Here is a 57671-nt window from a genome sequence, read left to right as displayed (position 1 = left end):
TGTACCTGCAGGTGGCAACTATTACCACGAGAATGAAGTTTTCACTAGCGGATACAATAGCAAATTAAGCTTCAATATTGCAACATCTTACAAAGACAGAATCTATCTTGGAGCCAACTTAAATGTTCACATTACTGACTACAGAAGATCAACCAGCTTCTATGAAGATAATGACAACCCATTAGAAACAAGAGAAACAATTTCAAGTTTACGTTTTAACAATGAACTATACACTTACGGTAACGGCTTCTCCTTTCAACTTGGAGCTATTGCTAAAGTCACAGATGCATTCCGACTTGGCTTAGCCTACGAATCCAATACCTGGTACGAACTAAACGACGAAACTTCGCAAACTTTATACAGCACAAGAAAAGCTCAGGGAGGGCAAGACATTAACGAAACGGTAAATCCAAAAATTGTAAATGTTTACGACTCTTACACCCTACAAACACCAGGAAAAACCACTTTTAGCGCTGCTTATGTCTTTGGAAAATCAGGCCTTATCAGTATTGATTATGCCATTAAAGACTACGGAAACACCAAATATAAACCAACAAACGATGCAGGTTTTAGAGGAGTAAATAGCGACATCAGCAATCAATTGACCAATGCCGGTGAATTAAGAGTAGGTGCCGAATATAAAATAAAACAATTAAGCCTACGCGGCGGATATCGTTTTGAACAAAGCCCTTATAAAAACGGAACTACGATTGGAGACTTAACCAGTTACTCAGGTGGTCTAGGTTATAATTTTGGAGGCACTAAAGTAGATTTAGCCTATTCTTACTTAGAAAGAAAATCGAATCAGGGATTTTTTGCAACCGGATTTACCGATGGAGCGAACGTTACCTCAAAACTAAACAACGTGACGCTTACTTTACTTTTTGAATTGTAATTAAAAACAAATAGAATGAATTAAAATCTCCGTCAGGCTCTTACTTGACGGATTTTTTTTAGCCCGGATGGAAGCAGCATCCTTTTGTGTCCGCCTCGGCCGACACAAAAGATATAGCAAACAGCAGGATAAGCTTCATAAAAATCACCTAAAAGAAACGGAAACAAGCGGTGTTTGAATAAAAAAGTGTAATTTTGCACTCCAATTTATAAAAGTATGAGAACCAAGTCTTTAAAAAAGAACAAAATTAACGTAATCACTCTTGGGTGTTCGAAAAATGTATATGACAGTGAAGTGCTAATGGGACAACTTCGTGCTAATGGCAAAGAAGTACAACATGAGGCACCTGCTAAGGAAGAAGGAAACATTATTGTGATCAACACTTGCGGTTTTATTGACAACGCCAAAGCAGAGTCGGTAAACATGATTTTGGAATATGCTGATAAAAAAGACAAAGGATTAGTAGATAAAGTTTTCGTTACCGGATGTTTGTCAGAACGTTACAGACCGGATTTAGAAAAGGAAATCCCAAATGTCGATCAATATTTTGGTACAACTGAATTACCTCAGCTGCTTAAAGCTCTTGGTGCTGACTATAAACACGAGCTACTGGGAGAGCGTTTAACTACAACTCCAAAGAATTATGCTTATTTGAAAATTGCGGAAGGCTGCGACAGACCTTGCAGTTTTTGTGCCATTCCGTTAATGAGAGGTTCACATGTTTCGCAACCTATTGAAAAACTGGTTAAAGAGGCTCAAGGTTTAGCAAAAAATGGCGTAAAAGAATTAATTCTAATTGCTCAGGATTTAACGTATTATGGTCTTGATCTTTATAAAAAACGAAATCTTGCCGAACTTTTGGAAGCATTAGCCAATGTTGAAGGTATCGAATGGATTCGTCTTCATTATGCTTATCCAACAGGTTTCCCTATGGATGTATTAGAATTAATGAAACGTGAGCCAAAAATCTGTAATTACATCGATATTCCATTGCAACATATATCGGATTCTATTTTAAAATCGATGCGTCGTGGTACTACTCAGGCAAAAACGACACAATTATTAAAAGATTTCCGTGCTGCAGTTCCGGGAATGGCGATCAGAACGACTTTAATTGTTGGATATCCGGGTGAAACTCAGGAAGATTTTGAGATTCTGAAAGATTTTGTTCAGGAAATGAAATTTGACAGAATGGGATGTTTTGCCTATTCTCACGAAGAAAATACACATGCTTATTTGCTGGAAGATAATGTTCCGGACGATGTAAAACAGGCTCGTGCGAACGAGATCATGGAATTACAGTCGCAAATTTCATGGGACTTAAACCAGGAAAAAGTAGGACAGGTTTTCAAATGTATTATTGACCGAAAAGAGGGAGCTCATTTTGTAGGGCGAACTGAATTTGACAGTCCGGATGTTGATAACGAAGTTTTAATTGACGCTTCTAAGCATTATGTAAAAACAGGAGAATTTGTTAATATAAGGATAATAGAAGCGACAGAATTTGATTTATACGGAGAACCTGCTTAAATTTACGCTAAACAAGTATCAATTTTAGATAAAATACACTTTTATGAAACCTATACAATCTTTATTTATTTTGTTTTTCACCTTATTGTGTTTTAACTCTGTTTCGGCCCAATACGGAAATGGATACAATAACGGTTACGGTGGTGGCGGTTATGGTAATGGCTACGGAAGAGGTGGCGGAATGGGAATGGACAGAAGCATGATGGGAGGTCCGCAACCCAATACCAGTAAACCAAAAGAGGTACCTGTTGAGGAAACAGTTGGTAAAATTGTTGAACAAATGAAACCTGAAATAAATCTTGATGAACTGCAAGTTATCGCTATTTCAAATGTTTTGGTAGACAGCATGAGAGAACAGGGGATTTTACTAAAAAATGAGAGCAGCAGTCAGGATCAAAAGATCGAACAAATTAAAGCATTGAGAGAAAGCACCACAAAAAAAATTACCGCTTTCTTAAATCCGGATCAGGTTCCAAAGTACACTGCATTTATGGATAATTTTAAAGAGATCAAAAAGACCTCTAAATCAAAAAAGAAAAAAGATTTAAAAGATAAAGATTCAAAAGAAGTAAAAGAAGACTCTGAAACAATCAAGACTCAGGAATAATTGTTTCGACTTCATCTAAAAAAATGCAACTAACCATGGCAAAAAAACATTTTTGTTACCTGATTTTAGCAATTATTATTACTTCTTGCTCTACAAATCCTTATAAAAATACTGAAAAAGTTTACGATCAGCAGCTTAAAACTTTAGAAGGCCAAATTACCAGTAAAGAAGCTCAGCCAATTCCTGTAGTACCGCGTATCGTTATTGATACAAGTTATGCACAACAGCTTGGCATTATTAAAGACACTTTATCAAAAACCGGCTCTACTTCCTTATTAAACGGCATACAGACAGAATGGATCGGAACAGTAAACTTTAATTTAAGAAAACCAAGTTTTATTATTATTCACCATACGGCTCAGGATTCACTTCAACAAACGATTAATACTTTTACCAAAACAAGAACTCAGGTAAGTGCTCACTACATCATATCTGAAAATGGAAAAGTAGTTCAAATGCTGAACGATTACCTGAGAGCATGGCATGCAGGAGCATCTACCTGGGGGAAAAATACAGATTTAAATTCTTCTTCTATCGGGATAGAACTTGACAACAACGGTTTTAAACCCTTTACTGAGGCTCAGATCAGCAGTTTAGTGGCGCTATTAACGAAACTAAAGAAAGATTACAATATTCCAACTCAAAACATATTAGGACATTCTGATATTGCTCCGGGAAGAAAACAGGACCCAAGTGCTTTATTCCCTTGGAAAACTCTGGCCGAAAAAGGATTTGGAATCTGGTCGGACGAAATTCTCGAGGAAGCACCTTTTGATTTTAAGATTGAACAAGCGTTAAGGATTATTGGATACAATACTAAAAATCTTTCAGCGGCTATTATGGCTTTCAAATTACATTACATTCAAACTGATGTGACGCCAACTTTAGATCGAAAAACAATAGATACCATTTATTCGATTTATAAAAAACAGCTTCAGTAATTTACACCTGAAGATTAACTGTAACGAGCACTAAGATTTAAGGCAAGATTCGTAAAGTTTTTTTTTCATTTTATGTCATTTCGACCGAAGGGAGAAATCGCATGCTGGATTTGACAAAGATTGGCAACATTCTGTGTCGAGTTTCTAATGCGATTTCTCCCTTCGGTCGAAATGACAAGCTTTGTGGTTATTTAATCTCAAAGTATAAGCAAAATTCACACACAAAAAGCTCACCCCATAACTCACCTCTCACAATTCACATCTCACTTAAAGAAAATAAAAAAGCTGCCAAAACATAAGTATGTTTCGACAGCTCCAAAAAAAAAAAAATATCAATCTTTATCTCTAGAAAGAGTATGTTGTAGCTACCAATCCGTAGAATGATCCTCCGGTTGGGGCAGCATCTTTATCTAAAAAAACATCCTCAGAGGCAGCGTCGTATCTTAACTCCGGAATAATAGTCAATTTCCCTACTTTATAATTCAAAGAAACTGTGTTTGCAAAAACATTTGATCCTGTTAAAGTCCCCAGACTCGCAGCTGCTTTTTTTGCATCAAAATACTCCATTCTATAGGCCAGACTCAAACTTGGCTTGAAAGCATAATTCGCATATCCTACCAAGGCAAACCAATTACCATCGAGCGCACTGTCAATATCGTTATTCGTTTTAGCGTACGTGGCATTAAACCCTAAAGAAAAGGCATCCGTTATTGTTTTAGATGCTACAAAATCAATCTGTGTTTTATTTTCATCAGAAACCGGATTAGTACTTCCCGAAGTAAAATTCAAATAAGCACTCCCGGTCTCTCCTATATACCCTACTTGCGCTATGTATGTTTTTTGACTTGAACCTGCATCCATTGCTGATTTAAAGTCGGTCGGATTAGTAACACCAAGCATAGCCGTGAATTTACCTGATGTGTATTGTGCTTTCAGACCTGTATTGAAAAACGGGCCATAAGAAAAAGCATAAGACATGCTATAATTTTTATTCCCTACAGCATCTAATACCTCATAACCTATATGTGTTCCGAAACTACCAGCTACAAACTTAAATTTATCGGTAACCTGATAGGTAAAAAACAATTGTTTAATCAAAAATTTTGCATTTATGTCTTTATCTGTTGTTTCGTTATAAGAGAACTCTCCTGCTCTTTTTCCAAAGCCCAGATCAACAAAAACGGAGGCTTTTCCAAAGGTATGTCCCGCCTGAACTGAAGCCATTCCTAATTCAAATGAATCCTGAGAATTGGTAAAACTTGTCAGTCCGTTCATTTGTTTTGAAAAATCATATTTATAATAAGCATCTGCCGATCCTCCCCACGTGGTCGCCGGTGAAGTCGCAGCTTCCGTTTCATCTTGAGCAAAAGCAAAAGAACTTGTTAACATCACGGCTAAAATGTGCAATACTTTTTTCATGTTTTAATTGGTTTTGGTTATTAATTGATTTTGGTTAGTTAATCTTTTATATAGGCAATTGAATACTATAAGTCACTTTTAAAACCTCTTATTCCCTCTAAAACCTCTTCATTTTCAGTAGCGAATTTATTAACTTTTGCATGAGTAAAAGAATTCAAATCTACTTTTTTTAGCGTTTTCAAGCAAGAATTACGGATTACAAAAATTAACCTCTCCATAATCGTTATTTGATATTATTAGCTATTCATTTTTAAAAAATACACAACACAAAAAAAGCAACAAACCATATAAATAAATAGGTTTACATGAAAAATAAAGTAAAAAACAATGAAAAAACATCAAAAATTAATCTAATAAAAAAGTATACCCCATAAAAAATACCCATTAATTCAAAACAATAAAAAAACACCATAAAAATCACCTGCCATTAATGAGGTAAAAAGCGCGATATCAAAAAAGAAAAAATTCCTACAATTTTAAAGCATGAAAAACAAAAATTAAACGGTTAACACTCATTGCTAAAAACGAGAAAGTCCATTCTAATTTGAACGGACTTTACTAAAAAAGAAAACCATAAGAACTCCATAAAAAATACGTTTCCGATCAAATAAAAGTAAATATGAAAATGCTTTTGGAGTAATGAGAGACCACACAAAGTTTATCAAGCAAAAAAAACATGCTGTCTTAAACCATTTACGTTTCGCTCCGCTGGAGCTTTTCTAATACCAGAAAATTATATTTGCTACAAACATTTTACTTTGCCGGAGCAGTTTCGAAAAAAACTGAAATAGTTACTTCCGAAAAAAATCTAATTTATAAAAAAACAGGGCTGACTCATTTTTGAGACAGCCCTTCCTTTTTAAAGCATATAAAAATTGATTTATGCTAAAATTTTCTCAATTGCATTTATTTCGTCTTCTGCGAAATCAAGATTTTGCAAACATTCGATATTATTATTCAATTGTTTCACAGAGCTTGCTCCGATCAAAACTGAAGTAACTCGTTTGTCCTTTTGGAGCCATGACAAAGCCATTTGAGCCAAAGACTGGTTTCTGTTTCCGGCAATTTCGTTCAATTGAACTAATTTCTGTATGCGTTCCTGTGTAACCTCATCTTCTTTCAAATGTCCGTTTGGATTATGTGCCCTTGAGTTTTCAGGGATTCCGTTTAGATATTTATCCGTCAGAAGTCCTTGTGCCAATGGAGAAAACGCAATACAGCCTACTCCTTTTTCTTCAAGAACATCTAATAAACCATTTTCTACCCAACGCTCCAGCATAGAATACTTTGCCTGATGGATCAAGCATGGTGTCCCCAATTGCTTCAAAACATCTACAGCCACTCTGGTTTGCTCTGCCGAATAGTTACTTATTCCCACATACAAAGCTTTTCCGCTTCTCACAGCATAATCTAAAGCCATCATCGTTTCCTCAATTGGAGTTTCAGGATCCGGACGATGCGAATAAAAAATATCCACATAATCTACTTTCATTCTTTTTAAACTCTGATCCAGACTTGACAGTAAATATTTACGAGAGCCCCAATCTCCATAAGGGCCATCCCACATGGTGTAGCCTGCTTTGGTCGAAATAATGATTTCGTCTCTTAAATTTCCCTGAAAGTTATGCCAGAGTATTTTTCCAAAATTAGTTTCTGCAGATCCGGGAACCGGCCCATAATTATTGGCCAGATCATAATGTGTAATTCCTTTATCGAAAGCTTCAACGGCAATACATTCTGCAGTATCAAAATTATCTACCGATCCGAAGTTATGCCACAATCCTAAAGAAATCTGAGGCAGTAACAATCCGCTTTTTCCACATCTGTTATATTTCATTGTTGTAATTATAAAGTTTTATAGCATTTAAAGGTAGAAACAAACCCTATTATTTTAAAAGCAAATAGTGCTTTATTTTTGTAAATTTGTTTAAACAATAAATTTATGGAAAATAACTGGCAAAACTTAATTTCAATCGATCCGGACATTCGGTTTGGTAAACCTGTGATTGCAGGAACCCGAATTTGCGTCTCAGACATTCTTTCCTGGCTATCTACAGCTATGACTTTCGAAGAAATTATAGCTGATTTTCCCGAACTAAAAAAAGAGCATATTTTAGCGGCTTTAGCCTTTGCTGCAAACAGGGAAAATATAACCAAAATAATCGCAGCCTAATGAAATTACTTTTGGATGCAAATATCTCATGGAGGGTAATTAAGGGCATTGAAAATGAATTTTCAAATTGTTTGCATTGCAAAGATATTCGAATAAACCAGCCTGCAAAAGATATTGAGATTTGGAATTTCGCCAAACAAAACAATTTCACCATACTTACTCACGATGATGATTTTGAAAAACTATTGCTTTTAAAGGGAGCGCCGCCAAAAGTAATAATTCTAAAGACTTTCAACAAAAATACGAACCAAATTGCTGAGCTTTTAATCTCAAAAAGGGAAGCTATTATTTCTTTTATTTCAAATGATGACTTACTGATCTTAGAGATTTATTAATTGTGTTGCTTCAAGACCGGTTTTATGAACAAGTAAAATTTTGTTATCAAGACATGAGTACTTGGCTTTTTTGATTACAAATCAAATTTTATAACTGTTTCATTCCGTACTAAAACAAGAAGCAGGCAAATTCACTTCATTAAACAGATCAGATTGGATTGTATTCCCCCAGGCAAAACGAACCTTAACCGGATTTTTAACTTTTTTACTGCTTACTACGACCTGATCGTTTCTAATTAAGGCTTCGGCTGTATAGAAAATACCATCTGCCCCTGCAACTTCAAACTGGTTGGACAGCTTGTTTTTAAAATACAAACCATCGGCATAGTCAAAAGAAAGAGTTACTACCTCTTCATCGATTTTAAAACTCTTAAAAAGTGGCCCATTGACCAGCCCAACAGTAATTTTATAAGTATTTTCCAAAGCCAGATTGGCTAAACGGACTCCCACTGTCTTTTTATCTTTGGGATGAATTTCTTTTACATCTAAAATATCACTGGTTACAATCATTCCGGTATTTGAAACTTCTTTGAGTAATTTTCTCTGTGAATTTCTTATGATGACATTATGAAAATTATTACTTCCCGTTTTAAAAGGGGCAATTTGTGCATAATAAAACGGAAAATCATCGCTCCAGGCTTTCCGCCATGAGGTGATCAAAGCCGATAATGTTTTGTCATATACTAAAGAACCAACATTCGATTCTCCCTGATACCAAATTGTTCCGGCAATCTTGTATCCAACAAAAGGATAGATCATCGCATTGTACGCACGTCCCGGCTGTCGGGGTCCATACTCCTGCTCATTTAATTTTCTTGCATTTTCTAACAAAACAGGATCATTCTGAACGACTTCTTCGGGTATCCAGACTTCTGCAGGAGTACCTCCCCAGTTGGAAGATATTAACCCAATCGGAACATTTTTTAGTTCTTCTCTTAAGCGTTTGGCAAAAAAATAACCAACAGCACTAAAATATTTCATGGTTTCTGGAGTAGACTCTGTCCAGTTACCAAGCAGATTGTTCTGTTGCGTTGTAGCTGTTAATTTCGGAACGCTAAAAAATCGAATATTCGGATTTGCTGCATTTTTAGTTTCTTCCTCCCCATTGTCTATTCCCCAGCTTGATGACATTTCCATATTCGATTGTCCCGAACAAATCCAAACTTCTCCAATCAAAATATTTTTAAGAATAATTTCGTTGTACCCTTTGATGGAAATTATATAGGGGCCTCCAGCTTCAGGCGTTTTTATTTTGAGCTCCCATTGCGCCAAATTGTTTGCTTTAACTTTATACTCGATATTGCTCCAGTCAGCCACTAATCGGATTTCTTCCTGTGGATTGGCCCAACCCCAAATCTTAACTTCAGCATTGCGCTGTAAAACCATATTATCACCAAAAATATTGGGTAGAGAGACATTTGCCATCATAAAACCAGGAATAATCAACAGAAAGAGAACAAACTTAAACATATTATTTTTCATCGTATCGCTTTTTTAAGAGAACCTGCTTGGTCTGACTATTGCCGACTTAATTCTTAAGTACCTATTGCATTTTAACAATTTCAGCTGTTTTAGTCCGGTGATATTGTAAAAAAACGCTCTACACTTTCCAGAAAAACATTTTTATTAAAGATATTAATTTTTAAAAGGATAAAATACACAACATAAAAAAACTCCGGATATATTACATACCCGGAGCTTCTCGCTTTATAACTAATATATTTAAAACTCTTAGATCACTGTGCCTTTTAGCGTAAGGACTTTTGGAGTGCTTTCGGCACTTGTGGTTACTGTAACTGTTTTAGTAAAACCACCTTTATTGGCAGCGTTATAAGTCGCAGTAACTTTTGCTGATTTACCAGGCAAAATAGGTTCTTTAGTATAATCTGTAGCTGTACAACCGCAAGACCCTACTACATTTGTAATCACTACAGCAGTTTTTCCGGTATTTTTAAATTCGTAAACAATTGCTTTTGGAGTTCCCTGAGGAATTTCTCCTACATCTATAGTTTCAGCTTTCCATACTACAGTTGAAGCCGCTGCTGCAGCAACTTTTGTTTCAGAATTTAATGACTTTAACGGTGCGATTGCCGAAAAAGACATTAAACCTAGTGCCAAAGCTAACATCGAAATTTTAATCATTTTCATAGCTAAATATTTTATTGGTTAATGATATTTCAAAAGTACTTCTGAACTGATCAAATCGCTGTTAACCGCTTTCAAATCTTTGTTAACGACTTGTTAATTGGCATTTTTCACTATAAATTTGATTAATATTACACTTTAAAAAACTGTTTTCTTGAAACTCAACAAACTCAATAGCATCATTTTATTAGGCTTAGTGGCTATTATCAGTATACTGGTAACACAGCTGCTTTGGACCAAAGAAGCTTTTACTATAGAACAAAAAAAACTCAGTCAAAAAGCACATCTCGCTTTGCTTGAAGTCGCTAAAAAACTGTACGAAGGAACCAATCATGAACTTCCGGCACAAAATCCTGTTCAAAAGATTGCCAACGATTATTATATCGTAAATATTGACAATGATTTTGAACCTGATATTCTGGAATTTTACCTTAAAAGTGAGTTCAAAAAAATGAACATTACGACTGATTTTGAATATGCGATGTACAATTGTCAAAGTGACGAAATGGTGTATGGAAATTATATTTCACTATCTGAAAAAAAGACAATCAAGCAACCCGTTTATTTTCCAAAACACAAGAACCTGGTTTATTATTTCGCCATACGTTTTCCAAATGAGACGACCTATTTGTTTAGTTCGATGCGATTCTGGTTTATACTTTCGATTGCTCTGATTCTTATTTTATTAATTTATGTGTACTCGATTTTCACTCTTTTACAACAAAAAAAATACTCCGAACTGCAGCGTGATTTCATCAACAATATGACGCATGAGTTTAAAACACCCTTATCTTCCATTCTGATTGCATCTAAATATTTGATCGAGCAAACACCTATTAAAGAAGACAAAAAACTCTATACTTACACTGACATCATTATCAACCAAAGCAACAAACTGAATGGTCATATTGAAAAGATTTTAAATGTGGCTAAATCAGATTATGCTCCACTGGAATTAAAGAAGGAGTCGGTTTTAGTTGTTCCGATTATTGAAGAAGTAATCCAAAACATACTTTTAAAATATCCGGAGGCCAATATCAAAATTGAGACCCTTTCCAAAGAGTACAAGATCGAAACGGACGTTTTTCATTTCTCGAATTTAGTTTATAATTTACTTGACAATGCGGTAAAATATTGTTCCGGAAAATGTCTTATTCTAATTGGAATAACGGCAGAAAATTCGGTTTTAAAACTAGCTTTCAAAGACAATGGAGTTGGAATTTCATCTAAAAACCTTTCCTTTATTTTTGATAAATTCTACCGTGCTCAAAACGAAAAAAGCAATGAGGTAACCGGTTTTGGACTAGGTTTGTATTATGTAAAAGAAATTTGCAACTTGCACAACTGGAAAATAAAAGCGGAGAACAATTCTGAAAAAGGCATCACTATAACTTTATCAATTCCATATAAAAAATGAAACAATTCAAAATACTTTATACTGAAGACGATGAAACCCTGGCATTCCTGACCAAAGACAATCTGGAACAGAACAACTATGAAGTGAATCATTGCCGTGACGGACAAATGGGTCTCGAAAACTTTAAAAAAGAGAATTTTGACATTTGTATTCTTGATATCATGATGCCTAAGATGGATGGCTTTGAACTGGCCTCTCAAATCAGAAAATGCAACAGCGACATTCCGATTATCTTTCTTTCCGCCAAAACATTAAAGGAAGACCGCATTAAAGGGTTGCGTTTGGGTGCCGACGATTATCTCGTAAAGCCTTTTAGCATTGAGGAATTGCTTTTAAAAATTGAAATTTTCCTGAAGCGTTCACAGAAAAACATTCTGATTGAAAAACCGGTTTATGAGATTGGCAAATATCAATTTGACACGAGTAACTTTGTTCTTTTCAACGAAAGCGAAAAAATCAGTCTTACGCAGCGTGAAGCCGAATTATTGAAATTATTCCTCGACAATAAAAACTCCGTTTTAAAAAGAGAACAAATTCTTACCTCTCTCTGGGGAACCGACGATTATTTTATGGGGCGCAGTCTGGACGTTTTTATTTCACGACTTCGTAAGATTCTAAGCAACGAAAAAGGCATTTCTATTGAGAACCTTCACGGAATTGGTTTTAGATTTACTATGTAATTTATAGGCTTAAATTCTTCCATTTTTTGTATTTTAGTACTTATTTCCTCCAATATGAAATTACATCATTTACGTAACGCCACTTTAGTTATAGAAACTGAAACCGATGTTATATTGGTTGATCCGATGTTGGGGAAAAAGAAAACGATTGCTCCTTTTACTATTTTCCGTTACAAACCCAAAAGAAACCCACTTATCGCTTTACCCAAAAACAGTAGAGATATTTTGAGTAAAGTAACCGTCTGCCTTATTACTCACTTACATCCTGACCATATCGATAAAGCGGGCGAGATTTTTTTAAGACGTAAAAGTATTCCGGTCATTTGCAGCAGCAAAGATCAAAGTGCTCTATCGAAAAGAGGTTTAAGCATCGTACAAACCTTAAACTATTGGGAACCTCAGGAATTCCTTGGAGGTAAAATAACAGGAATACCCGCCGTTCATGGCTATGGGGTTGTTGCCAAACTTATGGGAAACGTTATGGGCTTTCATATCGAATTACCCAATCAAAAATCTATTTATATCAGTTCTGATACTATTTTTACGGAACACGTACAAAAAGTCCTAATTGAGTTTAAACCCGACATTTCGGTTGTCGCCTGTGGAACTGCCAGATTAGATTTCGGTCAGCCCTTATTGATGCGAATGAACGATATTCTGAAATTTGCCGCACTTGCTCCCGGAAAAGTATTCGCCAATCATTTGGAAGCTTTAAATCACTGTCCGACAACAAGAACAGCATTAAAACAAGCACTTTTGGATAATAATCTTTTGGATAAAGTTTCGATTCCAAATGACGGTACCTGTGTAGAATATTAGTCCTTCATTTAGTACAAATAAAAACTACAAAACCAATAATCCGAACTCACGCAAAGTATTAACGGGCTTGGAATACCAGAACAGTTCGAAATCGTCTAAATTGGTCTCAAAATCATTCTTCACTTCCTGAAAAGTGTAATTTTTAGTATTTGAAATAGCCATTTTACTTAAAATTTGAACCAGCCATTCTCCTTCTTCTTTATTGGTTTGAATGTTGAAACTTTCTTTTTTATCATGAAAAGTAAAACTCATCATTTCCCAGCTTCTTCCTTTTTTAGATTTTGTGAAATGCTCCACAAATGGCTTTCCGCCTAACCACACAACTTTTGCATTCGGTTTTGTATTGAAATCATTTCCTTCTTCAAGGGCATTAAAAATAAAGTCGGGGTCTATTTTAGTCTTTGGAATTTTAAAATCAAACCAATCCTGCAATTCGTAATCAAAACAGATTCCATGCATAAAATTAAAAAGTGATTTCTTCAGTCCGAAACTAAATTTATCGTGATTGATTCCGGTAGAATCGGTATAATCAATATCATTATTAGCAAAAGTTCCTATAGCTTCCGTTGCTTTTGTGACACCAAATTTTTCCGGATACAATCCAACCGGACTGTGAGCTGTCATCGCAAACTGATGCCAAAATCCCGACTGCAAAATCCCTGCTTCGAATAGCTGACGCACCATTTCGAGACTATCCACCGTTTCCTGAATGGTCTGAGTTGGATAACCGTACATCAAATAAGCATGAACCATGATTCCGGCTTCGGTAAAATTTCGGGTTACTCTTGCAACCTGTTCTACTGTTACCCCTTTGTCAATTAGCTTTAATAATCGGTCTGAGGCCACTTCTAAACCTCCTGAAACGGCAATACAGCCCGAAGCTTTAAGCAATAAACACAAATCTTTCGAAAAACTTTTTTCAAATCGAATATTGGTCCACCACGTTACTGCTAATTTCCGACGCAAAATTTCTAAAGCCAAAGCACGCATCAATGCTGGCGGTGCTGCTTCATCTACAAAATGGAATCCATTCTGCCCCGTTTGCAGCATCATCTCTTCCATTCGATCGCACAATAAATTAGCCGCAACCGGCTCGTAAACTTTTATATAATCTAATGAGATATCACAAAAGGTACATTTTCCCCAATAGCAACCGTGCGCCATAGTAAGTTTGTTCCAGCGTCCGTCACTCCACATTCGGTGCATGGGATTCACAATTTCGATTACCGAAATGTACTTATCCAAAGGCAAATCCGAATAATCGGGAGTTCCAACCTGTGACTGTTTATAATCGTGTTTTAAGGAATTGTTTTTATAGACTACTTCTCCGTTTTCCAGCAGAAAAGTTCTTTTGTATCGCTTCTCTTCCCTCGACTCCGCTCGGGAAGACAAGCTTTCAATAAGTTCTTCAATTGGCACTTCGCCGTCATCGAGAGTGATAAAATCAAAAAACTCAAAAACACGTTGATCCGAAAGTGAGCGCAATTCGGTATTTGGGAAACCTCCGCCCATCGAAATTTTTATTTCAGGATAGTGCTGTTTTACCCACTGCGCACATCTGAAAGCACTATACAAATTCCCCGGAAAAGGAACCGATATCAGAAAAAATGTAGGCTGAACTGCTTCAATTTTTTCTTTTAAAATTGAAATTAAAATAGAATCGATATAGGTTAGTTCCTGCTGTAAAGCTTCGTACAATTCATCAAACGAATTGGCACTTCTCCCTAAACGTTCGGCATATCGGCTGAAGCCAAAGTTCTCATCGATACATTCCACAATAAAATCCGAAATATCCTCGAGATAAAGGGTGGCAAGATGCTTGGCTTTATCCTGCGTTCCCATGGTTCCGAAAGCCCAATCCAATTCTTCCAACTGTGCAAAACGGGAGGCCTCAGGCAGAAAATCTTCCTGACAGATTTGTAAGGCCAGAGTTGGATTTTTCCCTTGCAGAAACTGAATTACTGCATCAATTGTTTTGATGTATTCGTCCTGTAATGCAAAAATACGTTTGGAATTATCTGAAATGTCTTCCCTCGACTCCGCTTGAGAGGACAAATCTTTAAAAAGATTTTCAGAATAGAGAAACAGATCAATTAACCCCTTCTTCGAAAACAGTTCCAAAATCACATCAATACCCAAATCAGCCTGAACCGATTCGATATTTTTAGTATTCAGAAAACCTTTTATATAAGCTGTTGCCGGATACGGTGTATTCAGCTGTGTAAAAGGTGGCGTAATTACAAAAAGTTTTGTTTTCAAAAGGACATTATTTTTTTGCAAAAATACGGGATATTTAGAGACTTTTCAGGAAAAGATTTTTCTATCAACCATTTTGATTTTTCAATTTTGATGTGTTAATATTTATTTACATTTACAATCCGATTATCAAACTTAATTTTTTATACTAAATGCCCTTACTGATACAAAAGATTAACTTTAAATTCATTTTTTTATTATTATTTGTACTTTCTCAATTTAACGGAAGAAGTCAAGACTTTATTTGGGCTGCCAATACTTATCAAAAAACCTATGGCTATTCAGATATTCGATCAATAGTTACTGATAGTAAAGGAAATACTTATGCTACAGGTGGATTTGGAGGAACTGTTGACTTTGACTCTGGCCCTAATAATCTTTCCTTAACTGCTTTGCCAAGATCTCAAGATTATACAAATTCTTTTATTCTAAAATTAGATAAGGATAAAAAAGTACTATGGGTAAAACAGATACATTCCATTTGGGCTGATCGTGGAAAATCAATCATTTTAGATAAAGACGAAAATGTAATTATAACAGGTATTGCAACAGGATCACAAATAGATTTATATCCTGATTCTCCTGGACAACATATCATAAACAATATTACTAATTCTACAGGGTCTTTTATTCTGAAACTTGATCCTGAAGGAAACTTTATTTTTGGTAACTTTTACCTAGGTGCTTTTGCTGATGAGTCTACCTTAGATAATGAAAACAATATTATAACAACAGGTTCCGGTACTACAACAGTAGATTTTAATGCTGGAAGCGGAATCTATAACTTAAATTCCGCAGGCAGTATGTTTCTTTTAAAAAACGACTCAAATGGTAATTTTATCTGGGCAAAACGAATAGGATCTAGTATTCATGATTATCCTATATCATTAGTTTGTGATAGTCAAAACAATATTATCTTCAAAGGTAATTTCAACAATAACATTACATTTGCAAATACAAATTATACTACATCTACATATGGTTACAATTGTAATTTTATATGTAAATTAAAACCAGATGGCCAAGAATCTTGGTTTAGACAATTAGGAACAATAGGAGGAGCAATCAGTAATGAAGATAAATCTGTAAAAGTTGATCCTTTAAATAATATCTATTTTAGCAGTACTAGTTCAGGCTCATTTACGACCAATTTTGGCAATACTAGCCTATTTTTTAATTCTAATGTAACTGACAGTTTTCTTTTTAAACTAAATCAAAATGGTGAGTATTTGTGGCACAATTCAATATATGGAGAGGAAAGTCAAGAGGTAAAATCTATTACTTTTGATAATACAAATGGTATTTATTTAGTTGCTTCAATGAATGGAAAAACTTTTGTCAATGACGATTGTAATAAAATATATCCTATCAATAAGCCTTTTGGAAGTGACGGAGGAATGCTGCTTAAATTTAATACAGACGGAAAGTTTATTAATTTTAAAAACATTTTAACCACTGGCTTTAGTTTGCAATTCGACTTTCAAAACAATATCCTAATTGGAGGAAGTTTTAAAGACCAACCAGATTTTGATCCCAGTCCAGTAAGTTCTCATTTTTTACATACTTTTTATAGCGATGGATTCGTTTTAAAACTCGCTCCCTGCACTTCAAATATTCCGGAAGCAGACAAAGATCAATATTTTTGTGCATCTTTAAATCCAACAATAAATGACTTAAAACCATGTGCCAAATTTATAAACTGGTATGATTCCAAAACAGCTACAGTTCCTTTAGAAAGAAATCTATTACTTGAGAATGGAAAGACTTACTACGCTTCCTATTTAGAGAACTGTTCAGAAAATGAAAGACTATCAGTTACAATTCATTTAAATATTCCTACTCTTCCCATAATTACGAATTCTACTTTTTGTAAAAAAGATAATCCTAAACTTTCACAAATTTCAATTCTTGGGTCGAATTTAAAATGGTATAACAGTCTACTAGGAGGTGATTTGCTACCATCTACAACATTACTAAAAAGCAATACTACTTATTATGTTTCTCAGCAAGAAAGCACAAGTAAATGTGAAAGTCAACGAGTTGCCGTAACACCAATTCTAAATGGTGATATAATAATTCCAAACTCACCACAAACTTTCTGTATCCAGCAAAATGCAACCTTAGCCAGTATTCAAATTGCCGGAAACAACATCAAATGGTATGACGCCCAGACAGCCGGAACACTTTTATCAAATACAACTTTACTTCAAAATGGGCTAACCTATTATGCAACTCAAACGATTAACGGTTGTGAAAGCGAAAGAATTCCTGTTACTGTTAACATTCAAAATACGGCAGCTCCAACAGGGGATGCAAATCAGCCTTTTTGTACAGGTCAGAATCCAACGATTGCTAATATTCAAACAAATGGAAATGCCGTAAAATGGTACGATTCGTTACATAATGGCTCTTTGTTAGTTGAAACAACAAATTTAACTGACGGAAAAACCTACTATGCCTCTCAGACTATCAACGGCTGCGAAAGCCCGCGATTTGGAGTTACAGTTTCAATCGTAAGTACGCCTTCTGCACCAACAGGAAATGCCAATCCACAATTTTGTAAAAGCGAGAATGCCACTCTAAAAGAAATTCAAATTATCGGGCAAAATATAAAATGGTACGACACGAGTTTCTCAGCTGGCGCTTTACCCAATACAACTTTATTGGAAAATAAGACCTATTATGCATCACAAACTATTGGATGTGAGAGTGACAGAACTCCAATTTTAGTTCAGGTTAATGACACTGCTTTACCCACGGGGAATAGCAATCAACAATTCTGTATCGATGAAAATGCTACCATTGCCAATCTTGCTATCTCCGGTTCAGCTATTAAATGGTATGATGCAGCAACGAATGGAAGTATTCTACCAGGAACTTCCCTATTACAAAATCGCATTTATTATGCTTCACAAACACTAAACAATTGTGAAAGCGAAAAACTTGCCATCACCGTAAAAATACAGGATACTCAAAAACCAATAGCTGATTCCCGACAAACGTTCTGTTTCCAGCAGAATGCTTCCATAAAAGACATTAATATTGTTGGACAAAATATAAAATGGTTTGAAAATAACGTTTCTACTGTAACGTTATTAGAATCAACTCCGCTTAAAAATGGCATGACCTACTACGCCTCTCAAACCATTGCGAATTGTGAAAGCGACCGAATTTCAGTTGTTATAAATATTCTTGAAGCAACGAATCAAAACTGTATCCACTTAGTTGAAGAACTTCCTTTTCCTAACTTTTTTACTCCAAATAATGATGGCTATAATGATACCTGGACAATAGATTTTGGATATCTGGCACCTAATACAGTGATTCAAATATTTGACCGTTACGGAAAATTCATTAAAGAACTAACTAAGGATACCTATTGGGACGGAACGTACCTCGGTAAAAATGAACCTACTTCAGATTATTGGTTTACAGCTACTCGTTCCAACGGTAAGGAATACCGAGGTCATTTTACTTTGAAACGATAAATAGAAAAGCCCTTCAGTGAAAGGGCTTTTCTATGTTATAATTATTTTACCTGCGGCAAAATCCAACTAGAAATTGCGTCTAACGCAATTGGAGAAAATGTTTGTTCTATTTTCTCATATTCATTTGGCGAACCGGTTTTACATTCCTGAAACAAATGATTCATATCAGGCAAAATTTTAGCAGTCACTTTTTTATTCCCTGATTTCAGTAGAGTCTTTTTTATAACTTCTAAATTTACTTCGGCCGGAACCTGTACATCTTTACCTCCGTTAAGTGCTAAAACAGGACATTTTACTTTTTCTAAAATAGAAGCCGGATCGATCTTTATAAAATTATAAAACCAAATATTATTGATGAAATCAGCACAGTATTTTGCCATAGCATCATTTTTGGAACCTGGAAATTTAAATTTGAAATAACTCGTAATTTTATTTTTAAAAGTATCGTCAAAAACAGAAGAAGCCAATAAAATATCATAAGCACCTCTAAAAATCTCCTGACCTTTTTGAATTTCGTCTTCAGGCATTCCGCTTTGTTGCTCAATTAATTCTTTTTGCAGCAAGAGTAACTTGTCCCCTTTAAGTCCGGGACCGGCTAATAAAACAATAAAATCAATATCTCTTGAATTTCCCGCAACGATCGGAGCTATTATTCCGCCTTCACTATGCCCTATCAAGCCTATTTTACTTTTATTAATTTCTTTTCTTGTTTTTAAATACTCTACTCCTGCCTGAACATCTTCTGCAAAATCAAATGTTGTTGCACTCGAAAAATCTCCCGTAGATTCACCAACGCCTCGATCGTCAAAACGCAAAACAGCAATTCCTTTTTGAGTCAAATAATCCGATAATACTAAGAATGTTTTATGCCCTAAGCCTTCTACATCTCTATTTTGAGGCCCACTACCTGTAATTAGAATTACCGCCGGAAAGTTTCCTTCCTTTTTAGGCAGAGATAATGTTCCTGCAAGAGTTACATGGGCTACCTTGTTTTCAAATTTCACATCTTCGGTATAATACGGATATGGTTTTACAGGCTCCTGAGGTTTCGCAGACACTTCTTTCTGAGTTATTTCTTTTGATAAGTTGATGTCAACTGATTTTCCTGCTTGTGTAAGCTTTCCCACAACAACATTATTACTGTTTAAAATTCCTTCATAAGAACCTCTTATAGCAGCAATTTCTAATTTCAAAACAGCATTCTCAAAAGAGGTTTTTGTAACAGGAATTCCTTTTGCTCCCTGATCCGGGCTATCCATTGTCGAAATATATCCAGTTTCTGTTTTAGCAATATGAAAAACAACCCGAAGTTGAGTACCTTGTATTTTTAAAAGTCCGTTCCATTGCCCTGAAATTTCTTGTCCGTTCATTACATAAGAAGCTAAAGCTACTATTAAAGTGAGTATTGTTTTTATCATTTTTATTGAAATAAATAAGATTGCTTTGTTGATGATCAGGAATTACAACTTCCCTTGTTTTTTCTCCAATTGTTTGAATTTGATAAAAGAATATGCTACCGGCACGAATGCTAAAACGATCCCGATTGTGACAAAGGCCTTTGAGAAAACAAAACCTGAAAAAATCAATCCTCCTAAAATGATGATAATCCCGCCCACAAACCAAAGTTTACCTGCAAATGCATGTGTAGCCTTCCAAACTTCCTGATTCTCGAGGGTCCATGGTGTGCGAATTCCAATAAAATAATTGGGCTGAATTACTTTGAAATAGTTTCCCAAAACCATAATTAAAATTCCCGCTAAAACATAAATCAAATTTGGGTTTGAAACAGACTGATTTTTTGTCACATATAAAAGAAATAACGCCAGTAAAGACATAAACAGAACCATGAAAAACTTCAACTGATAAAACTTTTTTCCCATTAAAGAAAGTCTTTTTTTAGGATCAAGTAGTGCAGCTGAAGACATTATTGCATAAGTCAGAACCGGTAACAGAAAAACCAATACAATCAAAAAAGCTTTACTTCCCCAATCGTCAATTTGACCGTTCATGTTCCAGTGAATCGGAACTCTTTCAGGAAGACTGTTCCAGATAAATGCTAAGTATACATACGGAATCATAACAATTCCAATAATTGGAAGCTCTTTTTTCAATTCTAAATTCATTTTTTATTTTTTAAAAGTTAATATCCATTGCAAAACATCTTCCATAATGGTGGTATTGATGGAGTAGATGATAAATTGCCCGGTTTTTTCAGAAGTAATCAAATCGGCACGTTTTAAAATATCTAGATGATGCGAAATACTGGGTTTTGATATATTAAAAGCATCTGCAATTTCTCCGGCAGACATATCCTTATTCTTTAAAAGCTCCAGAATTTCTCTTCGCGTTGCATCGTTAAGGGCTTTAAAAATGTCATTCATCATTTATATATTTAGACAAATATCTAAATACTTTTCTAATTAGCAAAAAAAAGAGACTATAATTTTAAATCATAGCCTCTTTAGAGCGTTTTATATTTTAATTAGATCTTAAAACTGATGTACTTTCTTAGAAATCACCAAAAAGGAAATCAACGAAATTAAAGCGGCACCAGTCAGATAAAAACCTACATAACTTAAACCGTAAGTACTGGCCAGCCAAATAGCGATCATTGGCGCAAATGCCGCACCAAGGATTCCGGCCAAATTAAACGTTAAGGAAGCTCCGGAATAACGAACATTTGTTGGAAACAATTCCGACAGGAAAGTTCCTAAAGGTCCATAAGTGAATCCCATCAGAGCCATTCCGGTACAGGCAAATGTGGTAATTAGAATGATATTTCCTTTGCTTAAAAAAGAAGAAAACAAAAAACCGAAAAGTGCAATAGCTATGGTAGCAATAATTAGCATTTTACGTCGTCCGATCTTATCGGCAACTACTGCCGAAACCGGAATAAAAAGGGCAAAAAACAAAACAGAGAACAACTGAACCAATAATGCATCTCTTTTGGTAATCCCTAAATCGGAAGTGATCCAGCTTAAAGTAAAAACGGTCATCAGATAAAAAACCAAAAAGGTGGTAACAGCCGCCAATGTTCCAAAAATCAATTGATTTCGATACGATTTAATCAAAGTTAAAAAGGGAACTTTAACTTCTTCCTTTTCTTTTTTAGCGTTCTCAAATGAGGGAGTTTCGGTAATTTTTGTTCGGATATAAAATCCCACAACAACCAAAAGCGAGCTTGCTATAAATGGAATTCTCCAGCCATAATCCATAAAATTTTCATTGGTCATCGTGTCTGTCAGAATTAAAAAAGTTCCTCCCGAAAGCAGCAATCCAATAGGAGCACCCAATTGAGGAAACATTCCGTACCAGGCACGTTTATCCGGAGGTGCATTTTCGATTGCCAATAAAACAGCACCACCCCATTCGCCTCCTAAACCTACACCTTGTCCAAATCGACACAGCATTAACAATAAAGGAGCAGCAACACCAATACTGGCATAACCGGGCAAAAATCCGATCGTAACCGTCGAAATACCCATCGTTAATAATGCTGCCACCAAAGTAAATTTACGCCCGATTTTATCTCCATAATGTCCAAAAAAAGCGGAACCTAATGGACGTGATAAAAAAGCAATCGAAAAGGTAGCTAAAGATTCCAGGGTTGCCATAGTCGGGTCTGAACCAGGGAAAAATAGTTGCGGAAAAACCAATACGGCAGCATTGGCATAAATATAGAAATCAAAAAATTCAATGGTGGTACCAATCAAGGAACCAAAGAGAACATGTTTTAAGGAGTTCTTCTGTTTCGGGTTATTTTTCATTCGGCTTTACTATTGTTTTCTTTTAACTATTATTGCAAAAAATAAATCAGCTTCTTCTGCACAACAAATATTTGTTTGCAAAAATAGAATTTCATTATTAATAACACATATATCCAAACAATACTTTTAAATTACTCTCAAAATTTTAACAAAAATAGCAAATCAATCCTTCTAATCATTCACAAAACATTTCTTACAATTAAAAAAGAGGCAATAAAACCAATATACTGATTTACAACCACTTAATTCAAAGCGTAAAAATCAAATCTTAAGCATTCGTTAAAAAAGGATTTAAGTACATATTTTGATTAAATTTACAGCTATCAAAAATAAACCTAAAACTATGCCTACCGACTGTATCAGCTACCAAAACTCAGGATATTTCTCTAAATTGATACAAGATTATTTAGATCAAAAACCCGAATTACAATCACTGTACAATCACTTTCCTACGCTTGAAAACTTTGAGAAACAAATCCTTGACAAGCAGGCTAATTTCGACCATGCAAACCGTATTCCTCTTGTTGAGACGCTAAAAAAGCAATATCAAAACATTCAAGTTTCAAATTCAACAAAAGAGAATATTGAGCTTTTAGCACTCCCAAATACTTTTACGATCACAACCGGACACCAGCTAAACCTGTTTAGCGGTCCTTTGTATTTTTTATACAAAATCATTTCGACCATTAATCTCACTAGGGAACTGAAATCAAAATATCCTGCTCATAATTTTGTTCCTGTTTATTGGATGGCAACTGAAGATCATGATTTTGAAGAGATTAACTATTTTAATTTTAAAGGAAAAAAGTTCCGCTGGAACAAAGAAAGCACCGGTCCGGTTGGAAGACTTTCGACAGAAGGTTTAGAAGATTTTTTTGAAATCTACTCCAAAGATTTGGGTTCAAGTACAAATGCCAACTTCTTAAAAAGACTCTTTGAAGAAGCCTATCTTAAGCATGAAAATCTTGCCGATGCCACACGTTTTCTGGCAAACCGCTTGTTCGAATCGTACGGTTTAGTGATTTTAGACGCAGATTCAGCAGATTTAAAACGCGCTTTCATTCCGTATGTTAAGGAAGAACTGGAACAGCAAACGGCTTTCAAAGCGGTTCAGGAAACAATCTCAAAATTTAATGATTACACCATCCAGGTAAATCCTCGTGAGATCAATCTGTTTTACATTGAAGACCAACTGCGTGAGCGAATTATATTAGAAAAAGACCGATACGTTGTCAACCATACTAAAATATCATTTTCGAAAGAAGAAATTTTCAATCTACTCGAAAGCAATCCCGAAAAATTCAGTCCGAATGTAATCATGCGTCCGTTATATCAGGAAATTATTCTTCCAAATTTATGCTACATTGGTGGCGGAGGAGAAATTGCTTACTGGCTCGAATTAAAATCTTTTTTTGATGCTGTGAACATTACTTTCCCCATGTTACTGGTTCGTAATTCAGTACTTTTAAGCACCGAAAAACAAGCTAAAAAAGCAGATAAACTTGGACTTCACTGGAAAGATTTATTTACTAAACCCACAGATTTAGTAAATGCCATTACACATAAATTATCTGGTTTTCCGATTGATTTAACTCCACAAAGAGAAATGCTGGTCAAACAATTTGAGTATCTTTACGAATTAGCACAGCAAACTGACAAATCCTTCACAGGAGCTGTAAAAGCTCAGGAAGTAAAGCAAAAGAAAGGCTTAGACAATCTCGAGAAAAGATTATTGAAAGCACAAAAACGAAAACTGGATTCGGAAATACAACGTGTTGTTGATTTACAATGTGAATTGTTTCCCAATCAGAGTTTACAGGAGCGTCAAACCAATTTTTCTGAATTTTATCTGGAAAAAGGAGACGAATTGATTCCTCTTTTAATACAAAATTTAAAACCTTTAGCAACGAATTTTAATATTATCACGATATAAAAATAAAAAAGTAATAGTCGTCAGAATAAATAACCGCCTCTTCTGAAATTATTGCCTCTCAAACCAAATAGTAACCTTTAAAAAAAAATTAACCTATTTACCAAAATTATGACCAGAGAGCGCCTGATATCATTAGATGTCTTTAGAGGATTGACTATTTTATTAATGACTATTGTAAACAACCCGGGAGATTGGGGAAATGTCTACGCCCCGTTACTACACTCCGACTGGCATGGCTGTACGCCAACCGACTTAGTGTTTCCGTTTTTTATTTTCATTATGGGAGTTGCGGTACCCCTGGCAATGCCAACCAAAACCTGGGACAGCACTACCTTCAACAAAATTCTGGTTCGTTCGCTACGCATGCTCGGCCTTGGAATTTTCTTTAATTATTTTGGAAAAATACAGCTTTTCGGCCTTGAAGGAATTCCGCTTCTTATCGGTCGATTGATTATCACTGTGGCAGTTGGCTATGCTTTGATGGGCAATTTCAGTTCGAAAATCAAAAACATACTGGCATTTTCAATTTTGTTTGTTTATCTGTTTCTGGCTTACAGCGGGATCGAAGCTTACCACGATGTGCGATTACCGGGTGTTTTACAACGAATTGCGATTGTATATTTTGTTGTTTCTCTATTGTATTTAAAAACAACTCAAAAAACACAGATCATAACCGGTATTACTTTATTACTGGGCTATTGGGCCATAATGACTTTAATTCCCGTTCCCGGAATCGGAGCGCCTAATTTAGAAAAAGAAACCAACCTAGCTTCCTGGCTCGATGGTGTTTTACTTGAAGGACATATGTATCGCGGAACCATAACCTGGGATCCTGAAGGAGTTCTAAGCACCATTCCCTCAATCGTGAACGGAATCATTGGCTTATTGATTGGTCAGATTTTACAGCGTGAAATTACACAAAAGCAGAAAGCCGTTAAAATGATAGCTGCAGGTGTCGCATTAATCATTGGAGGATTAATCTGGAACGCCTTCTTCCCTATCAACAAATCGCTTTGGACCAGCAGTTATGTTTTATACACTACAGGACTGGCAACTGCTTGTTTAGCATTCCTATATTACATCATTGACATTGCAGCCTACAAAAAGGGTCTAAAATTGTTTTTAATCTGGGGAGTCAATCCGATGATTGTATTTTTCTTCTCTCAGATCATCCCTCAGGCTTTAGTGATGGTCCAGTTTAAGAACCCGCATCATCCGGAAGAGCAGATCAATCTTTTAAATTATTTGTACCAATTCGGTATTGCTCCTTTCTTTAACAATCCAATGGCAGCCTCATTAGCAGGAGCATTAACTTATGTTGGAATCTGGACTTTTATATTATGGATTTTCTACAAAAACAAACTGATTTTTAAAGTTTAAAAATAAGCTATATCCATTTCGATTACAAGAGACGCAAAACGCGTCTCTTTTTTTTCTTCCTCACTCCAAAACAAATTGACATCATCGCATAGCGCACTATTTTTCATTTTTCTTTACCAAAACATCATTTGTTAGAGTTTTAATTATGAATTTATTAAAATCAATTCATAAAAAAAGTATACTTTTGCACGAAATTAAAAATAAGCAATAAAATGGCAACAAATAGAACTTTTACAATGATTAAGCCGGATGCAGTTCAAAACGGACACATCGGAAATATCTTAGCAATGATTACTAATGGAGGTTTCAAAATCGTTTCATTAAAATTAACTCAACTTACTGTAGCTGATGCTCAAGCATTCTACGCAGTTCACGCAGAAAGACCTTTCTACGGAGAATTAGTTGAATTCATGTCTCGCGGACCAATTGTTGCTGCAATTTTAGAAAAAGACAATGCAGTAGAAGATTTCAGAACTTTAATTGGAGCTACAAATCCAGCTGAAGCTGCTGAAGGAACTATCCGTAAAGCATACGCTACTTCAATCGGAGAAAACGCAGTACACGGTTCTGACAGCGACGAAAATGCAGCTATCGAAGGTGCATTCCACTTCGCAGGAAGAGAGCAATTCTAATAATTTTAGACTTTCTTAGATTTTTAGATGTTAGACTTCTTAGATCTTAGAAAATGCATAAAAGAAAACCCGTTTCAAATGAAACGGGTTTTCTTTTATAACATTCTAGCCAAAATCTAACATCTAAAAATCTAAGCCAGTCTAATAAGTCTAACGAAGAACAACTTCTTTAACCACCTCACGACCTAACTCCTCGTTGATCATTTTTACAATCTTGCTTTTACCGTGGCTTAATTCTTCACGTAAAACTGCCGATCCCAGCTCGACATACAATGTACTTCCTTTCAGAACAACATTTTTGGTATACGTATTCACACCATTCCCCATCAACTGCCTCCAGGCCTCTTTTACATCAATCTGGTCCATTCCGGCACCTAACTTATTCACTTGGATAATCTGCTGCAAAACAGCTCCAATCGTGCTTTCACTATTTAGTCTTTTTGCCATCGTTTAATAAATTTACAGGTCCGGTTTTTTTATAATGATATTCTTTATTCTGATCGTTCTTTACTACAAAAGTCTCATCAGAAATTGAAATCAATTCTTCACTCCACTTTGCATAATCTGTTTTATAATCGAGGAAAACCTGATCTCCTTTAAATCGAACCGATACATCTTCAAAAGTATCTGTTGTTAAAAAAGTTCCATCCAACTGTGCCATCACCTTGGTACGTGTCCCCTTAGTTCCTTTAATATTAAAATAATCGAAATTTTCGTTCATTCCGTAATCTTTGTCCTCTCCTTTATCAAAAACTACTTTCTCAATTTCCCAATAACCATTCAGTTTTGCAATATCAGCAGGTTTAATTTCTTGTTTACAGCTTACTAACAAAAGCGATAAAACCAAAATCATAAAAGTGTTTTTCATACTATAATTTTTAAAATTCTATTCTACCCTTTTCTCCTTGAAAAATCCCCGTCCAAAAAAACAATTATCCGCTATGTACCTTCATTTTTACAGTAAATAGTACCAAAAAAAAATGTTTTCCAGCGGACTGAAATTTCTCTTTTCAAAAGAAAGATGAACCTACAAAGTTAACTTAAAAACCTCATAAGAAGCAAAAAATCACAAAACCATTTAAACTATTTTATATCTTTCTGGTCAAACCCCAAACCAAAAAATAAAAAAACATGACCAAAGCTATTTACACCATACTGATTGCTATCCTCTTAACAGGCTGCAGCAAAGATTCGTCTGAATCAGAACCAATTACAGTTCCCGCAGAAAACATGTATTTCCCTCCAATAACCGGAACAAACTGGGAAACAAAGTCAATCGCTGATCTTAAATGGAATCAGGCTGCTGTTCAGCCGCTTTTAGATTATCTGGAACTAAAACATTCCAAGTCGTTTATTATACTGGTCAACGGGCGAATTGTTTTAGAAAACTATTTTAACGGGCATTCGGCAACTACCAATTGGTATTGGGCCAGCGCCGGAAAAACGTTAACCTCTACTGTTACAGGAATTGCCCAACAAGAAAATTTGCTGAATATCAATAATAAAATTTCTCAATATTTAGGAGAAGGATGGACAAGTGAAACTTTACCCAAAGAAAATTTAATTACCTGTAAACATTTACTGACTATGACCTCCGGGCTGGATGACAGCACAGACGATGTCAATCCCGCTAATCTAGTCTATAAAGCCGACGCCGGAATAAGATGGGCCTATCATAATGTTTATGTAAAACTACAAGATGTTGTTGCAAAAGCAAGCGGACAAAGCTGGGAGAATTATTTCAACACCAAATTAAGAGATAAAATCGGGATGAATGGAAATTGGGTACAAATTGGCGTCAATAGTGTTTACACCAGCACCTCCAGAAGTATGGCCCGTTTTGGACTTTTAATGCTGAACAAAGGAAAATGGGAAAACAACACAATACTCAACGAAGCATATTTTAATGAAGCAACCACAACTTCTCAGAATATCAATTTAGGATACGGTTATTTATGGTGGCTGAACGGAAAAAGCTCTTATCACTTACCTCAATCACAACTTACTTTTCAGGGAAGTATAATCCCAAGCGGACCAACCGATATGTTTATGGCCTTAGGTAAAAATGACCAAAAAATATATGTCATACCCAGTAAAAAAATGGTAGTCATCAGAATGGGAGATGCTGCGGACAGTGTTAATCTGGCCTTATCTGATTTTGACAAAACGTTATGGGAGAAGATTAATGCTTTGTATCAGTAACAAAAAAGCTTTAAATAGAAATGCTTTCGAAAACATTACCACTTAAAGCTTACTATTTTTTTTGAAATAATATCTGCCTGATACTATTAACGATTAGTTCGCATTCTTTTAAAAACTCCTAAAAAGAATAAAACTATTCCGATTACCAGCAAAGCATAATAAACCGAAAGATTACTATCTTTCAACACATTTGCTAAAACAAAACATATCACACTGGCAAAATAAAAAGCTATCGCTGATATATTTTTTAAAGATTCGAAACCCATTATAAATTATTTAAAAAAACTATCTACAAATTCATACTTATTAAAGACCTGAAGATCTTCAATTCCTTCTCCAACACCAATGTATTTTACAGGAATCTGAAACTGATCTGAAATACCAATTACCACACCGCCTTTAGCTGTTCCGTCCAGTTTAGTTACAGCCAGAGAAGTCACTTCGGTGGCAGCCGTAAATTGTTTGGCCTGCTCGAAAGCATTTTGCCCTGTAGAACCGTCTAAAACTAAAAGTACATCATGCGGAGCATCTTCTACAACCTTTTGCATGACACGTTTTACTTTTGTAAGCTCATTCATCAAATTGATCTTATTGTGCAAACGTCCGGCTGTATCTATAATCACCACATCGGCATTTTGCGCTACGGCAGATTGCAGCGTGTCAAAAGCAACAGAAGCAGGATCACTACCCATATTTTGTCTCACAATTGGAACATCTACACGGTCTGCCCAAACCTGTAATTGATCAATAGCAGCAGCACGAAAAGTATCGGCAGCTCCTAAAACGACTTTATAACCGGATTTTTTAAACTGGTACGCTAATTTACCAATTGTAGTAGTCTTACCTACTCCATTAACTCCTACAACCATTAAAACGTATGGTTTTTTATTTTTTGGAATCTCAAATTCCGTTGCTTCGCCTGTATTGGTTTCAGACAATAAAGCACCTATTTCTTCACGAAGAATCTGATTCAGTTCGTCTGTTCCTAAATATTTATCTGCAGCAACACGTTTCTCGATTCTGGAGATTACTTTCAGCGTTGTATTTACTCCAACATCAGAAGCTACTAAAATCTCTTCCAGATCATCCAGAACATCATCGTCGACTTTAGATTTTCCCGCGACAGCTTTGCTTAACTTGGAGAAAAAACTAGTTTTTGATTTTTCAAGACCTTTGTCTAAAGTCTCTTTCTTATCAGTAGAGAATAATTTTTTAAAAAAACTCATTTTTTATAGGTTGTTAGTTTTTTAGATTATGGGATAATAAAACCCAAATAATCTTTAATCTTTAAAGAAACTTAAAATTAGTCATGTTTCTTTAAATTTTAGACAAATATAAAAAATAAAAAAGCTACTTCCGAATGAAAGTAGCTTTTCTATATACTGTGATTGTTATTATTTCTTTTTCAAGAACTCATCAACTTCTTCAGGAGCCATAATAGATTCTACGAATGTATATGCACCAGTTTTAGGAGATTTTACCATTTTGATGGCTTTTGATAATCTCTTAGAAGATGTTTGTAACGATGCTACGGTTTTCTTTGCCATGATTCAAATGTTATTTGAAATTTTTAATTTAAATAAAAATCTCTAATTAATTACTTAATTTCTTTATGAACAGTTACACGTTTCAAGATTGGATTAAATTTTTTAATCTCTAATCTGTCCGGAGTATTTTTCTTGTTCTTAGTTGTTATGTATCTTGAAGTACCTGCAACACCAGAAGTCTTGTGTTCAGTACATTCTAAAATCACCTGGATTCTATTACCTTTCTTTGCCATCTTGCTATATATTTATTTAGGAAAAGATTATTTGATAAATCCTTCTGACTGTGCTTTTTTCAAAACAGCAGTGATTCCATTTTTATTAATTGTTTTTATCGTAGATGCTGCTACTCTAAGAGTAATCCATCTATCTTCTTCTGGAAGATAAAAACGCTTTTTAACTAAGTTTACAGAAAACTTTCTCTTAGTTTTGTTCATAGCGTGAGAAACGTTATTTCCTACCATCGCTCTTTTACCTGTAAGGTCACAAACTCTTGACATTATACTTTACTTTTATCGTTATTCAAAATCAGGGTGCAAAGAAAAGAAAAATAAACCATTGTAGCAAAAAATTATTGCACAATTTTTAAAATTTCTTTCTTCAAAATTTCTAAACTCTTATTCACTGCTCTATCTATCACTTTTTCACGGGGTTGACCAAAGTTGAATTCTTCTACGATTATACCCTCCGGAGTTGCTAAAGCGATAAAAACAGCTCCAATTTCAGCTTCAGAGTCTCCTTTTGTCGGTCCGGCGTTCCCGGTTGTCGCAATTGCATAATCTGTTTTCAGCATCTCCTTCACATTCAAAGCCATAGCCGACGCAACCTCAGCACTTACCACCGAAAACTTATCAACCAAATCCTGCGAAACCCCAAGAACATTGACCTTCGCCTCTGTTGCATAGGAAACCACACTGCCTTTAAAATAAGCAGAAGCTCCCGGAATTGCCGACAAAATGGAAGCAATTCTTCCTCCGGTAAAACTTTCAGCAGTTGAGATCGTTTTATTTTGTTTGGTTAAAATTTTTCCCACTACTGTTTCAATAGTTTCGTTTTCCTCATAACCCACTATGATATCATGAATTATAGCATCTAAAGATTTTACATTTTCTTCAATTGCAGCTTCAAGCTCTTCTTTATTGATTCCTCTCGCCGACAAACGCAAACGCACTCGCCCTGGATTAGGCAGATAGGCCAACTTGATAAATTCCGGCAGATTATTCTCCCAGTCTTCGATACGTTCCGCAACTAAACTCTCGCCCTGACCATAAGTCAAAATTGTCTTATGAATGATATATGGACGTTTGTACTCGCGAATTATTTTAGGAATTATTTCTTCTTCGACTAAATACTTCATTTCATACGGGACTCCCGGAAGTGAAACAAAAACAGTATTTTCTTTCTTCATCCACATACCCGGAGCTGTACCTACTTTGTTGTGCAAAACGGTACATTTGGAAGGAACTAGAGCCTGATCTTTATTCAACTGTGAAATTGGGCGTTTGTAAAAACCTTCGATTAGCTCCGTCACGTGAGCCAAAACTTTAGCATCCATCACCAGCTCATCCTCAAAATACTCGCAAAATGTTTTTCTTGTGACGTCATCTTTTGTAGGCCCCAAACCACCGGTTACAATAACCAGATCAACTTTGTTTTGCAATTGGGCAAATGTGTCTAAAATATGTTTTTTATCGTCACTTATCGAAATCATTTCATGAACTTCGACACCAATGCGATCCAGTGATTTTGCAATAAAACCCGAATTAGTATCTACAATCTGACCTATTAAAATTTCATCTCCAATAGTAATAATGCTTGCTTTCATAGCTGTGAATTATTTTTACTTATCGTAAGTCCAATTATTATAATAAAGAATATTATTGCCGTGATTTTATACGAATGCCAGATACGGCTCGCTTTTGCAAAAAAAAAAAGAATCACATCAAAGATTTACACATCAAAGTCTTTTTTAATCTCTTTGATGGCTTCTTTTACCTGTAACTTAATACTCTTAAAAGTTTCAATAATTTCTTTTTTCTTGCCTTCGGCTTTGGTCCAGGCTTCTACCTGAAGAATTTCCTCAAAAGCAACATTCAACCCCATTAAGTCCAATGTAGGTTTTATTTTATGTGCATAAGAATAGGCATACTTATGATCCTTCTTTTTAATCCCTTCTTTGATTTGTTTTAAATCTTCAGGAACTTCAGTAACAAACAATTTAAGAATTTCATTTACAAATTCCGGATCATTGTCTGAAAGTGCATATACTTTCGAAAGGTTGTATTTTAAAGCCATTACTTTACTTGTATTCTGAATAATTTTTTATCTTCTAAAAAGCCTTCTAAAACGTCATTCGGCTTAACCGCAGCAACGCCTTCCGGTGTTCCTGTAAAAATAATATCTCCAATTTTTAATGTAAAAAACTGCGATACATACGAAACAAGCTCATCAATTTTCCAAAGCATGAAACTCGTATTTCCTTTTTGAACGGTTTCAGAATTTTTCGTCAGCTCAAATGTAAGATTTTCCATCGAAACAAAATCACTCTTTGGCAAAAACTCTCCGATAACCGCAGAGCCATCAAAAGCTTTTGCTTTTTCCCACGGCAATCCTTTTGCTTTTAATTTTTCCTGTAAATCTCTGGCTGTAAAGTCGATCCCAACACTAATTTCGTCATAGTACTTGTGTGCAAATTTAGGTTCGATGTATTTTCCAACCTTACTAATTTTAACAATTACTTCTAATTCGTGATGAATTTCTTCAGAAAATTCGGGGATTACAAACGGATGCTGTTTCAATAAAACTGCCGAATCCGGTTTCATAAAGACCACCGGTTCTGTGGGACGCTCGTTTTTTAGCTCTTCAATGTGATTGGTATAATTTCTACCGATACAGATGATTTTCATTTTTCTATAGATTCTAAGATTCTAAGCAACTCAGACTCTAAGAAACTATGCCAAAAACTTAGCACCTTAGAGCCTTAGGGACTCAGAGCCTTACTTCGTATTTAACTTTCTTAATTTAATAGCCGTAAGTACTTTTTTGGTATACAAAGGAAAATCGGCATTTTGAATCCAGCTGAAATAGCCAGGCTCACTTTCTAAGACCTTCTCCACTTTAGCACCTTTGTGTTTTCCGAAAGTAAAAATTTCTTCGTTGTCTTTATCAAAAGCAATCATTCCGGCAAAATCAGCGATTTTTTTACGGGTGGTAAATTCAGACAACGATTTCATATCGTTTTCCAATTCCGGATAACGGTCTAATTGTGCTTTTAGGATTTCGTAGGTCGCCATTGTATCAGCTTCTGCAGAATGCGCATTCTCCAGACTCTTTCCACAATAGAATTTCAATGCGGCACTTAAAGTACGCTCTTCCATTTTATGAAAAATTGTCTGTACATCTACCGAAACTTTGTTTTTCATATCAAAATCAACCCCGGCACGCAGCAATTCTTCTGCTAATAACGGAATATCAAACCGATCTGAATTAAAACCGCCCAAATCACTGTCTTTAATCATATTGTAAACCTGTGGTGCCAATTCTGCAAAAGTAGGTTCGTTTGCTACTTTTTCATCTGTGATACCATGAACAGCAGTTGTTTGTGGCGGAATTGGAATCGTAGGATTCACTAACCAGGTTTTACTTTCTTTATTTCCGTTTGGAAAAACTTTGAATATCGAAATTTCTACAATTCGATCTTTACCGATATCAATTCCGGTTGTTTCAAGATCAAAAAAGCAAATTGGTTTGTTGAGTTTGAGTTCCATTTTTAATTTTTATAAGATTACAAATGTAATTTTTAAAGCCGAAATTCCTCTTCTATTCTTGACTTTTTTAAACAAAAAGGGCCGTAATCCAGCGATTTTAACTTTTAAATGGATTCTCAAAGTCAGCTTCTGTTTGTTTTCTTAACCTTTTCTTACAAAACAAAAAACCCGGGAATTTATTCAAATTCCCGGGTTCAAATTATTTTTAAAACAGAATTTAAAAATCTCTGTTCACATCAAAAGCTTCTAAATATTCAGCTACTCTTTTCACAAAACTTCCTCCCAGAGCGCCATCTACTACTCTATGATCGTAAGAATGTGATAAGAACATTTTTTGACGGATTCCGATAAAATCTCCTTCCGGAGTTTCGATAACCGCAGGCACTTTACGAATAGCTCCCAAAGCCAGGATTCCAACTTGCGGCTGATTGATAATTGGAGTTCCGAAAACACTTCCGAAAGTTCCAACATTAGTCACTGTGTAAGTTCCGCCTTGCGTATCGTCCGGTTTTAGTTTTCCGGCTTTTGCACGGTTTCCTAAATCGTTCACCGCTTTTGCCATTCCAACCAAATTCAGCTGATCTGCATTTTTAATTACCGGAACAATTAAGTTTCCGTTTGGTAAAGCTGCCGCCATACCTAAATTTATATTTTTCTTTTTGATGATGTACTCACCATCAACAGAAATATTCATTCCAGGAAAATCTTTTAAAGCTTTAGCCACTGCTTCCATCATAATTGGAGTAAACGTAAGCTTCTCACCTTCTCTCTTCTCGAAAGCACTTTTTACTTTATCTCTCCATTTTACAATGTTAGTCACATCAACTTCAATAAACGATTGTACATGTGCCGAAGTTTGTACTGAAGCTACCATGTAACCTGAAATCAGCTTACGCATTCTGTCCATTTCAACGATTTCATCGCCTCCGTTTACAGATACCGGAACAGCTTGCTGGCTTTTTTGAACCGGAGCTGCAGGCTGAACTGCTTTTGGAGCTTCTACAACCGCTTTTGGAGCCTGAACACCTGATTTACGGGTTTCAATATATTTTAGAATATCTTCTTTTGTTACGCGGCCGTCTTTTCCTGAACCGGCAATACTTTCTAATTCAGCAACAGAAATACCTTCTTCTTTAGCAATATTTTTTACTAATGGAGAAAAGAATTTATCCGATCCTGAAAAATCCTGCGGTGCAGCTACAGCATCTTTCGCAACTTCGATAGTTTTTTCGATTTCAGTAACTTCTGCCGGAGCAGCAGCCTCTACTGCCTTAACAGCCGGTGCATCACCTTCTGTTTCAATAATTGCAATAGTTTGTCCTACCTGAACCAAATCGTCTTTACCGAACAATTGCTCAATCAAAACTCCTGATACCTCGCTTGGTACTTCACTATCAACCTTATCGGTTGCGATTTCCAGTACTGCTTCATCAGCTTCAATTTTGTCTCCAACTTCTTTCAACCAGTTTGTAATAGTTGCTTCAGCGACACTTTCTCCCATTTTAGGAAGTTTCAATTCAAATCTTGCCATATTGTTAATCTAAAAGGTGATTTTGATTTTCAGATTGCGAAATTACTGAATATTTTGAATATAAATTACACTTAATATAATTTTTTACTCGATTTTTACGATTTGCCCCCTGTCATTCCGTGAATTACTCCCAATAATAAAATTTGCATTTTTGGGGAAAATCTTAAAAGTAATGTTCTTATCTTTAAGAGTTTCTATGATTTTGATACATTTTTTGAATGAAACATACTGATTATCCAAAATAATCTCAACTCTTTTACCCTCAAAAAGCTGCCACGAATTTACCATTTTTTCTTTTTTGAAATCTAAAAAGCTGACTTTATTTTTTAAAATTTCAGGTAATTTTTCAGACAAAATTCGATTTGAAGAGTAAAAAATGACGCTTTCAGGTAAGGGTTTTGATTTTGTTTTTCCCTGAAACATTTTTACAAACGAAAAGAACCAAATACCTATTTGAATGAAAAATTCAAAAAACCATGATTTTCTGAAATGCTTTTGATAGAAAAAATTCATCGCCTCCTGGAAACGTTTCATGTATCTTTCGTCTTTTACCGTACTTTCTCCTTTGTAATGCAAAACGGTCGTTTCGTGAAAATAATAATTCGATTTCTTTTTTTGCAGTGCCCGATACGATAAATCAATATCATCAGCATACATGAAACATTTTTCGTCAAAACCTTCTAATTCAACGTACAAATCACGAGTCATCAACATGAAGGCTCCTACTAAAATATCAACTTTTCCGCTTTCATTTGTTCCTAAATGCTGGGCGTAATACTGATTACACAATTTCCAATTTGGAAAGATTTTATACAGTCCGAAAATTTTGGTAAAAGCTACCCAGGGAGTTGGAATTCCGCGTTTGCTTTCGGGTAAAAAAGCTCCGGTACCATCGATTAGTTTACAACCCACAATTCCCAAATTGACTTGTCTTTCGGCGAAATTCAGGATTTTCTTAAATGTATTTTCAGCAACAACAGTATCGGGATTCAGAATGCAAACGTACTTTCCGCGAGCCTCCGCTACTCCAATATTATTCCCTTTTGGAAAACCATAGTTGGTATCATTCTGAATCAATTTTACCGTTGGGAACTTACTTTTCATCATCAAACAACTCTCGTCTGATGAATTATTATCAACCACAATGATTTCTGCATCAAGTGACGAAATAGCTTCCTGAACACTTAAAACGCATTGCTCCAGAAAGTAACACACATTATAATTGAGAATAATAATCGATAATTGCATGAAAAATAATGAAATAGATTTTTTGGAAAGTTAGAAATTTTCGACCAATCCTGATGATAATGATCCGTCCTTTTTTCGAACATCAAAATAGGGCGTCAGGTTTCTAACTCAAAAAACTAAAAACAGAGCGAAAAGTAATCTGAAACATTCTGACTGAATCCCAAAGAAAAACAGCAACGCAATTCAAAAAAGTATATTTTTGATTAAAAAACTTCTGCATGGAAATCAAAACCCCAATAAAAGTTCCTTCTTTACTCGTACTAACAAGTATCATTTTTCTATTATCTGCCTTCACCCTTTTTAAAAGCCCAAAAATAAATTTAGTCCAAACCTCTACGTGGTATATTGCTGGCCCTGCTGTTGAGAGTCAGGAAACCATAAACCGGGTTCGGCAAGAAAAAGGGATTGTAAAAGTCACGGCAAAAGACAATCCATCGGGTGAAATCGAACTGAACGTCCTGATTACACCTTCTGATTCTAATGACGGTGCTCCGACCAATTTATCAGATGCTTCTAAATTTGTGAGCATTACGTATAAATCTTCTCACCTCATCAAACTTCAGGCGCGCGAAGGAAACGAAGAAGGAACCGGCTGCATACATGGCGGATCTCATCCAAGAGTTGATTTACCTGCTTCTCCCAATCAGTTTAAAACGATCAAAATTAAATGGACAGATTTCAGACAGGACGGTCTTCCAAACGGAAAACTTCTGAACATTCATAATTTATGCAAATTCAACTTTGTGAATTACCATCCGGTTTCAGGAGCTTTTTTAGAAATAAAATCAGTTACTCTTTAATCTTAAGAAATATGAAAACAAAGCTTTGTCTTTTACTTTTTACTGTTCTATTCTTTTCAAATAACAGCTATAGCCAATCGAAAAAAATCGATATTAACGGCGTTTGGGAAGACATTAATCCGGGTGTACAAAATGCCGTTGCAATTGTATCGGAACAAAACGGGAAGGTTATTTTCTCACATTTCCTGGAATGGAAAGGGCAAAAATTTGTGGAAAGCGGCATAGGAAAAAGAACCGGAAACACCATTGTTTATACAGTAGAGGTCACCTTACCTATTGAGGGCTGGGCAAATCAGGGAACACATACTCTGATCTTGTCTGAAGATGGAAATACACTGGAAGGCACTTTTATCGACAACAAAAACAGAACGGGACCGATTTCGTTTAAAAGAGTACGCTGAGCGTTTGTTTTTGTTGAAGGGTTTCAGGTTTCAAGTTTCAGGTTCCTACTGCACCCAAAAACTAAAACTTGAAACTTGAAACTTGAAAATCCCTTCCCTCTACAAATGCAACTGGATCTTGAACTTGTTACATATTTTCATCACATAAAGCATGATCGTCGAAAAAATCAGCGACCAGATGATCCCCGGAACTCCTTCACGAAAATAACCCGGAATAATATGAATATTCAAAGCTTTGCAGAAATAATAAATAGCACCCGGTAAAATGTAAATCAATAGCGGATTTGCAGCAGCGGGCATAAAGAAATTACTCCATTGGGTTTGTTTTTTAACTTCCATCAGCCAATACAAAAAATAGAACAAAACCGTACAAATTCCGGCTGACAGCAATGTCCAGGCAGGAGTTCCGTGTATTTTTGAAATTCCATAATATTGACGCAGAAAAAATCCGAATGAGAAAAATAATACAATGAACCCAATTACAGGCCAGTTGATTTTCTTTTCGATTTTTCGATCAAAAAACAATAATGAGATTACTATTCCTGCCGTTACCAAGGTGGCGTGTGTTAAATGTCCGGCGATAAAACGCAGCCACTCCGGTAAATGTAAACTTTGGGTCAAATTAGCGGAGTTTAGAGAAACACATACTATTAAAAAGACAATCATTGCCCACAATTTGCCTGAAACCAGCCAATAATAAATTACTGAAATAAGATACGCCCAGCCAATTAACCCCAAAATTCCCCACCATTGAGGCGTCATTCCAATAGTACCATCAGTTTGAACATATAAAAAGTAAAGCGTTATCAGCACTGCTATTCCTCCATATTGAAATATGCTTTTTAACCCAACCGGAAAATCTTTACCATACTTATTCCAAATTGGGATTGGCATTGCGTAGGCCAGAAATCCCCAGAGTGCAGGTGCAATCATCATTTGTGCAGCATCATAACCGTCGGATGCATTGACCATAAAGACTCCCATAATGATGAGAGCCAAAGCTCTTTTTAAGGTATGTGTCCAAATCGTTCTTACGCTGTCTCCTTTAATCAATCGGGCATTAAATGCAAACGGCACTGACATTCCAACAATAAACAAGAAAGCCGGAAAAACTAAATCTACAAAAGTCATGGCATCAGCATCCGCCGGCATGTGTTTCATCCATTGAGGAACATTTACAACGCTGGCCAATTCATTTACAAAAATCATAACAAAAATTGTGATTCCTCGTAAAGCGTCTATCGAAATGATTCTTTGATTGTATAAATTTTCTTTTACTTTCATAAAATGTCAGATTTTTAAGAATCTCAAATATAATATTTTTATGAAATGACCAATTGTATTAGTTGCATTAAAATTAATCCATCACAAATTCTTCATATTTGCATACTTTTGCAACATGTTATCCTTTTTTAAATCAAAACCTCTTTTAAAAGATCTGCTTTCTGATCCTTACGTTGACATTCACTCACATCTGTTACCCGGAATTGACGATGGCGCAAAAACCATAACCGATACCATAAAACTTGTTCGTGCGTTTCAGGAAATGGGAGTTTCACAATTTACCACCACTCCGCATATCAATCATTATGTCTGGAATAATTCGGCTCAGATTATTACTGCAAAACAGCAAGAAACTAAGCTTTTATTGGAAGAAAACCACATTCAAATTCCTTTTCAGGCTGCTGCCGAATATTTTATCGATGATTGGTTTGAAAATCATTTTAAGAATGAAAAGCTTCTCCCTTTAAAAGATAATTATGTATTGGTAGAGATCTCCTATCAAAACGCTCCAATCCACTTGTATAAAACTCTTTTTGAACTACAGGTAGCAGGATATATTCCGGTTCTGGCACATCCGGAACGTTATTTGTATTATCGAAAAGATTTTAATGAATATGAGAAACTAAAAAAAGCAGGGTGTTTGTTTCAATTAAATTTGTTGGCCGTAGTGGGTTACTATGGAGAATACATTTGTAAAACCGCTGAAGAACTTCTTAGAAAAGGAATGTATGATTTTACCGGAACCGATGTGCATCATATGAATCACATCAAAGCTTTTGATCAGAAAATAAAAACCGACAGTATTGCTAACTTAAAAGAAGTCATTGCTAACAATCAGTTTTTTAAATTCTAGAGCATACTAATAGGCGTTTTCTTCTCCCTTTACGATGTTGATGATTGTTTTTATAATGATTTTAACATCCAGCATCAGGCTCCAGTTCTCGATATACCAAATATCATATTCAACTCTGTTTTCCATATCGACTAATTCTTTGGTTTCGCCACGATAACCATTTACCTGTGCCCAGCCGGTAATTCCGGGTTTGGCATACTGACGCACTAAGTAATTATTAATCAAATCACTGTATTCTTTGGCAAGGTTCACCATATGAGGTCTCGGCCCTACAACCGACATATCTCCCAGAAAAACATTGAAAAACTGTGGCAGCTCATCAATACTGGTTTTACGAATAAAAGAACCAAATTTCGTAACACGGCTATCTCCTTTCTCAGCTTGTTTTTTATGGGCCAGACAATTCACACGCATACTCCTGAATTTATAACACATAAACGACCGGTTGTCGCGCCCCGATCTCTCCTGTTTGAAAAATACAGGTCCCGGTGATTCAATTTTAATGATCAGCATAATAACAGGAAACAGCCACGGAAACACCAATAAGATTACAGAAAGTGAAAAAACAACATCAAATACTTTTTTGATCAGTCGGTTCACGGCAAACTCCAAAGGTTCTGTCCGAAACATTAAAACCGGTGTATTTTCATAAAACGTTACTTCTACCTTACTGGACTTTGTATACTGCTGAAAATCGGGAATAAACTTAATACGCACCATGTTTTGCTCACAGATCTGTGTCAATTTATTAATAACCTCAATTTGATCAATATGCAGTGCCACGTACATTTCGTCTACCTTTCTCTCGACAACAAACTTATGAACAGCACTAAAATCACCTAACACAGTATTGGGTTCAATAATTGACGGTCTTTTGTTCTCATCAAAAAAACCTAAAAATTTATAACCGTAAGTCAGGTCTTTTGCTAATATTTTACGGATTCTTTCTCCGGACTCGTTTGCTCCGACGATAATGAATGTTTTAAAATTATACCCCTGACTTCTGATGTACTTTAAAAGTTTCATAGACAAGTAACGGGAAATCATCAATAATCCAAAAAAAATCAAATAAAAAGAAAGCAGTCTGAGCCTTGAAATATCGTTGTATTTAAGATACACCACAAAAATAGAAATCAAAGCAGCGTGAATCACTAACTTCTTAACGGTTCTCACCAATATCGATTCTATGGGTTCTACTCTTACGCTTCGATTGGAATCATTTTGAAACAATAAGGCTACCCAAATTAAAATTGCCAATAATGAAACTGTACGCTCTTCTTTTAATAAAAGCTTATCTAAACTGCCAAATCTTGTCAGTGCAGAAAGTACTGTTGCCAGATTTAGCAACACAACATCAACGCAGACAAATAAAAGCTTGAAATAGCGAGAAAAACGATAATGTGACAGTTTCTGTAAAACTTCCATACTTTGGACTTATTCTTACTTTAAGCGAAATAAAACCTGATTAAAAATCAGTTAAAAATTAATAGTGCAAAATAGTCTTTTAATTATATTTTTCAGCATTATTTAAAATCTATCTTTAAAAGTTTACTTTTATGTTATGCAAATTTAATATTGCAGACCATGATTAAGATAATTTTATTTTTTTTCCTCACGCTACCCTTTGCCCATGCGCAGGTTTCAGGCTGTACTGATCCTCTTTCCAAAAATTACAATCCCAATGCAACCGTTAACGACGGAAGCTGCAGTTATAAAAATATCCATCTAAAACCGGAATATTCAAAACCCCTCAGTGATTCTATCAAAGAAACCTCCGGATTAATTGCTTTCAACAAGTTACTTTGGACACACAACGATGATCATGACACTACAATTTACGGATTGGATTCATTGGGAAGAATTCAAAAAAAAGTTGTTCTGAAACAGGCCATCAATCGCGACTGGGAAGAGATTTCACAAGACAGCTCTTTTATATACCTTGGTGATTTCGGGAACAATCTCTCCGGTAACAGAGCCGATCTGAACATCTTAAAAATAGAGAAAAAATCATTCCTGGAAGGAAATCTGGTAATTGAAAAAATTTCCTTTCAATATGCCGACCAAGCTGATTTTTCTGCAAAAAAACCAAATACTGCTAATTTTGACTGCGAGGCATTCATCGTGTCCAAAGACAGTATTTATTTGTTTACCAAACAATGGAAAGCCTCTAAAACCAATATTTACGTTTTGCCTAACCAGGCGGGATCTCACGTTGCACGACTAAAACATTCCTTAAACACGAAAGGTCTGGTAACCGGAGTAACTTATATATCATCTAAAAAAACAATTGTTCTTTGTGGGTACTCTAAACTTGGCAAACCCTTTTTGTACCTTTTATACGATTTCAAAAACACTGATTTTCTGTCGGGAAACAAACGAAGAATCCATCTAAAACTTCCCTTTCATCAAATAGAAGGAATTGCAACATCAGATGGACTGCATTATTACGTAACCAATGAAGCTCTGGTTCGAAAACCAATCCTTAATGTACCACAGCAGCTTCATTATTTTGATTTGAGTCCTGTACTAAGTTTCTACCTTCATAAATAATATCTTTTCAGGTTTACAATCAATGAAAATTGAAACGATTACTTCTCCGTTTAATGCGGACAGCCGAAACATTTTGCATAGGAATCAAATTGATAGGTCAATAAAACTTCATAAACACCCCCTGTCCTTCCAATTTTGGAGGTATTCATATCATAAGAAACACCTAATTTCAGCTTTTCGTACTGTAGTCCTGTAAAAAAATTTATCGAAGTCAGTAATTGATTCCCGATACCATTTTTTGACGGGTTAGTAGCTGCTGTTGCTCCAAAATATATTTTCCCGAACAGGACTGATGTACCTATATCAAATCGGTTATAACGCCCTTGTTGCATATAGTTTGATGTAATAAGCATTTTGGTTTCATACGGCAAAAATACTACATCTACATAATCAGCCAATAGAAATTCGTAACCTGAGCTTAAAGAAAAGAAAGAATCTAAACGTGCATTTCCGTTGGTTGCAAAAGATATTCCAGGTCTGTTAAGATGTTTCATAGACAAACTAATCCATAGACTTTCGGTATTGAAAACCATTCCTGCTGATACATCAAAGAAATTAATTTTATCATTTTTTAGTATCGGATCAATTGAGGTTGGATTTATTGTACCTGTTTTTATGTTTATCTGATCTCCAAGCAGTAGATTTTGAAAACCGAATGATTTTAACCCAAAACCTACTTCAATTGCCGGTCGAAAAGTCCAGGTGTCATTAAGCTCCACTCGATAAGCATAATTCCCATTAATTTGTGTATAATTATAATTGTTTAAATTTTGTCTTTGATTCAAAATACTCAATCCGTAACCGCTGTTCATATTTTCGTTCCAAGTATTAAGGAAGGCGTAATCGGTATCGATTTTAAGATCTAAATTCGGCCATTGTTCTCTATGAATAATACCGGCATAAGTAGTTTCTCTAAACCCACTGAAACCAGGATTAAGTGTTTCCGGAATTAAGAAATACTGTGTAAAAATGGGATCTTGTGCTCTCGTTTCTGAAAAAAAGCAACCTGCAAGAATTACGATAAAAAGATTTAATTTCATACAGTGCTACTTTATTTAATTAATGTAAATGCTCCTTTTTCGGTTACTGTGTGATTGTAAAAAGTTTTGGCGGTGAGTTTATAATAATAATTCCCATTCTGGGCATCCACATCTTTTATCTTCCCGTTCCATCCACTAATATTTTTTCCCGTTTCGGTATATATAACACCTCCCCAGCTATCAAAAACAGTAATGGTAATATCTTCTAAGCCAGAAAATACGGGTGCAAATGTATCATTGTAACCATCATTGTTTGGAGTAAAAGAGTTCGGCATCATTATACTATACCCTTTTTTAATGATCAATGTTGATGTAAATTTATACTCGCATCCAAAGGGATAAGTAACTGTCTGTGTAATACTATAAGTCCCTTCTCTTGTATAAATGTGTTTTGGATTTTCTTCATTAGAAAAGTTACCATCCCCAAAATCCCAAGAGGTATTTATAAAATCTCCTGTAGCTAAATTTGTGAATAAAATTGGGTCATAAACAGAGTATATATCATAAACATCTTTAGCATATGAACCCGTGGTATAATTGGCGATACCTAAAACCGTTTTTTTAACATTGTAAGAGACAGCAGCTGTACAGCCAAAACTGTCGGTTACACTTAATACAAACAGTCCGTCTTTATTGGTATTCATGATTTCATTGTTATCGCCTGTGACAATCCCATCAGACCAACTTAATTTATAGGGAGGAATTCCTCCTTTTACATGTCCGATATATGTTTGATTTGCATACTTAGTTTCACAATTAAAATCTGTTTTAACTTCGATAGTAGGTATTAGTTGTTCAAAACGGGTTATTTTCCATTCGCCCGATTTTTGACAGCCATTAACATCTGTAACCGTGACCTGATAGATTCCAGGTGGAAGTTTATATAAATCTTCGGTTTTGGCACCATTGGACCATGCGTATGTAAATGGAGCTTTCCCTCCCGTTACAATTAAATTAATAATACCTGTATTGGCATCTGCACAATCTAACGGGTTCGAAACATCAGCATTTAGTTCCAATAATGAAGGCTCCGAAATAGTAAAGGTTTGTTTTATTACACATAATTTAGAGTCTTTAATTGTAACGCTATATTTTCCGGGTCCTATATTATTCCGTTCTATTCCGGCTGATGGATTATCATCCCAAACTAAAGTCAGCGGCGCTTTGCCTCCTAAAAGATTTAAATGAATAGAACCATCCTTTTCACCAAAACAGGAAACGTCTTTAATATCCGGTTTTATACTAAAAACGGGAGCACTTTCTATAATTATTGTAGCTTCTTTTGAACAGCTTAATGAATCTGTAATTGTAATGATATAAGATCCAGCTGATAAATTATTTTGTGTAGCTCCAGTACCAAAATTACTCCATTTTATACTATAGGGATCCCCGGTAGTGAAAGGAACTCCTCCTTTTATATTGTCAATACTAATAGAAGCATTTGCAGAATTAAAACACGACATCTCAGATTTAGTGTAATTAAAAATGATTTCTGCATTTTGGGTTAATATGACTTGCAGATGATCTGTACAACCTGATTTATCTGTAACAATCAGATTATAAGTCCCTGCAGCTAAATTTTTCAAATTTTGAAGGTTACTTGTAAAGCCATTTGGACCTGTCCAGTTATATTTGTAATCAAACACTCTTAAAGAAGTTTCAATAAGTCTTCCACCGGTTGTATTTATTTCGATTTCACCTGTAAAAGATCCATAACATAAGATATTCATTTGTTTGATCAGATTTACTTTTAATACTGGAGGCTCTTCGATTGTATAACTTCCTTTAAGTATGTTACAATTGTTTACTTCTGTAATTGTTACATCATAAGTTCCGGGCTCAAGACTATCTGTATATTCGACAGTTTTCGGATAATGATTTCCGTTCTTTGTCCAAATATAGGTGTAAGGTTGTGTTCCCCCTTTAACCGATAACCTGATATTTCCATCATTCAAACCAAAACAGCTTATATCATTTTTAATTGCCGAAAATTGAAATAATTCCGGTTCAGTAACTTTGTAAGTCTTTGTGAAGGGGCAATTACCATTGTCAGTTACGTTTAAAATATAATCACCGGGTTTTAAGCCCGAAATATCTTCATTAGTACTTGTAAAGCTATCAGGACCTGTCCATAGAAATGTATACGGATTTACGCTTCCAAAAGGAATACCTCCGTTTACACTCAGATCAATAGAACCGTTATTTTCCCCAAAACAGGTACTATTTTTTACAGTTTCAATTACTTTTATTAATGGATCAACCGTAACTGTTAGGGTAAAATTTGCTCCGATACAAGCTTTTGACATAGGTGTTACTGTATAAGTTACTGTCGCCGGACTGCCAATATTATTTACTAAAGTCTGACTAATATTATCTTTTGGCGAAGATTGTGCACTTGCACCACTTACAGATCCTGTTGGAAAAATTACAGGTTCAGACCAAATATAAGTAGTCCCTATTGGTACATTTTCGGTTGTATTAGTGACCGGTGTAACCTGAAAGGTATTTTTACTGCATACCTTTATTGTCTTTGAACTTATAATAGGCTTAAGGGTTAAAGCTACCGAAAAAGGAGTTGTTTTTGTAGTAGTCCCACAACTGTTGGTTACACTAAATGTGACAGTATAATTACCACTGTTGAAATAATTTATCGCCCCGGGATTAAGCGATGTAGATGAAGAAGGTGTAGCTCCGGGAAAACTCCAGAGATAGCTGATTTCTGAATCCGGAGAACAATTTTGATCTACAGTAGCGACGGGATTAATGGTTATAGAATTACAGTAATCAGGAATTGGATTCAACGTAATGACAGGAGGATTTTTTACTTGTATCATTTCCGTTACAGACCGGGAAATTCCGCATGCGTTCTTAGTGGTTAGCTGTACATAGTATGTTCCCGGATTTGCAAAATTAAAAACCGGATTCCTAGATGACGCATTGGTTCCGTTTACAAAATTCCATGCTGCTGATTTCCCGCAAAATCCTTCACTATATCTTATAACTTCCCAATCATAACTTTCAATACTACATCCCTGACTTGCATCTGTATTATTTGTAACAATAACATCTTTCAAAGCACATGCATTACTGTAGGTAAATTGAGGCTGCAGTACCGGTTCAACACAAACTGTTTTTGTGACTTCATTACTTGCGCCACAAGCTGTTCTTGCTGTTAATTTAATGGTATAGTTACCCGGTGTTGTATATATGTGTGTTGGATTAACTTCATTTGAAATAATTCCGTCTCCAAAATCCCAGGTGTAAATACCTGCAGTACCGCAATTATTACCATATCCTGCGCTAGATTTATTGGTAAATATTATAGATGTATTAGAACATAAGATAGCATTAATGTCGAAATCTACTTTAGGAATATCTAATATAATAACAGGACCTACTGTAAGAGTACTGCGTCCGCATCCGGTCGTTATATCTAAGCTGACCGTATTTCCCAGTGGGCAATTTGCCTTTGTGAATTTATGTAATACGGGAAAGTTTAGAGAGGCCGAAGGGTTCACAGAATTATATTGTGTGGAACTTTCTAAATCTTTTTGACTATATTTCTCAGTGGTACCGTCTCCAAAATTAATTTCATATTTTGTATCTGATGGATTAGCCCCCCACGAAGCTATTGCGAATTCCATTGTATCAACCGGAAGACATAAATTAGTAGTATTACCCGGAGTTATAAGAGCTCCCTTTGGACTCGTCGAATTATTGACTATATAGGTAGCAGAATTATTACAGCCATTAACTCCCATTCCGGTAATCACCATCTTATAAGATCCTAATTTTAAGTAGTCGTGCTTTTTAGGAAAAGTAATATTGGTTTCTAAACTTCCGTCTCCCCAATCCACATTATAGGATGAAATACATGATACTGAATTAGATATATTGCCAACATTAATAGTGTATTTAGGATTCAGGTTATCTCCACATTTTTCAAAAGCTGCTCCTGAGTTATCTAAGTTTGTAAATCTTAAATTTGGCTTCTGTTTTACTAAAATAGTTTTTGAGACGACACTTACTTCACCATTGACATCTGTAACGGTCATTTTTATGATAAAACTTTGTGTCCCACAACCTAACGCTTCAAAAGTATGAGTGGGATTAATACTGGTTGAAGTTTTTCCGTCTCCAAAATCCCAAGAATATTGAAAAGGGCCATTACCACTTACAACCGAAGTAAATGCAATAAGGGTCCCTGAACAAGAGTTGTCATTGGTGAAGCTAAAATCGACGCTGGGAGCTATTGAAATAGGATTACTAAAGGCAATGTTACTATTAAAACCATATCCAAAAGAAGTAATAGCTAATGAAAAACAGAGTATAAAAAAAGGAAGTTTCTTCATGAAAATTTTCACATTAATTAGATATTGCTTTGAGAGTTATAAATAATAACACTTAAATACACCTTCAAAAAAGAACGAATTTAGCTACACAAAAACTTGATTCTTATTTAAATGTATTACTTGGTCTTTTGATGTAATAATTGGTCTCTTTTAACACATAACTATGATGAAACAGAATATTTATAAAACCTGTGGGGTATGCTATCAAAAAAAAATGATTTAACATATAAATTGGTTTTACTTAGTGCCTCTCTATTTATTTGAGTACTCAGATGGTTCCTATTAGTGAAGATATCAGTATCCATAATTAAAAAATTTACTCATGCCTCATTAATGCAAATATCCGTTGATCCTGAGCTGCAGGATTAACGGATACTTGGTTATAAAATGATTAAAATATATCTAATTTCAACAATTACATCTGTAAAAATTAGTCCATTTTTAGTCCATTTTTTTCGATGAAATACATTATATTCTTTCGCATTACTATCAGGTACTATGCGTTTTAAACCCAACTTTGAGACCAATAAAACTTTTACGAGATTTGATTTTGTATCAAACCAAATCCCGCAAAACCTTTTTATTTAATTTTAGACAATAGCAAATTAAAATTATCGATTACCAAATTTGGCTCATCGTACATAATGTAATGTCCGGATTTTGTAGTCGAAACGTGTGTAAAATCAGAAACTCCGTCTTTTAATAATTCATGCGCCTTAAACCATTTTTGTTTATCTGATTCAGAAGTAGAGGCATCGACTTTTAAGCTCGAAATTACAATTACAGGAATATTTGGCAAATGTGGAAGTGTCGCCATATATTGAGAATCTTCTATTATTTCTCTGGCCTCGAGTGTTCCTCCAAAATTTTCTCCAAAATTGGTCTTAAAAAGATTATAAAGCATATCCTCCTCCTCTTGCGTAGGCTGATTGTAATATTCGTGTGATGGATCTATAAATAATAATCCGGCAACTTTAGAAGGATTTTTAACAGCATAATCTCTAATAATCATTCCACCAAGCGAATGTCCGACAAGAATAACTTTTCTACCATTCGAAAAATTATTAATTACAGTTTCGAGTTCACTTCTTAATTGGTTTATATTTCTTGGTTTTGAATCTTTATCAGATTTCCCATAACCGGCTCTGTCATAACTTACAATATCTAATTTGGCGTTTAATTGTGCAGGTATTTTTTTTTCGTCCCAAACCGAATGTCCGTCTCCAAGTCCGGATTCAAAAACAATCAAATATTTTGTGTTATGAATAATGGAATAAGTCATTACTTTATGAGTTCCTAAATCGACTTTTGTTTCTTTTATTGTTTCCTTGTCATTCTTTAAAGTGTCACTGTCTTTCTCGCAGGAAGTAAATACAAAGAATAAACTTAGACCCATTTTTACGATACCGTTTTTTGCTGATTTCATTTCTTTAAGATTAAAATTTTCAGCAAAAATCTCATAAAAACAAAGGCTGGTCGTTCGGGTTTATAAAGCAGAACCTATTTGTTTCTTATATTCTGAGGGGGTTTGTCCGGTCAGTTTTTTAAATGTGGTATTAAAAACAGTTTTTGAATTAAACCCTACAGAAAATCCAATCCCAAGTAAACTTAAATGATCCATTTCAGAATTGGCCATAAGTTTTTTTGCTTCTTCAATTCTATATCTGTTTACAAATTGATAGAAATTTTCATTGCATCCGTTATTGATTACATAGGAAAGAACATGTGTCGATACATTCATAGAAGAAGCCAATTTTACCAAGCTCAAATCAAAATCTAAAAAAGGTTTTTCGGTATTCATTAATTGTAACAACCTGCTTTTTTGTTCTTCCAATTCTTCAGGAGTCAATAATTGTTTTCTTTTGCTTTCCGGAAGAGAAGTTTCAACAATAATATTTTCTATTTCTTCTTTCTCTTTTAATGAATAAGGAAAAATTTCTTTTTGCTTCTGCCAGTAATACGTGATGTAAAGAATACTTAAAAAATAAATCAAACTTGTTAGAATATCAAAAGTTTCGTTTCCCTCCGAAATTTGAAACACAATATCCAGAATCCAAAAAATCGTGATAAAAATAACGCCGACAATAATATTTTTCAGCCATTTTAAATCCAGATTCTCAGAAGTAGAATTTAAAAGTTTAATCGTTTTTTCATGTTTAACAATTTTTTGATAAGCCAAAAAACAATAAATAAAAACGTACAGGCTGAAAATAAAATTAAATATGGCTATGGTTTTCTGTACAATTTCCGGACTTATATCTTCGGGTTTATGGTTGTCGTCTATTACCCAGGAACTCATAAGAAGAATAAAGACCAGGAAAGCGAAACTAAAATGTAAATAATCAATTGCTTTCCATTTTCTAACGGGCTCGATATAATAGCTCACACTTAGATAAAATACCGGAGCAACAACAAAACTGGAGATGTTTATTAATTGATTCAGAATATCATCTTCTCTGAGTATTTTGCCGTCTACAATAACATTTTCAAGTACGATTAAAAAAATACAGCCCATAAAAGATCCAAACCAGCGATTGGCTTTTACATTGATCTTATTTTGATTTACAAATATTATAAATGTCAGTAAAAATGCTGCACCGCAAATTATTGCATTGAATATCGAGTACATAAAACAATTTTGATCACAAATCTAAGTAATTAAGTTTGTCTTACTCAACTTAAATAAGATTAACAATTCGCAAATCGTAAGATAAAAGTTTACTTTTGCAAAAAGTTATGTTTTCTAAAATACTCATAACTCATAATTTATAACTTACAATATACAAAGTGAATTACCTATCTGTAGAAAACATATCCAAATCATTTGGCGAAAAAACCTTATTCGAAAACATCTCTTTTGGAATCAATAAAGATCAAAAAATTGCCTTCATCGCAAAAAATGGTTCCGGAAAAACGACCATTATGAGTATTATCAATGGTTTGGACGAACCCGATACAGGACAGGTAGTTCTAAGAAAAGGCATCCGAATGGCTTTTCTTTCTCAGGACAATAACCTGCAGGACGAATTGACTATCGAAGAAAGCATTTTTGCTTCCGATAATGAGACGCTTAAGATTATTGAGGCTTATGAAAAAGCATTAGAGAACCCAAATGATGAAGAAGCTTACCAAAAAGCTTTTGACGGAATGGATCAGCACAATGCCTGGGATTTTGAAACACAATACAAGCAGATTTTATTCAAGCTAAAACTGGAGGATTTTAAACTGAAAGTAAAAAATCTTTCGGGTGGACAAAAAAAACGTCTTTCACTGGCGATCATTTTGATCAATCGTCCGGATTTATTAATTCTGGATGAGCCAACCAACCACCTTGATTTAGAAATGATCGAATGGTTGGAAAGTTATTTTGCCAAAGAAAACATTACCCTTTTTATGGTAACACACGACCGTTTCTTTTTAGAGCGTGTTTGTAACGAAATTATCGAACTTGATAATGGGAAATTATACCAATACAAAGGAAATTACTCTTACTATTTAGAGAAAAAAGAGGAACGTATTACTTCTGAAAATGCCAGTGTTGACAAGGCCAAAAACTTATTCGTTAAAGAATTAGAATGGATGCGCCGTCAGCCTAAGGCAAGAACTACAAAGTCGAAATCCCGTCAGGACGACTTTTACGTGATCAAAGAAAAGGCACAAAGCCGTCGTAAAGAAAATAAAGTAGAACTTGAAATTAATATGGAACGTATGGGAAGCAAAATTATTGAGCTTCACAAACTTTCTAAAAAATTCAAAGACAAAGTTATACTCGATCATTTCAGTTTTGATTTTCAGCGTGGCGAGAGAATTGGAATTATTGGTAAAAACGGAACCGGAAAATCTACTTTTCTAAACCTTCTTACGGGAACGATCCCACCAGACAGTGGGCGCGTTGTAAAAGGCGACACCATCAAAATTGGTTATTACACGCAAAGCGGAATCAATCCGAAACCGGGACAAAGAGTTATCGATATTATTAAAGAATACGGAGAGTATATTCCGTTAGCCAAAGGCAAAATTATATCGGCTTCACAATTATTAGAGCGTTTTCTTTTTGACGCCAAAAAACAATATGATTACGTTGACAAATTAAGTGGTGGAGAGTTAAAACGTTTGTATTTATGTACCGTTCTGATTCAGAATCCTAACTTTTTAATTTTAGATGAGCCTACAAACGATTTAGATATTGTGACGCTAAACGTCTTAGAAAGCTTTCTATTGGATTATCCGGGATGTTTACTGGTAGTTTCGCACGACCGTTATTTCATGGATAAAATTGTCGATCATTTATTTGTTTTCAGAGGACAGGGTGAAATCGAAAATTTCCCCGGAAACTACTCTGATTTCAGAGCTTACGAAGACAGTGCCGATGTGGCTCAAAAAGAAGAAAACAAAGCCGAAAAGAAAGACTGGAAGCAAAACAATCCAACCGGAAATCTAAGTTTCAACGAGCAAAAAGAATATCAGAAACTGGAAAGAGAAATCAAAGATTTAGAAATCGAAAAGACTAAAATCGAACAATTATTCTCTGACGGAAAAGTTGCCGATGCTGATATCGAGAAAAAGGCAAACGAATTACAAAACATCATCAACAAAATAGATCAGAAAGAAGAACGTTGGTTCGAGCTTTCGGCTAAGATTGAGGGATAGTTATTCCGCAAAGATTCACAAAGAAGAAACGCAGAGCTACACCAAGCTTTATTTTTCTTTTGTGAATCTTTGTTTTTCTTTGCGAATCTCTGTGTAACAAAAAAAAACATAGTATTTTTTATATTAGCGACTTTATTAACCCCATATTACATTATTTTTCTATGAAATACCTTTTAACTTCACTACTTGCTGTAATGCTTTTTATTTCTTGTTCAAAAGATGAAAAAGAAAAGGATTACACCGCTCAAAACGAAAAAGAAATTACGGATTATATTGCCAAAAATAAACTAACAGCACAAAGAACCAGCACAGGACTTTACTATGTTATTGATGTTCCGGGAACCGGAACTCAGCCAACGGCAAAATCTAATGTAACCGTAGCTTACAGAGGCTCTTTTACCAATGGAACGGTATTCGATCAAAGTAATTCAGATGGAATTTCGTTCTATTTAGATGAAGTTGTAAAAGGCTGGACAGAAGGCATTCCTTATTTTAAAACCGGTGGAAGCGGAATTCTTCTTGTTCCTTCGCATTTGGGCTATGGCAGCAAAGGAAATAAAAAAATCCCCGGAGGCTCAGTACTTATTTTTGATGTTAAATTAATCAAGGTAAACAAATAAATTTCAATTGACAAAATGATTCTATAAAGATCAATTAACTACTTTAATTTAGAATCAAATACTCAAACAATTACACAGAGATTCGCAAAAAAGCGAGCTTAAAAAAGTTTTTTTTGTGAATCTTTGCATTTCTCTGTGAATCTCTGCAAAACAAAAAAATGCTACATACAATAAAATCATATCTCAAATTTCTTTGGAACTCTAAAAACGAGCATGCTGTTCATTCTCCGTTTGTATTCCATCTATTGACGAAATGTTTTTACGACAGGAAACCAAAACCGGAATATTTAATTCTAAAAAAATATCGAAAATCACTTTTAGAAAATAAAAACTTCATCGAAGTAACCGATTTTGGAGCGGGTTCAAAAGTTTTTAAATCCAGCAGCAGGCAAATTTCAAAAATTGCCCAAACAGCCGGAATCTCTCCAAAACGGGCCGAATTGTTATTTCGTGTGACCAATTATTTTCAGCCTAAAAATGTTTTAGAAATTGGAACATCATTAGGATTAGCGAGTTCAGCTATTACATTGGGAAGTAAAGAATCTTTTTTGCTTAGCCTTGAAGGTTGTCAAAATACACAATCAGTCGCGGAAAATTTATTTAATCAACAATTTCCAGATTTTAACTTTGATTTTGTAAATTCAGAATTTGGCAAATTCTTAAAAGAAGGTTCAGCAAATATCTGTGATTGGGACTTAATTTACTTCGACGGTAATCATTCCAAAAAAGCAACTCTCGAATATTTCAATCTTTTATTGCCAACAATCAACAACGATTCTGTTTGGATCTTTGACGACATTCACTGGTCAGAAGAAATGGAAGAAGCCTGGGGAATCATCCAAAATCATCCAAAAGTAAAAGTTACTATAGATACTTTTCAATGGGGATTTGTATTTTTTAGATACGAACAGGAAAAAGAACATTTTGTGATTCGCGTTTGACAAATGACTTTAAAATGATACTTTTATTACATTCTATACTTATACATTTATGAATGCAATAAAAATCAACACCCCTTTACAATACCCTATAGCTGTAACAGAATTTAAGTCCACGGCTCCGAGCGACAATTGTGTGATTATAGCTTCGGCAACCGGTGTTAAACAAAATTATTATTACAATTTCGCAACGTATCTTTCCCAAAATCATTATTCTGTTTTTACTTTTGATTATGGCGGAATTGGCGACTCAAAGTCCGCACCGCTTTCTAAATTTAAAACAACTGCTTCGGATTGGGCCAAAAATGATTTCGAAACGGTAGTCCAATACGTCAAAGAGAAAAATCCTCACAGTAAATTATTTGTGATCACCCATAGTATCGGCGGTCAGCTAATAGGTTTAGTTCCTTCCAATAATTTATTTGATGGTATTGTAATGGTGGCCTCACAATCCGGAAGCTGGATACACTGGAAAGGATTTGACCGATTAAAAATGCAGTTTTTGTGGTATGCAATTATACCGTCTTTTACTAAAATCTTCAATTATCTCCCTTCCAGTCACTTCACCCGAATGGAAGATTTGCCAAAAGGAATGGCGATTGAATGGGCCAAATGGTGCAAGAAACCCAACTATCATTTTGACTGTATCGAAGATGCAAAAGAACATTACGATAAAATAAACTGCAGCATTAAATCTTATAGTATCGACAATGATTTTTATGCCACTGTATCGGCAATTGATTGGATTGCTTCCAAATTTAAAAAATCTAAAGTAAGCAGAATTCATTTAAAAGCAGAAGAATTTGGCGTAAAAGACATAGGCCATTTTGGTTTTTTCAGAAGTCAGTTTAAAGATACTATCTGGTCCATTTTTTTAGAAGATTTAAAAAGATTTCAATCCTAAATAATTTACAAAATAGTAGATACAAAAATGGCAACCTTTTCTGGCTGCCATTTTTTTACTAATTCAAAATTTTAAAACTTACTTCTTAGCCGCTGCCGTTTCTTCAGACTTCGCCCCCATTCTGTTTAAAGTATACATTGGCGCAAATTTTAATTTCAGACCGGCAATTTTACGATTGTCTTCGCCTGTTAAGCCTTCTTTTTCTACTGTATTTTTTCGGCTGTCAAGTGCTTCATACATCAATTTAATTTCGTCCCAGTCTTCACGGGAGTAACTGTCTTTATTTTTTTCTACCGTATGCACAAACTGTTGGTAAACACTATGAATGTTTTTAGCATTCACCCAGGCAAAACTCATATCTTCTCCAATCTTTCCTTCACCAAATAAAGCATTACGCAATTGCTGTTTTGGACTTGGGGCCGGAGGAGCAAGAATAGTCACCATATTATTTCTAAATTCTTCGTATTTGATCTTACTCGTATTTATTTTCTCTGTCGCGGCATTATTTTCTTTAATATCAGCAAGTGCCAGTTGAGCGTTCGCAGCTCTTTTTTCATACTCGGCTTCAACCGCTTTCCAATCAGCCTTTAAATCATCAGCCTTAACATTTTTAACAGAGTCGACATAGGCAACATAAGAATCGATTGTTTTTTCGGCCTGTTCTTGTTTTTCATCTTTACAGGATACAAAACCTAATGCGATTACCGCAATTCCGGATAATAATGATATATTTTTCATAATCTCAGTTGTTTTAGTTACTATCTTAACAAATCTACCTAAAACCTGCTATAAAAAATTACACAATTATCATCTTTTAAATATTAAAAACATACTAAAACTATAAAACACAAGATTTAATGTTAATTATGCAAAATTTATCAAAAATAACATAACGCTCTTCTGTCTAAAAAAGATATGTTTTTTGATTATTTTCAGATGAACAAAAAACAAAAGACAATTTGTAACAAAAACCAAATCTCGACTACTCATACTTTTATTGAAAAGTCTTTTGTACATTTAAATCCAAAATTGTAAATCGAAATGGCAAATCCATTAATTAAAATAACCAACATCAAACGAGATTTCGTTCTGGGTAATGAAATTGTTTATGTTTTAAAGGGAATCGACCTGCAAATCAACAAAGGGGAATATGTGGCTTTAATGGGCCCATCCGGATCCGGAAAATCAACTTTAATGAATTTACTGGGTTGTTTGGATACGCCAACTTCCGGACAATACGTACTGAACGGAAAAGATGTCAGTCAAATGCGTGATGATGAGCTGGCCGAAATTCGAAACAAAGAAATTGGTTTTGTATTTCAGACCTTCAATCTGCTGCCGAGAACTACAGCCTTAGACAATGTTGCATTGCCTATGATCTATGCCGGTTACTCCAAAACAGAACGTGTTAAAAGAGCCGAAGAAGTTTTAAAGCAGGTAAATCTTGCCGACCGAATGGATCATCAGCCCAACCAGCTATCAGGAGGACAGCGTCAACGTGTTGCCATAGCACGAGCTTTGGTCAATAAACCCTCTATTATTCTTGCCGATGAGCCAACCGGAAACTTAGACAGTAAAACTTCTGTGGAGATCATGAAACTTTTTGGCGACATTCACGAACAGGGAAATACCGTAATCCTGGTAACACACGAGGAAGACATTGCAGCCTATGCACATCGCGTGATCCGACTACGAGACGGATTAATTGAAAGTGACACCCAAAAAGAAGTAAAATCGTTTAGTTGATTAATCGTTTAATCGCAAAGAAAAAACTTTGAACCTTTGCACCTTAGAACCTTAGCATCTTTAAAAAAAAATGAAAGTATATACAAAAACAGGAGACAAAGGAACTACTGCTCTGTTTGGCGGTGACCGTGTTCCTAAAGACCATATCCGAATTGACAGTTACGGTACTGTAGACGAACTAAACTCTTATATAGGGCTTATTCGCGATCAGGAAATGGATGTGCATTATACAACTATTTTAATTGAAATTCAGGATCGTTTGTTTACCGTTGGTGCCATTTTGGCTACTCCGGCAGAAAAAGAGGTTCTTAAAAATGGAGAACTTCGTCTAAAAAACCTTGGAATTATCGACACAGATATCGAATTATTAGAGAATGAAATTGATCAAATGGAAGAAAGTCTTCCACAAATGACTCATTTTGTTTTACCCGGAGGACATCCTACTGTGTCACATTGTCATATAGCACGTTGTATTTGCCGTCGCGCCGAGCGTTTGGCAGTACATTTAAGCCATAATGAAGCTGTTCCTGAAATCGCAATTCGATACTTAAACCGACTTTCTGACTACCTTTTTGTCTTGGCACGGAAGTTGTCCTCAGATCTAAACGCGGATGAAGTAAAATGGATCCCCAGAAAATAAATTTTCTGGAAATTACAATTTTTCAAATCCCAAATTCCAACAAAATTTCATCACCATTTTTTGGTATTTGGAGTTTGATTTTTGGAGTTTAAAGATGACGTTCTTAAATTTTATTAAAATAAATTAAATTTTACTTGTCTTTTTCAGTAAAAAATTTATTTTTGCACAAAACTAAACAGATAAC

At 35.1% G+C, this 57671-nt stretch carries 52 protein-coding genes (1 of these 52 only partly in view); 24 read left to right on the top strand and 28 right to left on the bottom strand.

Features of this window, described 5'->3' with window-relative positions; genetic code table 11:
- The 4 genes from C245_RS0103565 to C245_RS0103550 form a co-directional block, all read left to right on the top strand.
- On the top strand, window positions 1-895 hold the 3' portion of the coding sequence (locus C245_RS0103565) for an OmpP1/FadL family transporter (RefSeq protein WP_017495208.1). The gene continues 608 nt to the left of window position 1, outside the view; 895 of the gene's 1503 nt are visible here — the last part of the coding sequence; the start codon falls outside the window, past its left edge; the stop codon is at window positions 893-895.
- A gap of 216 nt (window positions 896-1111) precedes the next feature.
- Entirely contained in the window at window positions 1112-2425 is a 1314-nt protein-coding gene (gene rimO / locus C245_RS0103560) for a 30S ribosomal protein S12 methylthiotransferase RimO (RefSeq protein WP_017495207.1), read from the top strand.
- A gap of 43 nt (window positions 2426-2468) precedes the next feature.
- Window positions 2469-3032, top strand: a complete 564-nt coding sequence (locus C245_RS0103555; RefSeq protein ID WP_017495206.1) for a hypothetical protein — start codon at window positions 2469-2471, stop codon at window positions 3030-3032.
- 35 nt (window positions 3033-3067) lie between these two features.
- Window positions 3068-3973, top strand: a complete 906-nt coding sequence (locus C245_RS0103550; protein WP_017495205.1) for an N-acetylmuramoyl-L-alanine amidase — start codon at window positions 3068-3070, stop codon at window positions 3971-3973.
- Between the two features lie 345 nt (window positions 3974-4318).
- Here the strand turns inward: C245_RS0103550 and C245_RS0103545 are convergent, their stop codons facing one another.
- The gene (locus C245_RS0103545) at window positions 4319-5392 is read right to left on the bottom strand and encodes an outer membrane beta-barrel protein (RefSeq protein WP_017495204.1); all 1074 of its coding nucleotides are present in this window, start codon (window positions 5390-5392) and stop codon (window positions 4319-4321) included.
- A gap of 880 nt (window positions 5393-6272) precedes the next feature.
- Entirely contained in the window at window positions 6273-7229 is a 957-nt protein-coding gene (mgrA, locus tag C245_RS0103535; RefSeq protein WP_017495202.1) for an L-glyceraldehyde 3-phosphate reductase, read from the bottom strand.
- A 105-nt stretch (window positions 7230-7334) separates the two neighbouring features.
- On the opposite strand from mgrA, the gene C245_RS0103530 reads away from it, so the two are divergent.
- Window positions 7335-7565: a DUF433 domain-containing protein gene (locus C245_RS0103530; RefSeq protein WP_017495201.1), complete on the top strand. Its 231-nt coding sequence runs from the start codon at window positions 7335-7337 to the stop codon at window positions 7563-7565.
- The gene (locus C245_RS0103525) at window positions 7565-7900 is read left to right on the top strand and encodes a DUF5615 family PIN-like protein (protein WP_017495200.1); all 336 of its coding nucleotides are present in this window, start codon (window positions 7565-7567) and stop codon (window positions 7898-7900) included. The genes C245_RS0103530 and C245_RS0103525 overlap by 1 nt, the downstream gene beginning before the upstream one ends.
- Before the next feature lie 99 nt (window positions 7901-7999).
- Here the strand turns inward: C245_RS0103525 and C245_RS0103520 are convergent, their stop codons facing one another.
- Together C245_RS0103520 and C245_RS0103515 are read right to left on the bottom strand one after the other, a co-directional pair.
- Window positions 8000-9382, bottom strand: coding sequence for a sialate O-acetylesterase (locus C245_RS0103520; protein WP_026109846.1), 1383 nt, complete (start codon window positions 9380-9382; stop codon window positions 8000-8002).
- 249 nt (window positions 9383-9631) lie between these two features.
- On the bottom strand, window positions 9632-10048 hold the full coding sequence (locus C245_RS0103515) for a DUF1573 domain-containing protein (protein WP_017495198.1): 417 nt from the start codon (window positions 10046-10048) through the stop codon (window positions 9632-9634).
- A 151-nt stretch (window positions 10049-10199) separates the two neighbouring features.
- Here C245_RS0103515 and C245_RS0103510 point away from each other — a divergent pair, with 151 nt between their 5' ends.
- The 3 genes from C245_RS0103510 to C245_RS0103500 are packed head-to-tail and all read left to right on the top strand — an operon-like array spanning window position 10200 to window position 12961.
- Window positions 10200-11462, top strand: coding sequence for a sensor histidine kinase KdpD (locus C245_RS0103510; protein WP_017495197.1), 1263 nt, complete (start codon window positions 10200-10202; stop codon window positions 11460-11462).
- A complete protein-coding gene (locus C245_RS0103505; protein WP_017495196.1) occupies window positions 11459-12142 on the top strand; it encodes a response regulator transcription factor in 684 nt (227 codons plus the stop codon). Before C245_RS0103510 ends, C245_RS0103505 begins: the two co-directional genes overlap by 4 nt.
- Before the next feature lie 54 nt (window positions 12143-12196).
- A complete protein-coding gene (locus C245_RS0103500; RefSeq protein WP_017495195.1) occupies window positions 12197-12961 on the top strand; it encodes an MBL fold metallo-hydrolase in 765 nt (254 codons plus the stop codon).
- 24 nt (window positions 12962-12985) lie between these two features.
- Here the strand turns inward: C245_RS0103500 and C245_RS0103495 are convergent, their stop codons facing one another.
- Window positions 12986-15220: a radical SAM protein gene (locus tag C245_RS0103495; RefSeq protein ID WP_017495194.1), complete on the bottom strand. Its 2235-nt coding sequence runs from the start codon at window positions 15218-15220 to the stop codon at window positions 12986-12988.
- A gap of 149 nt (window positions 15221-15369) precedes the next feature.
- Here C245_RS0103495 and C245_RS0103490 point away from each other — a divergent pair, with 149 nt between their 5' ends.
- Entirely contained in the window at window positions 15370-18705 is a 3336-nt protein-coding gene (locus C245_RS0103490; RefSeq protein WP_017495193.1) for a T9SS type B sorting domain-containing protein, read from the top strand.
- 41 nt (window positions 18706-18746) lie between these two features.
- On the opposite strand, the gene C245_RS0103485 is transcribed toward C245_RS0103490, so the two are convergent.
- The 4 genes from C245_RS0103485 to C245_RS0103470 all read right to left on the bottom strand — a co-directional run bounded on the left by C245_RS0103485 (window position 18747) and on the right by C245_RS0103470 (window position 22472).
- On the bottom strand, window positions 18747-20123 hold the full coding sequence (locus tag C245_RS0103485; RefSeq protein WP_017495192.1) for a S9 family peptidase: 1377 nt from the start codon (window positions 20121-20123) through the stop codon (window positions 18747-18749).
- Window positions 20124-20165: 42 nt separating this feature from the next.
- Window positions 20166-20828: an SdpI family protein gene (locus C245_RS0103480; protein ID WP_017495191.1), complete on the bottom strand. Its 663-nt coding sequence runs from the start codon at window positions 20826-20828 to the stop codon at window positions 20166-20168.
- Window positions 20829-20831: 3 nt separating this feature from the next.
- Window positions 20832-21086 carry an autorepressor SdpR family transcription factor gene (locus C245_RS0103475; RefSeq protein WP_017495190.1) on the bottom strand — a complete coding sequence of 85 codons (255 nt, stop codon included), beginning with the start codon at window positions 21084-21086 and terminating at the stop codon, window positions 20832-20834.
- A gap of 108 nt (window positions 21087-21194) precedes the next feature.
- A complete protein-coding gene (locus tag C245_RS0103470; RefSeq protein WP_017495189.1) occupies window positions 21195-22472 on the bottom strand; it encodes an MFS transporter in 1278 nt (425 codons plus the stop codon).
- A gap of 343 nt (window positions 22473-22815) precedes the next feature.
- Here C245_RS0103470 and bshC point away from each other — a divergent pair, with 343 nt between their 5' ends.
- The 3 genes from bshC (at window position 22816) to C245_RS0103450 (ending at window position 26417) form a co-directional block, all read left to right on the top strand.
- Window positions 22816-24405, top strand: a complete 1590-nt coding sequence (gene bshC / locus C245_RS0103465) for a bacillithiol biosynthesis cysteine-adding enzyme BshC (protein ID WP_017495188.1) — start codon at window positions 22816-22818, stop codon at window positions 24403-24405.
- Between the two features lie 108 nt (window positions 24406-24513).
- On the top strand, window positions 24514-25785 hold the full coding sequence (locus tag C245_RS0103460) for an acyltransferase family protein (protein ID WP_026109845.1): 1272 nt from the start codon (window positions 24514-24516) through the stop codon (window positions 25783-25785).
- A 212-nt stretch (window positions 25786-25997) separates the two neighbouring features.
- Complete coding sequence (locus tag C245_RS0103450) at window positions 25998-26417, top strand: nucleoside-diphosphate kinase (protein ID WP_017495185.1); 420 nt, start codon at window positions 25998-26000, stop codon at window positions 26415-26417.
- Between the two features lie 150 nt (window positions 26418-26567).
- On the opposite strand, the gene C245_RS0103445 is transcribed toward C245_RS0103450, so the two are convergent.
- On the bottom strand, window positions 26568-26864 hold the full coding sequence (locus C245_RS0103445; RefSeq protein WP_017495184.1) for a DUF721 domain-containing protein: 297 nt from the start codon (window positions 26862-26864) through the stop codon (window positions 26568-26570).
- On the bottom strand, window positions 26845-27285 hold the full coding sequence (locus tag C245_RS0103440; protein WP_017495183.1) for a hypothetical protein: 441 nt from the start codon (window positions 27283-27285) through the stop codon (window positions 26845-26847). Before C245_RS0103440 ends, C245_RS0103445 begins: the two co-directional genes overlap by 20 nt.
- Window positions 27286-27548: 263 nt before the next feature.
- Between C245_RS0103440 and C245_RS0103435 the strand changes: the two genes are divergently transcribed.
- Entirely contained in the window at window positions 27549-28619 is a 1071-nt protein-coding gene (locus C245_RS0103435; protein WP_017495182.1) for a serine hydrolase, read from the top strand.
- 272 nt (window positions 28620-28891) lie between these two features.
- Here C245_RS0103435 and ftsY read toward each other — a convergent pair whose 3' ends face one another.
- From ftsY to C245_RS0103380, 10 genes are all read right to left on the bottom strand, one after another.
- Window positions 28892-29845 (bottom strand): signal recognition particle-docking protein FtsY, encoded by a 954-nt coding sequence (ftsY, locus tag C245_RS0103425; RefSeq protein WP_017495180.1) that lies wholly within the window; start codon window positions 29843-29845, stop codon window positions 28892-28894.
- A gap of 168 nt (window positions 29846-30013) precedes the next feature.
- Window positions 30014-30166, bottom strand: coding sequence for a DUF4295 domain-containing protein (locus tag C245_RS23885; protein WP_008468081.1), 153 nt, complete (start codon window positions 30164-30166; stop codon window positions 30014-30016).
- Between the two features lie 50 nt (window positions 30167-30216).
- Window positions 30217-30399: a 50S ribosomal protein L33 gene (gene rpmG / locus C245_RS0103415; RefSeq protein ID WP_017495179.1), complete on the bottom strand. Its 183-nt coding sequence runs from the start codon at window positions 30397-30399 to the stop codon at window positions 30217-30219.
- A gap of 27 nt (window positions 30400-30426) precedes the next feature.
- Window positions 30427-30663, bottom strand: coding sequence for a 50S ribosomal protein L28 (gene rpmB / locus C245_RS0103410; RefSeq protein ID WP_008468080.1), 237 nt, complete (start codon window positions 30661-30663; stop codon window positions 30427-30429).
- A gap of 71 nt (window positions 30664-30734) precedes the next feature.
- Window positions 30735-31988: a CinA family nicotinamide mononucleotide deamidase-related protein gene (locus tag C245_RS0103405; RefSeq protein ID WP_017495178.1), complete on the bottom strand. Its 1254-nt coding sequence runs from the start codon at window positions 31986-31988 to the stop codon at window positions 30735-30737.
- Window positions 31989-32113: 125 nt separating this feature from the next.
- Window positions 32114-32458, bottom strand: coding sequence for an Hpt domain-containing protein (locus tag C245_RS0103400; RefSeq protein ID WP_017495177.1), 345 nt, complete (start codon window positions 32456-32458; stop codon window positions 32114-32116).
- Window positions 32458-33069, bottom strand: coding sequence for a fumarylacetoacetate hydrolase family protein (locus C245_RS0103395; RefSeq protein ID WP_017495176.1), 612 nt, complete (start codon window positions 33067-33069; stop codon window positions 32458-32460). The genes C245_RS0103400 and C245_RS0103395 overlap by 1 nt, the downstream gene beginning before the upstream one ends.
- A 90-nt stretch (window positions 33070-33159) precedes the next feature.
- On the bottom strand, window positions 33160-33930 hold the full coding sequence (locus C245_RS0103390) for a 3'-5' exonuclease (protein ID WP_017495175.1): 771 nt from the start codon (window positions 33928-33930) through the stop codon (window positions 33160-33162).
- A gap of 217 nt (window positions 33931-34147) precedes the next feature.
- Complete coding sequence (locus C245_RS0103385; protein WP_017495174.1) at window positions 34148-35461, bottom strand: dihydrolipoamide acetyltransferase family protein; 1314 nt, start codon at window positions 35459-35461, stop codon at window positions 34148-34150.
- Between the two features lie 84 nt (window positions 35462-35545).
- The gene (locus C245_RS0103380; RefSeq protein WP_026109844.1) at window positions 35546-36709 is read right to left on the bottom strand and encodes a glycosyltransferase family 2 protein; all 1164 of its coding nucleotides are present in this window, start codon (window positions 36707-36709) and stop codon (window positions 35546-35548) included.
- A gap of 218 nt (window positions 36710-36927) precedes the next feature.
- Between C245_RS0103380 and C245_RS0103375 the strand changes: the two genes are divergently transcribed.
- Entirely contained in the window at window positions 36928-37509 is a 582-nt protein-coding gene (locus C245_RS0103375; protein ID WP_017495172.1) for a hypothetical protein, read from the top strand.
- An 11-nt stretch (window positions 37510-37520) separates the two neighbouring features.
- Window positions 37521-37910: a hypothetical protein gene (locus tag C245_RS0103370; protein WP_017495171.1), complete on the top strand. Its 390-nt coding sequence runs from the start codon at window positions 37521-37523 to the stop codon at window positions 37908-37910.
- Window positions 37911-38009: 99 nt separating this feature from the next.
- Here the strand turns inward: C245_RS0103370 and C245_RS0103365 are convergent, their stop codons facing one another.
- Window positions 38010-39194, bottom strand: coding sequence for a DUF5009 domain-containing protein (locus tag C245_RS0103365; RefSeq protein WP_017495170.1), 1185 nt, complete (start codon window positions 39192-39194; stop codon window positions 38010-38012).
- A gap of 115 nt (window positions 39195-39309) precedes the next feature.
- On the opposite strand from C245_RS0103365, the gene C245_RS0103360 reads away from it, so the two are divergent.
- Window positions 39310-40047, top strand: a complete 738-nt coding sequence (locus C245_RS0103360; RefSeq protein ID WP_017495169.1) for a tyrosine-protein phosphatase — start codon at window positions 39310-39312, stop codon at window positions 40045-40047.
- Window positions 40048-40053: 6 nt separating this feature from the next.
- Here the strand turns inward: C245_RS0103360 and C245_RS0103355 are convergent, their stop codons facing one another.
- The gene (locus C245_RS0103355; protein WP_017495168.1) at window positions 40054-41472 is read right to left on the bottom strand and encodes an undecaprenyl-phosphate glucose phosphotransferase; all 1419 of its coding nucleotides are present in this window, start codon (window positions 41470-41472) and stop codon (window positions 40054-40056) included.
- Between the two features lie 159 nt (window positions 41473-41631).
- Here C245_RS0103355 and C245_RS0103350 point away from each other — a divergent pair, with 159 nt between their 5' ends.
- A complete protein-coding gene (locus C245_RS0103350; protein WP_017495167.1) occupies window positions 41632-42597 on the top strand; it encodes a hypothetical protein in 966 nt (321 codons plus the stop codon).
- Window positions 42598-42647: 50 nt separating this feature from the next.
- Here the strand turns inward: C245_RS0103350 and C245_RS0103345 are convergent, their stop codons facing one another.
- From C245_RS0103345 to C245_RS0103330, 4 genes are all read right to left on the bottom strand, one after another.
- Window positions 42648-43637, bottom strand: a complete 990-nt coding sequence (locus C245_RS0103345) for a PorP/SprF family type IX secretion system membrane protein (RefSeq protein WP_017495166.1) — start codon at window positions 43635-43637, stop codon at window positions 42648-42650.
- Window positions 43638-43648: 11 nt separating this feature from the next.
- On the bottom strand, window positions 43649-47989 hold the full coding sequence (locus tag C245_RS0103340; protein ID WP_035746196.1) for a T9SS C-terminal target domain-containing protein: 4341 nt from the start codon (window positions 47987-47989) through the stop codon (window positions 43649-43651).
- 580 nt (window positions 47990-48569) lie between these two features.
- Window positions 48570-49415: an alpha/beta fold hydrolase gene (locus tag C245_RS0103335; protein ID WP_017495164.1), complete on the bottom strand. Its 846-nt coding sequence runs from the start codon at window positions 49413-49415 to the stop codon at window positions 48570-48572.
- 60 nt (window positions 49416-49475) lie between these two features.
- On the bottom strand, window positions 49476-50618 hold the full coding sequence (locus C245_RS0103330) for an AraC family transcriptional regulator (protein WP_017495163.1): 1143 nt from the start codon (window positions 50616-50618) through the stop codon (window positions 49476-49478).
- Between the two features lie 158 nt (window positions 50619-50776).
- Here C245_RS0103330 and C245_RS0103325 point away from each other — a divergent pair, with 158 nt between their 5' ends.
- The 4 genes from C245_RS0103325 to C245_RS0103310 all read left to right on the top strand — a co-directional run bounded on the left by C245_RS0103325 (window position 50777) and on the right by C245_RS0103310 (window position 55101).
- Window positions 50777-52639, top strand: coding sequence for an ABC-F family ATP-binding cassette domain-containing protein (locus C245_RS0103325; protein WP_017495162.1), 1863 nt, complete (start codon window positions 50777-50779; stop codon window positions 52637-52639).
- A 161-nt stretch (window positions 52640-52800) separates the two neighbouring features.
- Window positions 52801-53259 (top strand): FKBP-type peptidyl-prolyl cis-trans isomerase, encoded by a 459-nt coding sequence (locus C245_RS0103320; protein ID WP_017495161.1) that lies wholly within the window; start codon window positions 52801-52803, stop codon window positions 53257-53259.
- A 158-nt stretch (window positions 53260-53417) separates the two neighbouring features.
- Window positions 53418-54200 (top strand): class I SAM-dependent methyltransferase, encoded by a 783-nt coding sequence (locus C245_RS0103315; protein WP_017495160.1) that lies wholly within the window; start codon window positions 53418-53420, stop codon window positions 54198-54200.
- Window positions 54201-54249: 49 nt separating this feature from the next.
- Window positions 54250-55101: an alpha/beta fold hydrolase gene (locus tag C245_RS0103310; RefSeq protein ID WP_017495159.1), complete on the top strand. Its 852-nt coding sequence runs from the start codon at window positions 54250-54252 to the stop codon at window positions 55099-55101.
- A 78-nt stretch (window positions 55102-55179) separates the two neighbouring features.
- On the opposite strand, the gene C245_RS0103305 is transcribed toward C245_RS0103310, so the two are convergent.
- A complete protein-coding gene (locus C245_RS0103305) occupies window positions 55180-55839 on the bottom strand; it encodes a DUF6565 domain-containing protein (protein ID WP_017495158.1) in 660 nt (219 codons plus the stop codon).
- Between the two features lie 303 nt (window positions 55840-56142).
- Between C245_RS0103305 and C245_RS0103300 the strand changes: the two genes are divergently transcribed.
- Both C245_RS0103300 and C245_RS0103295 read left to right on the top strand, forming a co-directional pair.
- The gene (locus C245_RS0103300; RefSeq protein WP_017495157.1) at window positions 56143-56847 is read left to right on the top strand and encodes an ABC transporter ATP-binding protein; all 705 of its coding nucleotides are present in this window, start codon (window positions 56143-56145) and stop codon (window positions 56845-56847) included.
- Between the two features lie 70 nt (window positions 56848-56917).
- The gene (locus C245_RS0103295; protein ID WP_017495156.1) at window positions 56918-57487 is read left to right on the top strand and encodes a cob(I)yrinic acid a,c-diamide adenosyltransferase; all 570 of its coding nucleotides are present in this window, start codon (window positions 56918-56920) and stop codon (window positions 57485-57487) included.
- Window positions 57488-57671 lie beyond the last annotated feature (184 nt).

This window comes from Flavobacterium sp. WG21 (assembly GCF_000335775.1).
GTDB lineage: Bacteria > Bacteroidota > Bacteroidia > Flavobacteriales > Flavobacteriaceae > Flavobacterium > Flavobacterium tructae.
This window is presented reverse-complemented; position numbering and strand designations above follow the sequence as displayed.

Coding starts and splice junctions, on each gene's coding strand:
- rimO (WP_017495207.1), top strand. CDS start 1,112: ATGAGAACCAAGTCTTTAAAAAAGAACAAAATTAACGTAATCACTCTT.
- C245_RS0103555 (WP_017495206.1), top strand. CDS start 2,469: ATGAAACCTATACAATCTTTATTTATTTTGTTTTTCACCTTATTGTGT.
- C245_RS0103550 (WP_017495205.1), top strand. CDS start 3,068: ATGGCAAAAAAACATTTTTGTTACCTGATTTTAGCAATTATTATTACT.
- C245_RS0103545 (WP_017495204.1), bottom strand. CDS start 5,392: ATGAAAAAAGTATTGCACATTTTAGCCGTGATGTTAACAAGTTCTTTT.
- mgrA (WP_017495202.1), bottom strand. CDS start 7,229: ATGAAATATAACAGATGTGGAAAAAGCGGATTGTTACTGCCTCAGATT.
- C245_RS0103530 (WP_017495201.1), top strand. CDS start 7,335: ATGGAAAATAACTGGCAAAACTTAATTTCAATCGATCCGGACATTCGG.
- C245_RS0103525 (WP_017495200.1), top strand. CDS start 7,565: ATGAAATTACTTTTGGATGCAAATATCTCATGGAGGGTAATTAAGGGC.
- C245_RS0103520 (WP_026109846.1), bottom strand. CDS start 9,382: ATGAAAAATAATATGTTTAAGTTTGTTCTCTTTCTGTTGATTATTCCT.
- C245_RS0103515 (WP_017495198.1), bottom strand. CDS start 10,048: ATGAAAATGATTAAAATTTCGATGTTAGCTTTGGCACTAGGTTTAATG.
- C245_RS0103505 (WP_017495196.1), top strand. CDS start 11,459: ATGAAACAATTCAAAATACTTTATACTGAAGACGATGAAACCCTGGCA.
- C245_RS0103500 (WP_017495195.1), top strand. CDS start 12,197: ATGAAATTACATCATTTACGTAACGCCACTTTAGTTATAGAAACTGAA.
- C245_RS0103490 (WP_017495193.1), top strand. CDS start 15,370: ATGCCCTTACTGATACAAAAGATTAACTTTAAATTCATTTTTTTATTA.
- C245_RS0103485 (WP_017495192.1), bottom strand. CDS start 20,123: ATGATAAAAACAATACTCACTTTAATAGTAGCTTTAGCTTCTTATGTA.
- C245_RS0103480 (WP_017495191.1), bottom strand. CDS start 20,828: ATGAATTTAGAATTGAAAAAAGAGCTTCCAATTATTGGAATTGTTATG.
- C245_RS0103475 (WP_017495190.1), bottom strand. CDS start 21,086: ATGAATGACATTTTTAAAGCCCTTAACGATGCAACGCGAAGAGAAATT.
- C245_RS0103470 (WP_017495189.1), bottom strand. CDS start 22,472: ATGAAAAATAACCCGAAACAGAAGAACTCCTTAAAACATGTTCTCTTT.
- bshC (WP_017495188.1), top strand. CDS start 22,816: ATGCCTACCGACTGTATCAGCTACCAAAACTCAGGATATTTCTCTAAA.
- C245_RS0103460 (WP_026109845.1), top strand. CDS start 24,514: ATGACCAGAGAGCGCCTGATATCATTAGATGTCTTTAGAGGATTGACT.
- C245_RS0103450 (WP_017495185.1), top strand. CDS start 25,998: ATGGCAACAAATAGAACTTTTACAATGATTAAGCCGGATGCAGTTCAA.
- C245_RS0103445 (WP_017495184.1), bottom strand. CDS start 26,864: ATGGCAAAAAGACTAAATAGTGAAAGCACGATTGGAGCTGTTTTGCAG.
- C245_RS0103440 (WP_017495183.1), bottom strand. CDS start 27,285: ATGAAAAACACTTTTATGATTTTGGTTTTATCGCTTTTGTTAGTAAGC.
- C245_RS0103435 (WP_017495182.1), top strand. CDS start 27,549: ATGACCAAAGCTATTTACACCATACTGATTGCTATCCTCTTAACAGGC.
- ftsY (WP_017495180.1), bottom strand. CDS start 29,845: ATGAGTTTTTTTAAAAAATTATTCTCTACTGATAAGAAAGAGACTTTA.
- C245_RS23885 (WP_008468081.1), bottom strand. CDS start 30,166: ATGGCAAAGAAAACCGTAGCATCGTTACAAACATCTTCTAAGAGATTA.
- rpmG (WP_017495179.1), bottom strand. CDS start 30,399: ATGGCAAAGAAAGGTAATAGAATCCAGGTGATTTTAGAATGTACTGAA.
- rpmB (WP_008468080.1), bottom strand. CDS start 30,663: ATGTCAAGAGTTTGTGACCTTACAGGTAAAAGAGCGATGGTAGGAAAT.
- C245_RS0103405 (WP_017495178.1), bottom strand. CDS start 31,988: ATGAAAGCAAGCATTATTACTATTGGAGATGAAATTTTAATAGGTCAG.
- C245_RS0103400 (WP_017495177.1), bottom strand. CDS start 32,458: ATGGCTTTAAAATACAACCTTTCGAAAGTATATGCACTTTCAGACAAT.
- C245_RS0103395 (WP_017495176.1), bottom strand. CDS start 33,069: ATGAAAATCATCTGTATCGGTAGAAATTATACCAATCACATTGAAGAG.
- C245_RS0103390 (WP_017495175.1), bottom strand. CDS start 33,930: ATGGAACTCAAACTCAACAAACCAATTTGCTTTTTTGATCTTGAAACA.
- C245_RS0103385 (WP_017495174.1), bottom strand. CDS start 35,461: ATGGCAAGATTTGAATTGAAACTTCCTAAAATGGGAGAAAGTGTCGCT.
- C245_RS0103380 (WP_026109844.1), bottom strand. CDS start 36,709: ATGCAATTATCGATTATTATTCTCAATTATAATGTGTGTTACTTTCTG.
- C245_RS0103375 (WP_017495172.1), top strand. CDS start 36,928: ATGGAAATCAAAACCCCAATAAAAGTTCCTTCTTTACTCGTACTAACA.
- C245_RS0103370 (WP_017495171.1), top strand. CDS start 37,521: ATGAAAACAAAGCTTTGTCTTTTACTTTTTACTGTTCTATTCTTTTCA.
- C245_RS0103365 (WP_017495170.1), bottom strand. CDS start 39,194: ATGAAAGTAAAAGAAAATTTATACAATCAAAGAATCATTTCGATAGAC.
- C245_RS0103360 (WP_017495169.1), top strand. CDS start 39,310: ATGTTATCCTTTTTTAAATCAAAACCTCTTTTAAAAGATCTGCTTTCT.
- C245_RS0103355 (WP_017495168.1), bottom strand. CDS start 41,472: ATGGAAGTTTTACAGAAACTGTCACATTATCGTTTTTCTCGCTATTTC.
- C245_RS0103350 (WP_017495167.1), top strand. CDS start 41,632: ATGATTAAGATAATTTTATTTTTTTTCCTCACGCTACCCTTTGCCCAT.
- C245_RS0103345 (WP_017495166.1), bottom strand. CDS start 43,637: ATGAAATTAAATCTTTTTATCGTAATTCTTGCAGGTTGCTTTTTTTCA.
- C245_RS0103340 (WP_035746196.1), bottom strand. CDS start 47,989: ATGAAGAAACTTCCTTTTTTTATACTCTGTTTTTCATTAGCTATTACT.
- C245_RS0103335 (WP_017495164.1), bottom strand. CDS start 49,415: ATGAAATCAGCAAAAAACGGTATCGTAAAAATGGGTCTAAGTTTATTC.
- C245_RS0103330 (WP_017495163.1), bottom strand. CDS start 50,618: ATGTACTCGATATTCAATGCAATAATTTGCGGTGCAGCATTTTTACTG.
- C245_RS0103320 (WP_017495161.1), top strand. CDS start 52,801: ATGAAATACCTTTTAACTTCACTACTTGCTGTAATGCTTTTTATTTCT.
- C245_RS0103315 (WP_017495160.1), top strand. CDS start 53,418: ATGCTACATACAATAAAATCATATCTCAAATTTCTTTGGAACTCTAAA.
- C245_RS0103310 (WP_017495159.1), top strand. CDS start 54,250: ATGAATGCAATAAAAATCAACACCCCTTTACAATACCCTATAGCTGTA.
- C245_RS0103305 (WP_017495158.1), bottom strand. CDS start 55,839: ATGAAAAATATATCATTATTATCCGGAATTGCGGTAATCGCATTAGGT.
- C245_RS0103300 (WP_017495157.1), top strand. CDS start 56,143: ATGGCAAATCCATTAATTAAAATAACCAACATCAAACGAGATTTCGTT.
- C245_RS0103295 (WP_017495156.1), top strand. CDS start 56,918: ATGAAAGTATATACAAAAACAGGAGACAAAGGAACTACTGCTCTGTTT.